The organism is Allobosea sp. 05T433 (assembly GCF_056396065.1).
The window spans coordinates 1-48,137 of sequence record NZ_JBFTKS010000036.1; the positions used below are offsets into that span (position 1 = coordinate 1).

51 protein-coding genes and 2 pseudogenes are annotated in these 48,137 nt (G+C 64.2%); 30 read left to right on the forward strand and 23 right to left on the reverse strand.

The window, feature by feature from the left end:
- Nucleotides 1-159: pseudogene (locus tag AC1DGP_RS30775) on the forward strand (IS481 family transposase); the annotation flags it as partial.
- 172 nt (nt 160-331) lie between these two features.
- Complete coding sequence (gene dut, locus AC1DGP_RS30780) at nt 332-796, forward strand: dUTP diphosphatase (protein ID WP_476770893.1); 465 nt, start codon at nt 332-334, stop codon at nt 794-796.
- A 98-nt stretch (nt 797-894) separates the two neighbouring features.
- Here dut and AC1DGP_RS30785 read toward each other — a convergent pair whose 3' ends face one another.
- Together AC1DGP_RS30785 and AC1DGP_RS30790 are read right to left on the reverse strand one after the other, a co-directional pair.
- Nucleotides 895-1,086, reverse strand: a complete 192-nt coding sequence (locus AC1DGP_RS30785) for a hypothetical protein (RefSeq protein ID WP_441508403.1) — start codon at nt 1,084-1,086, stop codon at nt 895-897.
- Nucleotides 1,087-1,148: 62 nt separating this feature from the next.
- On the reverse strand, nt 1,149-1,571 hold the full coding sequence (locus AC1DGP_RS30790; RefSeq protein WP_441508404.1) for a cupredoxin domain-containing protein: 423 nt from the start codon (nt 1,569-1,571) through the stop codon (nt 1,149-1,151).
- Between the two features lie 447 nt (nt 1,572-2,018).
- Here AC1DGP_RS30790 and pqqB point away from each other — a divergent pair, with 447 nt between their 5' ends.
- The 4 genes from pqqB to AC1DGP_RS30810 all read left to right on the forward strand — a co-directional run bounded on the left by pqqB (nt 2,019) and on the right by AC1DGP_RS30810 (nt 4,826).
- Complete coding sequence (gene pqqB, locus AC1DGP_RS30795) at nt 2,019-2,906, forward strand: pyrroloquinoline quinone biosynthesis protein PqqB (RefSeq protein ID WP_441508405.1); 888 nt, start codon at nt 2,019-2,021, stop codon at nt 2,904-2,906.
- Nucleotides 2,903-3,634: a pyrroloquinoline-quinone synthase PqqC gene (gene pqqC, locus AC1DGP_RS30800; protein ID WP_441508406.1), complete on the forward strand. Its 732-nt coding sequence runs from the start codon at nt 2,903-2,905 to the stop codon at nt 3,632-3,634. Before pqqB ends, pqqC begins: the two co-directional genes overlap by 4 nt.
- Nucleotides 3,635-3,750: 116 nt before the next feature.
- Nucleotides 3,751-4,440 carry a hypothetical protein gene (locus tag AC1DGP_RS30805; RefSeq protein ID WP_441508407.1) on the forward strand — a complete coding sequence of 230 codons (690 nt, stop codon included), beginning with the start codon at nt 3,751-3,753 and terminating at the stop codon, nt 4,438-4,440.
- Nucleotides 4,437-4,826: a hypothetical protein gene (locus AC1DGP_RS30810; RefSeq protein ID WP_441508408.1), complete on the forward strand. Its 390-nt coding sequence runs from the start codon at nt 4,437-4,439 to the stop codon at nt 4,824-4,826. Before AC1DGP_RS30805 ends, AC1DGP_RS30810 begins: the two co-directional genes overlap by 4 nt.
- Before the next feature lie 40 nt (nt 4,827-4,866).
- Here AC1DGP_RS30810 and AC1DGP_RS30815 read toward each other — a convergent pair whose 3' ends face one another.
- Together AC1DGP_RS30815 and gfa are read right to left on the reverse strand one after the other, a co-directional pair.
- Nucleotides 4,867-5,979, reverse strand: coding sequence for an S-(hydroxymethyl)glutathione dehydrogenase/class III alcohol dehydrogenase (locus tag AC1DGP_RS30815; protein WP_441493154.1), 1,113 nt, complete (start codon nt 5,977-5,979; stop codon nt 4,867-4,869).
- Nucleotides 5,980-6,006: 27 nt separating this feature from the next.
- Nucleotides 6,007-6,585 (reverse strand): S-(hydroxymethyl)glutathione synthase, encoded by a 579-nt coding sequence (gene gfa, locus AC1DGP_RS30820; protein WP_441493153.1) that lies wholly within the window; start codon nt 6,583-6,585, stop codon nt 6,007-6,009.
- 262 nt (nt 6,586-6,847) lie between these two features.
- On the opposite strand from gfa, the gene AC1DGP_RS30825 reads away from it, so the two are divergent.
- The gene (locus tag AC1DGP_RS30825) at nt 6,848-7,858 is read left to right on the forward strand and encodes an AraC-like ligand-binding domain-containing protein (RefSeq protein ID WP_441508409.1); all 1,011 of its coding nucleotides are present in this window, start codon (nt 6,848-6,850) and stop codon (nt 7,856-7,858) included.
- A gap of 188 nt (nt 7,859-8,046) precedes the next feature.
- Nucleotides 8,047-8,247: a hypothetical protein gene (locus AC1DGP_RS30830; protein ID WP_441493151.1), complete on the forward strand. Its 201-nt coding sequence runs from the start codon at nt 8,047-8,049 to the stop codon at nt 8,245-8,247.
- A 27-nt stretch (nt 8,248-8,274) separates the two neighbouring features.
- On the opposite strand, the gene pqqE is transcribed toward AC1DGP_RS30830, so the two are convergent.
- The 7 genes from pqqE to AC1DGP_RS30865 form a co-directional block, all read right to left on the reverse strand.
- A complete protein-coding gene (pqqE, locus tag AC1DGP_RS30835; protein WP_441508433.1) occupies nt 8,275-9,345 on the reverse strand; it encodes a pyrroloquinoline quinone biosynthesis protein PqqE in 1,071 nt (356 codons plus the stop codon).
- Between the two features lie 56 nt (nt 9,346-9,401).
- Nucleotides 9,402-9,695, reverse strand: coding sequence for a pyrroloquinoline quinone biosynthesis peptide chaperone PqqD (gene pqqD, locus AC1DGP_RS30840; RefSeq protein ID WP_441493150.1), 294 nt, complete (start codon nt 9,693-9,695; stop codon nt 9,402-9,404).
- A 370-nt stretch (nt 9,696-10,065) separates the two neighbouring features.
- Nucleotides 10,066-10,281 carry a pyrroloquinoline quinone precursor peptide PqqA gene (gene pqqA / locus AC1DGP_RS30845; RefSeq protein ID WP_441508410.1) on the reverse strand — a complete coding sequence of 72 codons (216 nt, stop codon included), beginning with the start codon at nt 10,279-10,281 and terminating at the stop codon, nt 10,066-10,068.
- A complete protein-coding gene (locus AC1DGP_RS30850) occupies nt 10,268-11,002 on the reverse strand; it encodes a DUF1194 domain-containing protein (RefSeq protein ID WP_441508411.1) in 735 nt (244 codons plus the stop codon). Before AC1DGP_RS30850 ends, pqqA begins: the two co-directional genes overlap by 14 nt.
- A 61-nt stretch (nt 11,003-11,063) precedes the next feature.
- The gene (locus AC1DGP_RS30855) at nt 11,064-11,807 is read right to left on the reverse strand and encodes a pentapeptide repeat-containing protein (RefSeq protein WP_441508412.1); all 744 of its coding nucleotides are present in this window, start codon (nt 11,805-11,807) and stop codon (nt 11,064-11,066) included.
- A gap of 77 nt (nt 11,808-11,884) precedes the next feature.
- On the reverse strand, nt 11,885-12,703 hold the full coding sequence (locus tag AC1DGP_RS30860) for a quinoprotein dehydrogenase-associated SoxYZ-like carrier (protein WP_441493147.1): 819 nt from the start codon (nt 12,701-12,703) through the stop codon (nt 11,885-11,887).
- A 33-nt stretch (nt 12,704-12,736) separates the two neighbouring features.
- Nucleotides 12,737-13,675, reverse strand: a complete 939-nt coding sequence (locus AC1DGP_RS30865; RefSeq protein ID WP_441508413.1) for a quinoprotein relay system zinc metallohydrolase 2 — start codon at nt 13,673-13,675, stop codon at nt 12,737-12,739.
- 510 nt (nt 13,676-14,185) lie between these two features.
- On the opposite strand from AC1DGP_RS30865, the gene AC1DGP_RS30870 reads away from it, so the two are divergent.
- The 4 genes from AC1DGP_RS30870 (at nt 14,186) to AC1DGP_RS30885 (ending at nt 18,119) form a co-directional block, all read left to right on the forward strand.
- Complete coding sequence (locus AC1DGP_RS30870) at nt 14,186-16,006, forward strand: methanol/ethanol family PQQ-dependent dehydrogenase (RefSeq protein ID WP_441508414.1); 1,821 nt, start codon at nt 14,186-14,188, stop codon at nt 16,004-16,006.
- A 115-nt stretch (nt 16,007-16,121) separates the two neighbouring features.
- Nucleotides 16,122-16,646, forward strand: coding sequence for a c-type cytochrome, methanol metabolism-related (locus AC1DGP_RS30875; RefSeq protein WP_441493144.1), 525 nt, complete (start codon nt 16,122-16,124; stop codon nt 16,644-16,646).
- 112 nt (nt 16,647-16,758) lie between these two features.
- The gene (locus tag AC1DGP_RS30880; RefSeq protein WP_441508434.1) at nt 16,759-17,568 is read left to right on the forward strand and encodes a substrate-binding domain-containing protein; all 810 of its coding nucleotides are present in this window, start codon (nt 16,759-16,761) and stop codon (nt 17,566-17,568) included.
- A gap of 2 nt (nt 17,569-17,570) precedes the next feature.
- Nucleotides 17,571-18,119, forward strand: a complete 549-nt coding sequence (locus AC1DGP_RS30885; RefSeq protein ID WP_441508415.1) for a PQQ-dependent catabolism-associated CXXCW motif protein — start codon at nt 17,571-17,573, stop codon at nt 18,117-18,119.
- Nucleotides 18,120-18,177: 58 nt separating this feature from the next.
- Here the strand turns inward: AC1DGP_RS30885 and AC1DGP_RS30890 are convergent, their stop codons facing one another.
- The 5 genes from AC1DGP_RS30890 to AC1DGP_RS30910 all read right to left on the reverse strand — a co-directional run bounded on the left by AC1DGP_RS30890 (nt 18,178) and on the right by AC1DGP_RS30910 (nt 22,901).
- Nucleotides 18,178-18,843 carry a hypothetical protein gene (locus AC1DGP_RS30890; RefSeq protein ID WP_441508416.1) on the reverse strand — a complete coding sequence of 222 codons (666 nt, stop codon included), beginning with the start codon at nt 18,841-18,843 and terminating at the stop codon, nt 18,178-18,180.
- Complete coding sequence (locus AC1DGP_RS30895; RefSeq protein ID WP_441508417.1) at nt 18,840-19,712, reverse strand: ABC transporter permease; 873 nt, start codon at nt 19,710-19,712, stop codon at nt 18,840-18,842. Before AC1DGP_RS30895 ends, AC1DGP_RS30890 begins: the two co-directional genes overlap by 4 nt.
- The gene (locus tag AC1DGP_RS30900; protein ID WP_441508435.1) at nt 19,709-20,461 is read right to left on the reverse strand and encodes an ABC transporter ATP-binding protein; all 753 of its coding nucleotides are present in this window, start codon (nt 20,459-20,461) and stop codon (nt 19,709-19,711) included. The genes AC1DGP_RS30895 and AC1DGP_RS30900 overlap by 4 nt, the downstream gene beginning before the upstream one ends.
- A gap of 139 nt (nt 20,462-20,600) precedes the next feature.
- Entirely contained in the window at nt 20,601-21,569 is a 969-nt protein-coding gene (locus AC1DGP_RS30905) for a YVTN family beta-propeller repeat protein (RefSeq protein WP_441493139.1), read from the reverse strand.
- 69 nt (nt 21,570-21,638) lie between these two features.
- The gene (locus tag AC1DGP_RS30910; protein WP_441508418.1) at nt 21,639-22,901 is read right to left on the reverse strand and encodes an ABC transporter substrate-binding protein; all 1,263 of its coding nucleotides are present in this window, start codon (nt 22,899-22,901) and stop codon (nt 21,639-21,641) included.
- 625 nt (nt 22,902-23,526) lie between these two features.
- Here AC1DGP_RS30910 and AC1DGP_RS30915 point away from each other — a divergent pair.
- On the forward strand, nt 23,527-24,420 hold the full coding sequence (locus AC1DGP_RS30915; RefSeq protein WP_441508419.1) for a hypothetical protein: 894 nt from the start codon (nt 23,527-23,529) through the stop codon (nt 24,418-24,420).
- Nucleotides 24,421-24,555: 135 nt separating this feature from the next.
- On the forward strand, nt 24,556-25,212 hold the full coding sequence (locus AC1DGP_RS30920; RefSeq protein WP_441493136.1) for a MarC family protein: 657 nt from the start codon (nt 24,556-24,558) through the stop codon (nt 25,210-25,212).
- A gap of 247 nt (nt 25,213-25,459) precedes the next feature.
- On the opposite strand, the gene AC1DGP_RS30925 is transcribed toward AC1DGP_RS30920, so the two are convergent.
- The 3 genes from AC1DGP_RS30925 to AC1DGP_RS30935 form a co-directional block, all read right to left on the reverse strand.
- Nucleotides 25,460-26,335 (reverse strand): ABC transporter permease, encoded by an 876-nt coding sequence (locus tag AC1DGP_RS30925; protein ID WP_441508420.1) that lies wholly within the window; start codon nt 26,333-26,335, stop codon nt 25,460-25,462.
- Nucleotides 26,336-26,372: 37 nt separating this feature from the next.
- Nucleotides 26,373-27,326, reverse strand: a complete 954-nt coding sequence (locus AC1DGP_RS30930) for an ABC transporter permease (protein ID WP_441493134.1) — start codon at nt 27,324-27,326, stop codon at nt 26,373-26,375.
- Between the two features lie 88 nt (nt 27,327-27,414).
- Complete coding sequence (locus AC1DGP_RS30935) at nt 27,415-29,100, reverse strand: peptide ABC transporter substrate-binding protein (RefSeq protein WP_441508421.1); 1,686 nt, start codon at nt 29,098-29,100, stop codon at nt 27,415-27,417.
- 303 nt (nt 29,101-29,403) lie between these two features.
- Here AC1DGP_RS30935 and AC1DGP_RS30940 point away from each other — a divergent pair, with 303 nt between their 5' ends.
- The 3 genes from AC1DGP_RS30940 (at nt 29,404) to AC1DGP_RS30950 (ending at nt 31,958) form a co-directional block, all read left to right on the forward strand.
- The gene (locus AC1DGP_RS30940; RefSeq protein ID WP_441508422.1) at nt 29,404-30,024 is read left to right on the forward strand and encodes a helix-turn-helix domain-containing protein; all 621 of its coding nucleotides are present in this window, start codon (nt 29,404-29,406) and stop codon (nt 30,022-30,024) included.
- Nucleotides 30,025-30,091: 67 nt separating this feature from the next.
- Nucleotides 30,092-30,436 carry a RidA family protein gene (locus AC1DGP_RS30945; protein ID WP_069881941.1) on the forward strand — a complete coding sequence of 115 codons (345 nt, stop codon included), beginning with the start codon at nt 30,092-30,094 and terminating at the stop codon, nt 30,434-30,436.
- An 85-nt stretch (nt 30,437-30,521) separates the two neighbouring features.
- A complete protein-coding gene (locus AC1DGP_RS30950; RefSeq protein WP_441508423.1) occupies nt 30,522-31,958 on the forward strand; it encodes an NAD(P)/FAD-dependent oxidoreductase in 1,437 nt (478 codons plus the stop codon).
- A gap of 120 nt (nt 31,959-32,078) precedes the next feature.
- Here the strand turns inward: AC1DGP_RS30950 and AC1DGP_RS30955 are convergent, their stop codons facing one another.
- From AC1DGP_RS30955 to AC1DGP_RS30965, 3 genes are all read right to left on the reverse strand, one after another.
- Nucleotides 32,079-32,564, reverse strand: coding sequence for a pyridoxamine 5'-phosphate oxidase family protein (locus AC1DGP_RS30955; RefSeq protein ID WP_441508424.1), 486 nt, complete (start codon nt 32,562-32,564; stop codon nt 32,079-32,081).
- Nucleotides 32,565-32,687: 123 nt separating this feature from the next.
- Nucleotides 32,688-33,224, reverse strand: a complete 537-nt coding sequence (locus AC1DGP_RS30960; RefSeq protein WP_441493129.1) for a hypothetical protein — start codon at nt 33,222-33,224, stop codon at nt 32,688-32,690.
- 89 nt (nt 33,225-33,313) lie between these two features.
- Nucleotides 33,314-33,613, reverse strand: a complete 300-nt coding sequence (locus AC1DGP_RS30965) for a PepSY domain-containing protein (protein WP_441493128.1) — start codon at nt 33,611-33,613, stop codon at nt 33,314-33,316.
- A gap of 156 nt (nt 33,614-33,769) precedes the next feature.
- Here AC1DGP_RS30965 and AC1DGP_RS30970 point away from each other — a divergent pair, with 156 nt between their 5' ends.
- The 13 genes from AC1DGP_RS30970 to AC1DGP_RS31030 all read left to right on the forward strand — a co-directional run bounded on the left by AC1DGP_RS30970 (nt 33,770) and on the right by AC1DGP_RS31030 (nt 47,403).
- Nucleotides 33,770-34,273, forward strand: coding sequence for a YciE/YciF ferroxidase family protein (locus tag AC1DGP_RS30970; protein ID WP_441493127.1), 504 nt, complete (start codon nt 33,770-33,772; stop codon nt 34,271-34,273).
- A gap of 143 nt (nt 34,274-34,416) precedes the next feature.
- Nucleotides 34,417-34,809 carry a CopG family transcriptional regulator gene (locus tag AC1DGP_RS30975; RefSeq protein WP_441508425.1) on the forward strand — a complete coding sequence of 131 codons (393 nt, stop codon included), beginning with the start codon at nt 34,417-34,419 and terminating at the stop codon, nt 34,807-34,809.
- 50 nt (nt 34,810-34,859) lie between these two features.
- Nucleotides 34,860-35,924 carry an extracellular catalytic domain type 1 short-chain-length polyhydroxyalkanoate depolymerase gene (locus AC1DGP_RS30980; protein WP_441508426.1) on the forward strand — a complete coding sequence of 355 codons (1,065 nt, stop codon included), beginning with the start codon at nt 34,860-34,862 and terminating at the stop codon, nt 35,922-35,924.
- A gap of 225 nt (nt 35,925-36,149) precedes the next feature.
- A complete protein-coding gene (locus AC1DGP_RS30985) occupies nt 36,150-36,701 on the forward strand; it encodes a HupE/UreJ family protein (RefSeq protein ID WP_441508436.1) in 552 nt (183 codons plus the stop codon).
- A 62-nt stretch (nt 36,702-36,763) separates the two neighbouring features.
- Complete coding sequence (locus AC1DGP_RS30990; RefSeq protein WP_441508427.1) at nt 36,764-38,524, forward strand: di-heme-cytochrome C peroxidase; 1,761 nt, start codon at nt 36,764-36,766, stop codon at nt 38,522-38,524.
- A 79-nt stretch (nt 38,525-38,603) separates the two neighbouring features.
- Complete coding sequence (locus AC1DGP_RS30995) at nt 38,604-40,103, forward strand: DUF4331 family protein (protein ID WP_441493123.1); 1,500 nt, start codon at nt 38,604-38,606, stop codon at nt 40,101-40,103.
- Between the two features lie 10 nt (nt 40,104-40,113).
- Nucleotides 40,114-41,271, forward strand: coding sequence for a tetratricopeptide repeat protein (locus AC1DGP_RS31000; protein ID WP_441508428.1), 1,158 nt, complete (start codon nt 40,114-40,116; stop codon nt 41,269-41,271).
- 257 nt (nt 41,272-41,528) lie between these two features.
- The gene (locus AC1DGP_RS31005) at nt 41,529-41,999 is read left to right on the forward strand and encodes a (2Fe-2S)-binding protein (protein ID WP_441493121.1); all 471 of its coding nucleotides are present in this window, start codon (nt 41,529-41,531) and stop codon (nt 41,997-41,999) included.
- Entirely contained in the window at nt 41,996-44,227 is a 2,232-nt protein-coding gene (locus AC1DGP_RS31010) for a xanthine dehydrogenase family protein molybdopterin-binding subunit (protein WP_441508429.1), read from the forward strand. Before AC1DGP_RS31005 ends, AC1DGP_RS31010 begins: the two co-directional genes overlap by 4 nt.
- A gap of 4 nt (nt 44,228-44,231) precedes the next feature.
- Entirely contained in the window at nt 44,232-44,456 is a 225-nt protein-coding gene (locus tag AC1DGP_RS31015; RefSeq protein WP_441493119.1) for a hypothetical protein, read from the forward strand.
- Nucleotides 44,449-44,985, forward strand: coding sequence for a cupredoxin domain-containing protein (locus tag AC1DGP_RS31020; RefSeq protein WP_441493118.1), 537 nt, complete (start codon nt 44,449-44,451; stop codon nt 44,983-44,985). The genes AC1DGP_RS31015 and AC1DGP_RS31020 overlap by 8 nt, the downstream gene beginning before the upstream one ends.
- Nucleotides 44,975-46,594, forward strand: a complete 1,620-nt coding sequence (locus tag AC1DGP_RS31025) for a cbb3-type cytochrome c oxidase subunit I (protein ID WP_476832951.1) — start codon at nt 44,975-44,977, stop codon at nt 46,592-46,594. Before AC1DGP_RS31020 ends, AC1DGP_RS31025 begins: the two co-directional genes overlap by 11 nt.
- The gene (locus AC1DGP_RS31030; protein WP_441508431.1) at nt 46,591-47,403 is read left to right on the forward strand and encodes a c-type cytochrome; all 813 of its coding nucleotides are present in this window, start codon (nt 46,591-46,593) and stop codon (nt 47,401-47,403) included. Before AC1DGP_RS31025 ends, AC1DGP_RS31030 begins: the two co-directional genes overlap by 4 nt.
- A gap of 202 nt (nt 47,404-47,605) precedes the next feature.
- Here the strand turns inward: AC1DGP_RS31030 and AC1DGP_RS31035 are convergent.
- Nucleotides 47,606-48,137 (reverse strand): annotated as a pseudogene (locus tag AC1DGP_RS31035) (outer membrane protein); the annotation flags it as partial.

A 48,137-nucleotide genomic window follows, 5' to 3' on the forward strand; every position in this document is an offset into this window, starting at 1 on the left:
CCTCACCTCACAGACTTCGTTGCCGCCTACAATTTCGGCCGCCGGCTGAAGACCCTTAGGGGGCTCACACCCTACGAGTTCATCTGCAAATGCTGGACTTCAGAGCCAGAACGATTCAGGCTCGATCCAATCCATCAAATGCCGGGACTGAACACCTAAGGCCTCGGACACATAACCAGTAACCGAAGGTTGCGGCGACGGGGGCGCCAAGGCCGCCTAGGTGCTCGATAACCGGCACTCTCCCGTTTACTGTCCTACGCACGATCCGCGGCTCTGTTGGCCAACGCCTGGGGGGAAGTCGAACTTACTCGGTAAGCTCGCTGGTAGAATTTTGAGGAACGACAGGCGTGTCAGCGTCGGCCTGCGCCGGCTTGAAAATGGACAAGGGCTTGAGATCCCTCGATCGCAGACTGTTGGCTCGGCGGGTCTTGATCTGCCTGCTGCTATTGCTCCCGGTACGGTCGTGACCCTTGCTCCGGGCATGACCGCGACAATACCCACCGGTTTCGCCATCGCCTTACCCAAGGGCTACGAGGCCCAAATCCGGCCTCGTTCGGGACTCGCCGCCAAATTTGGCGTCACAGTTCTCAATTCACCGGGGACCGTGGACGCAGACTATCGAGGCGAGATCAAAGTCATTCTGATCAATCACGGAAAGGCACCATTTTTAATCCAGCGTGCCGACCGCATCGCTCAGATGGTAGTGGCGCCGGTCAGCGGCGTTGCGTTTGTCGAAAGGGCGACGCTCGATGAAACTGAGCGTGGCTACGGCGGCCATGGCTCAACCAGCCGCTAAACCTAGCGAAGACCACGCTTCAGCGCTGGGCGCTCGGGGGGCCGGAGATCGGTCGCCYGCGTTGCCACGGCTGAGCCCGGTCCATGAGGAACAAGCGCTCATCGTCCCAGTGCCTTGCGGGCGTCGTTGACCGCATCGAGACACTCGTCGAATTCGCCCTCCTGTTCTTCGCGCCGCGCGACGCGCAACGCCGTCTCCAGTTTGCGCAGGGTGGCCGCCGGCGGCTTCCTGGCGATCTCGGCCTGGATCATGACGATGCCGTTCGTGCATTCCGACCTGTCATCGGCCATTGCGGGATCGGCACCAGGGTCAGGACGGAGGTGAGAGCGAGCATGCGCATGGCTTGCCTCCGTCACTTCACGATGAAGGTGCCGGTCATCCCCTGAGCCTCCAGGCCCTGGATATACCAGGGGTACTCGCCCGGCCGGATCGCCACGAACTCGACATGGATCGTGCCCTGGTCGTCGAACTCGAGATGATGAGGCGCACCCTGCATGTGCACTTCGAGATGGTTGATGACGATCTGGTTGATCCAGCTGTTCCGGAAGAACTCCGGTGCGAAGAACTTGTACTCCTTGCCGCCCTTCGCCGTGACGGAGAGGCGGTAGGACTTGCCGGATTCCATCTCGATCTGCTTCTGGGAGACGACGTAGTCGCGGCCTTCGTCATTCCCGAGCACCAGTTCGGGCAGATTTGTCCGGCCCTTCACAAGGTCGGCGGCCGTCGCCTGGCTCAACCCGAGCAGGCCCGCCAGCAAGAACCACAGCAGATGCATGTCATCCTCCCCGTTCTTGTTGCTTTGGAATAACCTGGGATCAGTCGACCTTCGTTGGATCGTCGCTCGCGCCATCAGATATTCGATCGCGGGTCTCTCCGTCTTTGCCGGGAGCTGGCGTGATATTGCAGACCGGGCAAGGACTGGCCCGAAGCCTCTCCCTCTGTAATGATACCCAGCAATCGCCAAGGTCGACAGTAACACGGGCGCGGACGTGAAGAAGACAGAACCGCTGCCATCGTCGCTGAGGTGATCGCGATGCCGGAGGCTCGCGTCCGGAGCGTGAAGGCAGTCTTTGTCAGCACCATTCCGTTCTTAGCACAATCGAAGGAGCCGGACATGTCCTGGGTCGCATGCGGAGTGGAAGCAACGGCGTGTGCAACAGCGCGGGCAATGCAGTCTTTCGCGCCGTGCACTTGCGGGAAGCCGGCTGCCTGAGGCGCCCCGATGAAAGCCATYGTTCTTGGCGCGGCTGCGGGAGGTGGTTTTCCGCAATGGAATTGCCGGTGCCGGGTCTGCGCGCTGGCCTGGAGCAGGGATCCCCGCGCGCCCTGGCGGACGCAATCGAGCCTCGCGGTGACGCTCGATGACGAGAGCTGGATCGTTCTGAACGCGTCCCCCGATCTTGGCAGCCAGATCCGGACGACGCCGGCCCTGTGGCCGCGCGCCGAGCGCCAGTCGCCGATCGGCACGGTCATTCTCAGCAGCGCCGAGATCGACCATGTCGCCGGGCTGCTCACGCTGCGCGAGCGGCATCCGTTCGATCTGGTCGCGCTCGCACCGGTCCTTGAGGCGATCGAGGCCAACCCGATCTTCGCCGCCGTGCCGGCGCGTCGCATGATCGCGACGGCCGCGAACCCCATCGCGCTGGCTGGCGGACTGACGGCGGAGCTGTTTCCGGTCCCCGGCAAGGCACCGCTCTATCTCGAGGAGAGCGCATCCCGGCTCGAGTCCGAGGCTGGCGAAGCGGCGGGCATCCGGATCGGCGGCGCAGGGCGCTCGCTTGTCTATATCCCGGGCTGTGCCGCCTTGTCCGACAGCGTTCGTGACGCGGCCGAAAGCGCGGACGTGGTGTTCTTCGACGGCACCCTGTTCACGGATGACGAGATGATCCGCAGCGGCGTCGGCGAAAAGACCGGTCGGAGGATGGGGCATATGCCGATCACGGGCCCTGGCGGCTCGCTGTCCTGGCTCGCCAAGCTGCCTGCGGCGCAAAAGATCTATATCCATCTGAACAACACCAATTCGGCGCTGATCGAGGGGTCGCCGGAGCGTCTCGTGATCGAAGCCGCGGGTATCGCGGTGGCCTATGACGGCATGGAGGTGCGGCTGTGACTGCTTTGCTATCGCCCGAGGAACTGGAACAGCGCCTGCGCGAGGTCGGAGAGGCGCGCTATCACGACAAGCACCCCTTCCACACCAGACTGCATTCCGGACGGTGCACGAAGGGCGAGGTCCAGGCCTGGGCTCTCAACCGCTTCACCTACCAGGCCCATATCCCTGTGAAGGACGCGTTCCTGATCGCCCGGACCCACGACCCCGCGCTCCGCCGGGCCTGGCGCCAGCGTCTCGTCGACCATGATGGCGAGGGGGACGGTGAGGGCGGCATCGAACGCTGGCTCAGGCTCTGCGAAAGCCTGGGCCTGGCACGCGCCGATGTGCAGGCCCATCGCGGCGTGCTGCCGGCGACGCGCTTTGCGGTCGAGGCCTATGTCAATTTCGTGCGCGAGCGCCCGCTGCTCGAAGCCGTCGCGTCCTCCCTGACCGAGCTGTTTTCGCCAAAGGTCATCCGCCACCGCGTCGAAGGCATGCTGGCGCATTACGACTTCGTCAGCCCGGAGAGCCTGAGCTATTTCACCGCCCGCCCGGAACAGGCGCGGCGCGATGTCGAGACCGCGCTTGCCTATGTCACGGCCCATGCCCGCACGCCGGCCGAGCAGGAGGCGGTGATCGCGGCGCTCGAATTCAAATGCGACGTGCTCTGGGCCATGCTGGATGCGCTCCATCACGCCTATGTCGAGCCTGGCCATATTCCGCCCGGCGCCTTCGTGCCGGCGCGCTGATCATCGCGGTCCTGAGCGGCTGAGCCTGCAAAGCTGATTGCTGCGCCGGGCGCCAAGCCTTATCCTGCTGCCTGCGTGGCCTGCTCGACCTGCTATGATGTCAGGGAGATGCGATCGTGAGCGGAAAAGCTTTCGCCGTCTTGCTCTGCCAGGTCATGGCTCTGGTGCTGGCGATCGCGCCATGGCCGGCGCAGGCGCAGGAAACGCCGGTCGATATCCTGTTCGCGCGTCCTCATCTTTCCGGCGTGTCTTCGGGCACGGAGCTGACCTATCGGCTTGAGCGCTTGCCCTCCGACACGAAACGGCTGGGCGAGCCCTTCGGCGACGATATCAAGCTCGTGGTCAGATCCGTTGCAGCCAACGGCAGCCGCAATGTCGACCTGCGCCTGTTCACGGGCGAGCGGGCGCGCGAGCCTATGTCGATTACCGATCTGACCGGCAATCCGGTGCTCGTCATCTTCCTCGATCGGGCAGTGAGCAACATGGCGCAGCTCACCGGTGGAACGACGCCCTATTTCAAGGACCGGCTGCGCGCCGGCCTGCGCGACAAGGCAACAAGCGAGGCCACCAAGGTCGAATTCGAGGGCAAGACGCTGGATGCGACGCGGATCACCGTCAGGCCCTTTGTCGACGATACCAATATCGGGCGGATGCTCGGCTATGAGGACAGCCAGTTCGAGATTCTGGTGGCTGAGGCCGCGCCTGGCATGCTGCTCCAAATGACCTCAAGGTTCGTCAGCACATTGCCGGATGCGCCGAAACTCGAGGAGCGCATCGTCCTGAAATCGGCGAGCGCCCAGCCATGAGCACGGTCGGGACGGCAGGAGCGCGGCACCACGGGTTTCTGACGGCTCTGGCCGGGGGGCTGCTGGCGACGATCCTCGCTGCGGGCAATGGCGGCGCAGCTGAGACGCCGGTCAATGACTATCCGACGGTCGCACGCGCCGATTACATCTTCGGGTGCATGGCCGCGAACGGCCAGACCCGTACGGCGCTGGAGAAATGCTCGTGCTCGATCGACGTGATCGCGTCTGTGCTGCCCTATAGGGCCTATGAGGAAGCCGAGACGATCATGTCCGTGCGCCAGCGCGGCGGTCAGAACGCCTCGATGTTTATCTCCATGCCCTTGATGCGCGAGAAGGTCGCACGCCTGAAGCGGGCACAGATCGAAGGCGAATTGCGCTGCTTCTGATCTGGCGATGTCCCAGCTGCCGGGGCTTCGGACGACCGGTTCAGTAGACCACGACGCTTCGGATCGACTTGCCCTCATGCATCAGGTCGAAGCCGTGATTGATCTCGTCCAGGCTGAGCTTGTGGGTGATCAGGTCGTCGATATTGATCTTCCCCTCCATGTACCAGTCGACGATCTTCGGCACATCGGTGCGCCCGCGCGCGCCGCCGAAGGCGGTGCCTTTCCAGACCCGCCCGGTGACGAGCTGGAACGGCCGGGTCGCGATTTCCTTGCCGGCTTCGGCGACCCCGATGATGATCGATTCACCCCAGCCGCGATGGCAGCATTCCAGCGCCTGGCGCATCACGTTGGTATTGCCGGTCGCGTCGAAGGAGAAATCGGCGCCGCCGCCGGTCAGATCGACGATCGCCTGCACCACCTTGTCGTTGCCGATCTCGGCCGGATTGATGAACCCGGTCATGCCGAATTTCTCGGCCATGGCGCGCTTGCCCGGATTGATGTCGACACCGATGATCTTGTCGGCGCCGACCATGCGGGCGCCCTGGATGACGTTGAGGCCGATACCGCCGAGCCCGAAGACCACGACATTGGCGCCGGGCCAGACCTTGGCGGTGTAGATCACCGCGCCGATCCCCGTCGTCACGCCGCAGCCGATATAGCAGATCTTGTCGAAGGGCGCGTCGTCGCGGACCTTAGCCACGGCGATCTCCGGCAACACCGTGAAATTCGCGAAGGTCGAGCAGCCCATATAGTGGAAGACCTCGCCGCCGTTGCAGGAGAAGCGCGAGGTGCCGTCCGGCATCACGCCCTGGCCTTGCGTCGCGCGGATCGCGGTGCAGAGATTGGTGCGGCGTGACAGGCAGCTTTTGCAATTCCGACATTCCGGCGTGTAGAGCGGAATGACGTGGTCGCCGACCTTGAGCGTGGTCACGCCGGCGCCGACCTCGCGGACGATGCCGGCGCCCTCATGGCCGAGGATCGCCGGGAACTTGCCCTCCGAATCCATGCCCGACAGCGTGTAGGCGTCGGTGTGGCAGATGCCGGTCGCCATCACCTCGACCAGGACCTCGCCCGCCTTCGGTCCGCCGATCTCGACCGTTTCGATGGTCAGCGGCTTCCGCGCCTCCCAGGCGACGGCTGCGCGTGTCTTCATGACCCGGGCCCTCCCAAGCAATCCCGATCAGGATTTCAGAACCCCCGACGCCTTTGCGATATGGGTGGAGATGAAATCCATCAGGGGCGGGGAGAGGCAATCATAGGGCTCGAGGCGAATTTCGCGCAGGCGTGCGCGTACCGCGCCCTGATTGGCCGGATCGGCCCCCGACTCGATGATCGAGGAAACGAAGGCGGCAAATTCCGGGGGCGACCAGCCGGTTTCCGGCGACAATTCGGTATGAACGAAATCAAGCCCGTAGAACGGATGGGCAGCCTTCTCGATGCGCCCGTACATATGGACGCCGCAGCCCTTGCAGGCGTGGCGCTGGATCGTGGCGGACTCATCGACGATCGCGAGCTTGTCGCCATTCTCGATCACGGTCACCTTGTTGCGCGGCGCCACCGCGACCATCGCAAACAACGCGCCCTTGGGCTTCCAGCATTTCGTGCAGCCGCAGGCGTGATTATGGGCCGATTGCGAGTCGACGCGGACCTTTACCGGGCGGTCCGTGCATTTGCAGACGAGCGTTCCGCCCTTGAAATCGGCGGAAGCCGGCGGGAGGCCGCGATCGATCGAGGGATGGATGGCAACGGTCTGGGTCATGATTTCGTCCTCCCTGTCGCCGGTATGATCACGCGTCTGGAACCACCTCGATCCCGCGCATGGAAATCCGGTGCTCGTCTACATGCGTCTGATGGCGCATGTCCGGCGTGCAATGTGGTATTTTTCTCTTCGCGACGCTTGCCCTAAAGGGAAGCATCCCTTGTCTGCCCGCGAAGACACGCCCCGGCCGGACGCGCCGAAGGCCATTCCTTGTGAGGGGGCGGCGATGTAGAGTGGCACGGTCGAAGCGGAATGCGCGACAATGACCCACGCGATCATATCCTTGAGCACCGCCACGACAGCGGCTCCGCTGCGGTCCGAGCACTGGGCTCAGGCGCTGGGCACGCTATGCGGGCCGCTTCGCGTCGATGCCTTCGGGGCCGGCACGATCGACGGGCATATCGATTATGCGACGATCCGGCGGCTGCGGCTCTGCCAGATCGAGGTCAGCCAACACCGGATCGCGCACCCCGCTTCATGCACTGAGCTGGGCGGTCGCCCGATAAAGGTGCTGTTTCAGACCGATGGCACCTCGCTGTTCGAGCAGGATGGCCGCCATTGCGTCATCACGCCCGGCGACTGTCTGATCTACGACGTGTCCAGGCCCCATGTGATCACGAGCGCGGCCCTGACGAAGCATCATGTCGTCATCATACCCCGGCAATTGCTGGAGCAACGTGGCGTGTCGCTCGATCCGCTCCTGGCGCAACAGGTTTCGGCTCGCGAAGGCGCGGGCCGCCTGGCCCATGATTTCGTCCTGTCCGCCTTTAACGAGGCCCCGGCACTGGCGGCGGGCTGCGAAGTCCAGGTCGCCGACACCTTGCTCGATCTCGTGCTGATGCCCTTCCTTTCGCAAACGTCCTTCAGGACCTCGGGGCGCGCGGCTCTTTCATCCCGGATCAAGGCCTTCATTCGCGAGAACCTGAGCGATCCGGACCTGGGCATCGAGCAGCTCTCGTCGGCCTTGGATTGCACGAAGCGCTATCTCCACATGTCCTTTGCCGATGAAGGCACGACGATCACCAGCTACATCTGGCAAGAGCGTCTGGAGAAATGCCTGGAAGAGCTCGAGTTCGGTTCGCGAACGGGCAAGACCCTGACCGATATCGCCTTTTCCTGGGGCTTCAGCAGCTCCTCGCATTTCACCCATCTGTTCAAGAAGCGCTACGGCATGCCGCCTTCGGCCATCCAAAGGCAGGCCGGTGATCCTGCGGGCTTCGGCCACGCCCCGCCAGTCGAACGGGGCAGCCTTGCGAGCGGTCCCCGAGGCTGATCACAAGCATGATCCGCTCTTGGCGGTTCAGGCAGATGCTCCAGCGCGGCAGCCTCCCCTATGCGCTGCCCGTTGGTCTTCGCATTTCCCGTCAAAGACCTGTAGGATGAGCCTCTCCGATGGCGGCTGGCGCGCGGTCTGCCTCGTCGTCGGACGGGCTGGGCCACGCAAAAGTGGGGGAGCAGTCGATGCTTGCGATCGTCATTTCGGTTTGCCTCGTCACGGACCCCTCGATTTGCCGGAATGAGCGGATTCCGCTGGCGATCACTGTCTCGCCGAACCAGTGCGCGAAGAGCGCGGCGCCCTATGTCGCGCAATGGAATGGCGAACATCCCGACTGGCGCGTCGTCCGCTGGCGCTGCGCCGGCGCGGATGAGAAGGACATTTGACGCGAGGGGCGCCTGGAGACGGTTGCGTCAAACGCCCTGATAGGTCCGGTAGATGAAATCGCTGCGCTCGGAGGCGGCTTCGGCTTCCGCCAGCGCAACGACCTCGCGATGCAGCGGCGACAATGAGCAGGCAGGGTCGGTCGCGGCCGCGTCGCCGGCCAGCGCCATGGCCTGGCAACGGCAGCCACCGAAATCCAGCTCCTTGCGCGCACAGCTGCGGCAGGGCTCCTGCATCCAGTCCGTGCCGCGGAAGGCATTGAACGCCCTGCCGCGATACCAGATCTCCGACAGGCTGGCGTCGCGGACATTGTCGAAGACCAGCCCCGCTATCGTCTCGGCCGCATGACAGGGCAGGGCGCGCCCTGTCGGCGTGATGTTCATCAACCGCGTGCCCCAGCCGCCCATGCAGGCTTTCGGGTAGCGGGCATAGTAATCGGGCAGCACGCAATCGATGACGAGGCGCCCGGCCGTGCGGCTTCTTGCCTCCTCGACATCCACCATCGCAGCTTCGACCTGCTTGCGCGTCGGCATCAACCTGGCGCGGTTGACCAGGCCCCAGCCGTAATACTGCACATGCGCGATCTCGATGCGCGCAGCACCCCATTCTTCCGCAAGCTCTACGAAGGCCGGAATCTGCTGCACGTTGTCCCGATGCACGACGGCATTGACGGTGAGCCGCAATCCGAGCCGGGCGATGGCGGCAGCGACTTCATGCTTGCGCTGCCACGCGCCCGTGTAACCGGCAACGCGATCGCAGGTTTCGGCATCGATCGCCTGAATGGAAAGCTGGATATGGTCGAGGCCCGCCTCAGTGACCGCGTCCAGCACGGCCGGCTGAAAGCCGACGCCGGAGGTGATCATGTTGGTATAGAGCCCGGCTTGATGCGCATATGCGACCAGTTCGGCGATGTCGCGCCGCAGCATCGGCTCGCCGCCCGAGAAATAGATATGCAGCACGCCGAGCGCGGCAGCCTCATCGATCAGCCGCTTCCACTCGGAGGTCGCGAGTTCGCCCGAGCGCCTGTCGAGCTCGAGCGGGTTGGAGCAATAGGGGCAACGCAGGGAACAGCGATGCGTCAACTCCGCCAGCAAACCCATCGGCGGCTGCAATTCGGGCCGAGCAGGCTGGGTCTGTGGAAGCGTCTCGACATCGCTCACAGGTCGACCATCCTTTGATCGGCAAGGCCGCGCAGGAACGTCATGACGTCGGCGGCGATCTCGTCCCGGTCCGCGTCGAAGGTCGTCGCCAGATCCTGGACGATGGTTTCGACGCAACTCACCCCATCGATGCGCTGCAGGATCTCGAGCGCCATCTCATCGGGCTCGAACACGCGCTCGGGACCGAGAAGGAACCATTGCCGGCGGCTATCATCAAAGCGCAGGCGCACGCCACGGGGCAGTACCGGGACGATGCTCGCGACGTCAGCGGTCGTAATGCCAGCAGTCATGGGCCAGCGCCTCGTTCAGGTTCGTCTAGCGTATCGGTGCCAGGGGCTCGATGGCGGGATCGACGCCAGACCTGCCGCGACCACGCCGCCACGGCTGGGGGGCACCTCAACCCGTCGCCTCCACTGTCGAGCGCGCGCCGGACCGCCCATCGTGTGACAGCAAGCGCAGGGCACAGCACGCGCGGCTATGAGCCCGCCATCCGCGATGCTCACAAATAGACGCCGCTTGCGACCGCACCCGACGGCTTCCCGCCTGACACGTGAACGGACACCAACAATCCCATCGTGGCAGCCATCCCCGACGGCGGAACCGGGCGCCAGCGCCCGCAACCGCTCCCGGGTCGACGGCCTGTTACTCAGAACGGACGCTTCAGAACTGTGCCGGAGCGTAAGACGTCACTTCGCAGCCGACTGTCACTTCGATGATTGCGGGTTTTTTCCACTTGCGCATGATCGGTTTCTCCAGATCGTCGCCAGCCTTCTCAAGAGTAGGCGCCGGGAGCCTACACCCGCCGGCAGCCTGTTGCAAACAGAGCCCGCCGTCTGTCCGGAAACTCACTGGCGAGGGCCGATCAGGGCTGTTCATGCGCGGCAAGGCGCGAGGGCGGGCGGCCCGGAGCGGCGGGCCATGCGCTGATCTCGGTGATGAATTTTTGCCGGAAGGCCCGCCCGAAATCCTCAAATCCCTGCGCCGGGAGCACGAAGGCGCCGGGGCCGCCGACGACGTTCTCGCCATACCAGCGCGCGAGCGTCTCAGCCTCGCTCCCTTCCAGGATCGGCAGCCCGTTGATGGTCAGGCCGATCGCGACCAGTTCATCGCGAACCTGCATCGGGGCGGCCTCGGGGTTGCAGTTTTCTTGTCCGTCCCCCGACACATCCAGGAGGACGCGCGTCGCCCGCATCGGGATTTGCGGCGTGATCTTGTCGGCGACGAAGCGCATCATCTGCGCCACGCAGGTGAATTCGCCGCCTTGCCGGGCGAGCCGGCGCAGTTTGCCTGCCAGCGCCCGCGCATCGGCGGCGCTGGCGACCCTGACCCACGGAATCGAGAAGCTAGGCTTGTCGGCCCAGAGGATGACGCTGATCGCGATCGCCTGGCGCGGCCCGCCGAGAATGGCCGCCTGCACGGAGGGGGCATCGAGCGCGTCCGCGATGCCGTCGATCTGCAGCCGATAGCGCCGCGCATCGACGGAATTCGACACGTCGATTGCCAGGATGAGGGCGGTATCGACGCTTCCCCGCGATTCAGCGCTGCCGTCCCGGGCGCCGGGCTGCATCACCAGCGCGGCCGCGAGGGCGATAAGCAAAGGGCGAACAGATCGATCGAGCAACAGCACCGGCATGTGCTCCGCAACGCGTTCGACTGAGCTACCTTACCGCCTTGTCGAGATTATGCGCCAGGGCGAGGCCCCGGGCGCTCTCCAGGCCCTTCACCCCGGTCAGGATCGCACCGTCGAAATCGACGCCGGTCAGATCGGCTTCGCTCAGATCCGCGGCGGTGAGGTCGGCCTTGGACAGATCGACATTGACCAGCATCGCCCCGGTCAGATCGGCATGCCGCAATTTGGCAAAGCGCAGCACGATGCCTGTCAGGTCGGTATGGCGCAGGATCGCGCCTGTCAGGTCGCAGCCGAAGAGCTCGGTGCGTAGCGTGGTCATCAGCGTTCCCCGCATATCCGCATAGTTGAAGACGGCTGCGGTCAGGTCGGCTCCGCGCATATCGGCGCCGCTCAGGTGGGCGACAATGACGGCGCGTGCAAGATTGGCGTTCCGGAAGCGAGGCGCTTCGCTTGCATCATAGGACAGGCTCGAAACGGCGCTGGGCAGCAGCAGGGTCGCGTCGGAGAGGTCGGCGCCGCTGAAATCGGTGCCGATGATCACCGCCCGGTCGAGCCGGGCACCGTGCAGATCGGTTCCAGAAAGATCGGCACGAACCAGATCGGCGCCAAAGAGATCGCTGCCGGCGAGCCGCGCCCGCCGGAAATCGAGGCCGCTCAGATCGAGGCCGCGCAAATCCTGTCCGCCGAGATCGGCACGCGCGCCGGGCGCGAGCTGGAACAATCGCTGCGTAACCTCGCGAACGGTCAGCTTGGCTTCGGCGACCGCCGGCATGGGCGTGCAGAACAGGCAGAGCGCGACAAGCGCGGCTGTCCTGCGGGCGCGTCTGGCTGGGTTATAGGGCTGCGTGATCAGCTTTCCTTTCCGCTCTTGACCGGCCAGCTGCCGTGCAGCACGCGGCCGTCCGTATCCTTCGCGACCGCGGTGAGCACATCATCAGGACCTGTCGACCGGAAGGTGAAGCGGATATTGGGGTCCGCGCTTAGCGAGATGCCGCCCTCCATGCGGAAGACGAGCGCATCGCCGCGCTTTACCTCGACATCCGTGATGAATTTCGCCGGGATGTAGTAGCCGGTCAGCTGGTTCATCTGCATCCCGGAATAATTCGGGTGCCGGATCATCAATTGCGCCTCGCGGGAGGTCGAGGCCGGGAGGCTTGCCTCGAATTGCCGCAGCTGCATCTTGCCGAGTTCGGCCTCGGCGAGCTCGGCATCCTTCGGTGCCGGCGCCGAGCAGCCGCCGGATGCCTTCACATATTTGGTGGTCATGTGCAGCGCCCCGGTGCTGGTTTCGACCACGGCGCGCACATTCGAATAGGCGTCGATCCGTACGCGCGTCGACAGCATGATCTCGCCCGAGCCCTCGCCAAAGAAGAAGGTGGCGGCAACCGGCGCCGGGTTCTTGTCGATCAGCAAGGTCAGTGTGAGCGGGGCCGATGCCTTGTCGCGGTCGATTTTCACGGTCAGCGGAACCAGGGCCGCGTCTTCGGCGCGCACGGGCGCTTCCAGCGTCACCAGCCCGTCCTCCTCGCTGATCGGCCGGTTCTGGAACACGTCCTGGTGGAGGCCGGGCCAGGGATCGTCCTCGGCCCGCGCCAGCGTAACCGGCAGGCCCGTGACCATGGCGCCGACAAGATAAAGGACGCTGCGGCGTGCGATGAGCTCAGTCATGGCATCCTCCGGTTCAGGCTGGCGGCGCTGCGATCACTCCCATTCAAGCTCGGCAAACGCGGCCGTGACATTGCGGGCGTTGAACTCGTCGAACAGGAGCCAGCTCTCCTTCTCGGAGAGCCCGGCGGTCGCGGCGGCCTCGGCAATCGATCGTCCCTCTTTTATCATGCGCCGCACATCCGCGGAAATTCTTTGCAGGTACTGCTTCTGCGGTTGCACGGCCTCGGGCCAGGCCGCCGCCGGTGGCCCATGGCCGGGCACGACACGCTTTGCCGCGACCTGTTCGAGGCGGCTGATCAGCGCCAGCCAGCCGCGGATCGATCCGTCGAGGGCCGGGACATGCCGCATGAAGAGCAGGTCGCCGAGAAAGAGTGTTCCCGAGGCCGTATCCCGAACGGTCAGGTCGTTGTCGGTATGCGCCGTCGGTTGCGCTTCGAGGATGAGCTCGCGTTCGCCGAGATCGATGACCGACTGGTCCTCGACGGCACGCGTCGGCGCGATCAGGCGGGTGCCGGCAAAGGCGTCCGGACCGAGCAGTTGCGCGTTGAGGGCAAGGTAGCGCTTGGCCCGCGCGGCCAAGGCACGCGCCAGTTTGTGATGGGCGATGAATTCCGGCCGGTCATCGGCAAAGGCGGCGTTCCCGAACAGATGGTCGGGATGCATATGCGTGTTGATCACGTAGCGAATGGGCTTGTCGGTCACCGTCCGGATCGCGGCGCGCAGCGCCTGCCCGATGGCCAGGCTGCCGCCGGTGTCGATCACGGCGACGGCATCGCGACCGATCACGAAGGACAGGTTGGCGATGTCGCCCCGATTTGACGGCGCAAAGAGCGCATAAGCGCCCTGATGCACGAAAACGCCAGGCGCGATCTCGGTGACGCTCAAGGGCAGGGCTGCCGGGGTTGTCTGGGCCGCCGCCGGGGAAACGGGTCCGCCTTCACGGCCAGGCAGTGCCAGTGCGAGACAGAGCATCGCTCCCAGCACAGCCCGGATGCGCCGGCCCCGTCTTGCACATGGCCGCCGATTGAGGGCGCGCAGCGAAGATCGCAGATCCGGGCGCGATGGCAGGGCAGCGGCGGCCATCCGCTCTCTTAGCATGCGGAAGAAGGCAGTGCCATTTCGCGCTTAGGTCGTGCCGTGTCTCAAGTTGATCTGTCTCCTCCCTGAATTGTGCGATGCAGCATTCATTGCGATTGCATTTGCGTAGGTCAGTAATCGTGACGTGTTGGCGCGTGTCCAGATCGTGTTTGGGCGTAATTTTGTAGGATTGGAGGGGATGGAATCTTGCTGCGATCTTGTCCGTCATCGAAAAAGGGCTTACACATGCACCGGTAGAAATCGGCTTCTATGACTGACGCCCGGTTGGCGTTGATGCAGTCGTAGCCTGAACGCATGCCGAAACGCCTGGACGCTTCGGGTGTTCAGCCGTGACCACGCTATGGAGCGCTATCGCAGCAGACAAAAAACGCCAGGAGGAACGTCATGCGCAAGCTTATACAATCGACAGCTTTGTTGACGACCGTGGCCTTTCCAGCGCTCGCGCTGGCTAATTCTGATGTGATCAAGCAGACATCTGATCCAAACCAATGGGCCATCCAGACTGGCGACTACGCGAATACGCGTTATTCCAAGCTCGACCAGATCAATCGAGACAACGTCAAGAATCTGAAGGTGGCGTGGACCTTCTCGACCGGCGTGCTGCGCGGCCATGAAGGCGCGCCCCTGGTCATCGGCAGCACGATGTATGTCCACACGCCGTTTCCAAACATCGTCTATGCGCTCGATCTGGATCAGGACGGCAAGATCCTCTGGAAATACGAGCCCAAGCAGGACCCGTCGGTCATTCCGGTGATGTGCTGCGATACGGTCTATCGCGGTGTCGCCTATGCGGACGGCATGATCTTCCTGCATCAGGCCGACACCACGGTGGTGGCGCTCGATGCCAAGACCGGCAAGGAAATCTGGAAGGTCGTCAACGGCGATCCGAAGAAGGGCGAGACCAATACGGCCACTGTCCTGCCGGTGAAGGACAAGGTCATCGTCGGCATTTCCGGAGCGGAATTCGGCGTGCGGGGACATGTCACCGCCTACGACATGAAGACAGGCAAGCAGCTCTGGCGGGCCTATTCGACCGGCCCCGACAGCGAGATGATGATCGATCCTGAGAAAACCACGTCGCTCGGCAAGCCGGTCGGCAAGGATTCCTCGCTGAAGACCTGGACGGGCGATCAGTGGAAGATCGGCGGCGGCTCGAGCTGGGGCTGGTATTCCTATGATCCGGAAACCAACCTGTTCTTCTACGGCACCGCCAATCCCTCGACCTGGAACCCGGTGCAGCGCGCCGGCGCCGACGGCAAGCCGATCGACCAGAAATGGACCATGTCGATCTTTGCCCGTGATGCCGACACCGGCGTCGCGAAATGGGCCTACCAGATGACGCCATTCGATGAGTGGGACTATGACGGCGTCAACGAGATGATCCTCGCCGATATCCCGGTTGGCGGCCAGCCCCGTAAGGCGCTCGTTCATTTCGACCGCAACGGGCTTGGCTACACGCTCGATCGTGTCACCGGTGAATTGCTCGTCGCCCAGAAATTCGACCCGAAGGTCAACTGGACGACCGGGGTCGTGATGGACAAGAACAGCCCGCAATATGGCCGTCCGCAGGTCGTGTCGGCCATGTCGACATTCCAGACCGGCCAGGACAAGAACACGAAGGGCGTCTGCCCGGCGGCGCTGGGCTCCAAGGACCAGCAACCGGCCGCCTATTCGCCGCGGACGGGTCTGTTCTACGTGCCGACGAACCATGTCTGCATGGATTACGAGCCGTTCCGCGTGTCCTATACGGCCGGCCAACCCTATGTCGGCGCAACCCTCTCGATGTATCCGGCACCCGGCAGCCATGGCGGCATGGGCAATTTCGTCGCCTGGGATGCAGGCCAGGGCAAGATCGTCTGGTCGGTTCCGGAGCAGTTCTCGGTCTGGTCGGGTGCGCTCGCGACCGCAGGCGGGGTGGTCTTCTACGGCACGCTGGAAGGTTACCTGAAGGCGGTTGACGAGAAGGACGGCAAGGAACTGTTCAAGTTCAAGACGCCGTCGGGCATCATCGGCAACGTCATGACCTATACCCACAAGGGCAAGCAGCAGGTCGCGGTCTTGTCCGGCATCGGTGGCTGGGCCGGGATCGGTCTCGCTGCCGGTTTGACCAATCCGACCGACGGTCTCGGCGCAGTCGGCGGCTATGCCGCGCTGCGCGACTACACCGCGCTCGGTGGTGTGTTAACGGTCTTCACGCTGCCATGATCGGCGCGTGACGGATGGCCGGCGCGGCTGAACAGGTTGCGCCGGCCTTTTTGATGCCCGCCCCGGCTGTCACGGCCGACAATCGACGATGCAGCGGCTACCGGAGAGGCTGAAAGTGAAACATTTCGGCATCGGCTTCGCACTTGCAGGTTTCGCTCTTTTGGCCGTGTTGTTGCCGGCGACCGGCGGGTCGTCGCAGGACAAGCCGGCAAAGACCGAACAGGATGGAAAATGGACGCTGGAGGACGGCACGCCGACCTACAACATCACGGCTGACGGCAAGGTCGACTGGTATACCTACTCCGGCTTCCGGCGGTACCATTCGGAATGCCATGTCTGTCACGGGCCGGAGGGGGAAGGGTCGAGCTATGCCCCGGCCCTGGTCGGGTCCCTGAAAACCATGAAATATACTGACTTCACGGAAGTGGTGGCTGGCGGGCGCACGATCACGCGCCCCGACAAGACGAGCGTCATGCCGGCGCTCGGCGATAACGCCAATGTCATGTGCTATCTCGACGACATCTACGTTTATCTCAAGGCGCGCGCCGATGGTGTGCTGCCGCGGGGCACGCGTCCGGAACGCGCCGTCGAAAAGCCGGAGACGGCCGTCCAAAATGAAAAGACCTGCATGGGCTCCTAGAGCGAGGCCCGGACGGCTGCGCAGCAGCTGCGTGTCCGGCCCTGCCACCACCCGGCCACCAGTGCGGGCATGGCGGCCCGCTGATGTCTTTCGCTGGCTGATCTGCTGCGCGATCCTCCTCTTCGCCGCGGGGGGCGCCAGCCACGCCGCCGAGACCGGCCGTGCCGATCTGGTCAATCACGAAGTCCTCCGCGTCTGCAGCGACCCGGCCAATTTGCCCTTCTCGAACGAGGCGGGGCAGGGCTTTGAGAACAAGATCGCCGAACTCGTCGCGGATGATTTGAAGCTTCCGCTCGAATACACTTGGTTTCCGCAGGCGACGGGATTTGTGCGCCAGACGCTGTTCGCAAAGCGCTGCGACCTGATCATCGGTTACGCGCAGGGCGACGATCTCGTCCTCAACAGCAACCATTATTACCGCTCGAGCTATGTCCTGGTTCATCGGCCGGGGCAGAGGCTCGACGGCGTCGTTACGCTTGCCGACGAGCGGTTGAAGGACAAGCGCATCGGCATCGTCGCCGGCACACCGCCCGGGAACATCATGGCGATGCTCGGCCTGATGCAGAAGGCAAGGCCCTATCCGCTGACGGTCGACCGGCGCTTCGACTCTCCCGCGGAGCGCATGATCGCCGATATCCGTTCCGGAGAGATCGATGCCGGAATCCTGTGGGGGCCGATCGGCGGCTATTTCGCCAGCCGCGGCGGCGAAAAGCTGACCGTGACGCCGCTGCTGAGGGAAACGATGGGGCCGCGCATGGCCTATCGGATCACCTTCGGCGTGCGTCATCAGGAGGATGACTGGAAACGCAAGTTGAACGAGATCATCGCCAGGAGGCAGGGCGATATCGATGCGATCCTGCTGGATTTCGGCGTGCCGCTGCTGGACGAGGACACGGTGCCGATCACAGCGCCGCGGCGCTGACCATGTGGCGCGGCACTGCCCTGTTGGCACTCTGGCTGGCGGCGGGGTCAGCGGCCGGCGGCCTGGCGTGGGCCGTCCCGGACGAACCCGCAGGCTATCGTACCGAGAATTATCGCGCGCCGGTTCCAGCGATGCTCCAGGGCGCCCGCGTCATCGACACACGGGCAGCAGAGCTGCTGTGGCGCGGGAAATCAGCCGTCTTCATCGATGTCCTGCCACGCCCCGTGAAACCCGACAACCTGCCGGCGAACATGGTCTGGCGCGAGGCGCCGCATCGCAGCATTCCGGGCGCGGTCTGGCTGGCCAATACCGGCTATGGCGTCATCCCCGAACCGTTGCTGCAGGCCTTCCAGGCGCAGCTCGCGACGCTCACCGGCGGCGACAAGGCGAAAACGCTGGTCTTCTTCTGCCTGAAGGATTGCTGGATGTCCTGGAACGCAGCCAAGCGCGCCGTCTCTTGGGGGTACAGCAATGTCATCTGGTTTCCCGACGGCAGCGATGGCTGGGGCGAGGCGCTGCTTCCGCTCGTCGAGATTGCGCCGGGGCTATGAGACCCGCGCCGGACCGAAGCGCCCGGCACCGAAGTGCCGTGGCCGCGGCGAGGCGGCGTCAATCCTTCATCAGCGCCCGGATTTCGCGGGCGAGATCGAAGGCGCGCTGCTCGATCTGCACGGGTATCTCGCAGGCGAGGGGCAGAGATTCCTGCCTCTCGGCGAAGAACCGCGTATCCCACTTGTACCTGTCCTCCGCCACGGTGAGCTCCGCCTTGGCCTTCTCGTCCAGCGCCGCCTTGGCGCGCAGCGCACCCAGCGCCGCTCCCTGCTCCTGGATCCGCTCGGCGAGCTGCCTTTGCCGATGCTGAAACCGGCCGATCCCTGCGAGCACGATGGCGCGGTCGTCATTGATGGTCTTCAACACGCCGGCGAACAGCATTTTCAGCTTCTCGTCCCGGCTTGAGTCCGGCTGGGCCTTGGCCCATTGCGCCAGGCTCTCGCTTGCTTGCTCCATCGGGTTGGCGCGGCTGACGAGTGCCTTGATCAGGCGCTCCATCTCCGCGTCGTCCTGCCAGCCGGTGAGCGCCTCGACATCGGGGCCATCCCACATCTGCGCCGCAGTGAGCGTCGCGACCCTGCGCTGCACGCAGGGCCATTCCGGTTCGTCCGGGCGCGCCGGCAAGGCTGCGAACATGCCCGCGAACAGGGCCGCGCCGCAGGCGATCCTGAGCCTCGTGCGGATCAGGCGTTGGCTCGGGACAAGACCTCTCGGGAACGTCATGCCGTGCCTCCGGGAGCACCACGCCGACCCAGCAAACCCTTCGATGGATTATAGGCGTAAATGGCGGCAGCGAGAAAGACGGCGGTAAAACCCAGCACCGCCGCAAGCGAGACAGGATCAATCTGCGCGTAGAGGGCGAAGCGGATCAGTTCGACCGCATGGGTGAAGGGATTGAAGCGGCAGATCTCATAGAGCAGCGGGCTCGATTCCCGGATGCGCCACAGCGGATAGAGCGCGGACGAGGCAAAGAACATCGGGAAGATCACGAAGTTCATGACCCCGGCGAAGTTCTCCAACTGCTTGATGATCGACGACATGAACAGGGCGAGCGCGCCCAGCATCAGGCTCGCCAGGAACAAGGCCGGCAGCACCGTGAGGTAGCCGAGCAAGGGCGGCTCGATTTCCCAGAAATAGGCGATCAGCAGAAAGACATAGACCTGCAGCAGCGCCACCGCGCCGCCGCCGATCAGCTTCGATGTCAGCAGGAACCAGCGCGGAAACGGGCTGACGAGCAAGGTTCGCATCGTGCCGGTTTCGCGGTCATAGACCATCGAGAGCGAGGACTGCATGGCATTGAAGAGCAGGATCATGCCGATCAGGCCCGGCGTCACGAAGACCTCGTAGAGGACATAGGTTTCATAGGGCGGGATGATCGAGACGCCGAGAACCTGGCGAAAGCCGGCGGCGAAGATGAAGAGCCAGACGAGCGGCCGCACCAACGCGGAGAGGAAGCGTTCGCGCTGATGGATGAAGCGCAGCATCTCGCGCCAGACGATGCCGTTGAAGCAGGCGAGATAACCAGAGAAGCCCGAGCGCTCCGGCGCGTCCGCCAGTGTCGGTGGCGCATGATCCAGCGGGATGGTCTTCATGCCGCCACCGTGCCGGCAGGATTGGCAGCCGCAGAGCCCGTCATCGTCGTGAATGCCTCGCGTATCGTTGCCGTGCCCGTCATGGCGAGCAGGTTGTCGTGATCGCCGGCAAACAGAACCCGGCCCTTGTGCAGGATGACGATGCGATCGCTCGGCGCGACCTCGTCGATCAGATGAGTCGCCCACAGGACGCCGAGCCCCTGGCTGGCGACGAGATCGCGCACCAGGGCGATGATGCCCTCGCGCGCTCCGATATCGAGGCCGACGGTGGCTTCATCGAGCAGAAGGCAACGCGGCTCGTGCAGCAGGGCACGCGCGATCTCGACCCTGCGCGCCTGGCCGCCCGACAGCGCACGCACCTTGTCGCGTGCCTTGTCGGAGAGCCCGATGATGTCGAGCAGTTCCATGGCGCGCGCCCGCGCCGCGGCGAGACCGAAACCATGCAGCGCCGCATGATAGGCGAGGTTTTGCAGCAGGCTCAGGTCGGCATCGAGCGAGCGGCTCTGGAACACCACGCCGATCTGCCGCAGCGCTGCCGACGGGGCGCGACGCACATCATTGCCGAAGACCCGGATCTCGCCGCTGACATTGTCATAGAGCCGCGTGATCAGCGCAAACAGCGTCGATTTACCCGCGCCGTTGAGGCCGAGCAGAACGGTGAACGAACCGGCCGGAACCTCCAGCGACACATCGACGAGGGCACGCCGCTCGCCGAAGGCATGGCTGACCCCGGCGACCGAGAGCGCCATGCCGACCCGCCGATCGTCGAATGCTGCGTTCACGTGACGATGATCCGCGCCGCGTTAGCCAAAGATGGAGCAACGATGCAAGCCTTCATGCTCTCCTCCGAACGACTCTTGGCCTTCTGCGTGCCGAGGCGCGCGCTGATCAAAATGGGGCGATGGCGACACCCCAGGGGTAGCGTCCTACCTTCACTGACTTGGTGACACGCAGTTTCTCGACATCGATGATCGAGACGTCGTTCGATGTGCCGTTCGTCGTGAAGAGCAGCTTCTCGTCGGGCGTGAAGGCGAGCTGCCAGACGCGCTGCCCGACCAGGAGATAGCGCTCCACTTTCAGGGTTGCGGTATCGACGACGGCGACGCGGTTGGCCGGCCCGAGCGCGACGAAGGCTGTTTTGCCATCCCTGGTGATCCGGATGCCGACGGGCTGGATGGCGTCGGCGTTGACGCCATTGATCTGGAACGACACCTTGCCGACGGGCTTGCGCGTCTTGACGTCGATGACGCTGACCGTGCCGCCGATCTCGGAGCTGACCCAGACCTGCGATCCGTCCGGCGTGAACTGCGCATAGCGCGGGCGGGCGTCGACCAGGACATGGTCGGTCGTCTTATTGCTTCCCGTGTCGATGAAATGCGCCATGTTCGTCGTTTCGGAGGTGTTGACGAGAATGGTCCCGTCAGGGCTGATGCCCATGCCCTCGGGCTCGACACCGACGGGGATTTCCGACAGGACCGAGCCCTTCTCGATATCGACGACGGTGACGATATTGTCGTCCTCGTTGGCGATATAGAGCGGGTTGCCTTTCGGATGCAGGGTGAAGAGCTCCGGGTCAGGACCCGAGGGCAGATTCTTGACGAATTCCAGGGTCTTGGTGTCGAAGACCTGCACGACATTGTCGTCGCTCGCGCAGATCAGCAGCCACTCGCCGTTCCGGGCCAGCACGACCCCGCGCGGACGTTGACCGACCTTGATGGTCTTGGTCACTTCCAGCGTCGTGCTGTCGATGACGCTGACGGTGTTGTCCTTTTCATTGGAGACGAACACCGTGTAGGCGTTGGCTGTGGATCCGAGCAGTAAAAGCGCGCCCGCCGAAAGAAATGATGTGAGCCGCATGGTGTTCCGTTTCCGATGATGATGTCGAAAAACCAGGACGCGATTGGCTTCAGGCTCTGACTTACTCTCCTACAATCTGCATTTCGTTTCCGGCCGGTCGAGCCCGAGCGTATCCAGCGTCGAGAACTGGTGCAGAAAGCCCGGCTGCGGCGAAACCGAGACCGGGAGCTTCGGCGTCGCGATCAGGATCGGTTCGCGCAACTGGCCGTTCCAGTCCCTGAATGTCAGTTTCTGGCCCTTGAAGCCTGCCACGTCGAACTCTGCGGAGCGCAGATAGGCCGCGATCTCGGCAAACGCGGTCGAGCGACGGCGCGCTGCCGCCTCGCCGATGCTGCGGATCGCGAGCCAGGCATCATAGTCGAGCGGGCGCATCGTCCGGTTCGCCGATCGCCTGAAGCGGTTCTGGAACTGGGTCGCTCCCCATTGTTCGAGCGCGGGATGCCAGCTTGTCGCCGTCAGCCCCTGTGTCCCCACCACCGGTCGCGCCTCCCAGGTCCGAAATGGGAAGTACTCGCCGAACAGCCCGGCCTCGTCGGCCACGACCACGACGTCATGGGCCGCCGCATTCTGCGTGAAGACCGGGATCTGCAGCTGAATCTGTTCGTGACCGCCATCGGCGCGCCGCGAGCCGCCTTCGTCGGAGAAAACCCGCTCCTCGACAATGCGGCCGCCGAAGCGCTTTGCCGCGCGTCGCACCGCCCCGGCGAAGGCCTCGTCCTCTGGCCGCGTTCCGAGAACCAGGAACCAGCGCCGCCACTGTTTCCAGACGAGATACTGCGCCAGCGCATCGGCGAGCATCGCGCGTGACGGGGCGGTATGCAGGACATTGGCGCGGCAATCCTCCTCGCGCAGGTTTTCGTCCGGCGCGCCGGCGTTGAACAGCAGCACATCCTTTCCCTTCAGCGCGTCGGCGAGCCTGAGAACGGTCTGGGCGCGCACGTCGAGCACCAGAAAATGTTGCCCCGCGGCGACGCGGCTTTCGGCTTCGACGAGCAGTTCATCGGCCTTGGCGCTCTCGATGATGTCCAGGCGAAACTCCTGGCCGAGAAAACGCCCCGTATTGGTGTTGTCTGCAATGGCGAGCCGCGCGCCGGCGATACCGTCGTCGGGCGGCGGAATGTCGAGCAGCGACAGCGGGAGAGGGCGCTCCTGGATCTCCCGGACGAGCAGGATGCCGATCGTCCTGGCCTCCGTCGGGGGCGCTGATTGCGCAAGCGCCTTGATCGGCCCACCGGCGAGCAGCATCACGCTGAAGACCAGAAAGATGGCCGCAAGGCGCAGCATCCCGGCCTTCAGGCGAAGGTCATGGCGATGGGCCTCGCAATCCTCCATGCGCGGCACTCCCCGATGGGCGAAGGCCAGCTACAGCCGTGCGCGTCGCCCACGCCCTCCAAAGCTGCGCCCAGCCGCAATCGACGTCAACCGGGGCACGGCTCGGCAAGCCGATGCCTGGCCGTTCCACAAGGGTGTGGAGTGCCGACCTGCGCCTGAGCCACTGCATGGGTTCGGAGCGCGCGCTGAGAGGACATTCGAAGGCGACTCCGAAAACGCTCACGGGATTCACGTAGTTTGCTTTTCGCTCCAAGCCGAAAAAGCGGGCCGTAAATCCGAGCCGACGTTGGCTGCGGGATACCTATCGCAAGGGTTGTCGCGAGGTTCCTCTGTGCCGGCGACAGTATTCGATTCGATCCTAGGGCGATCGTAATGAGGATTCTCTCAGGAAACGCGGCGCGAATCCGATAGGCCATTCTTGCCGCGGACCGTGAAGGCAGCAACGCCAGGTCCATGTCGTCAAGCTGGTGATTGTGAAGCCGAATTTGGGCGTGTGGGATAAGTAAATATGTCACACCCATCGCTGCTTTGCGGTGGGAAGCAAGTTGCGCATTGAGCGGGATCAGTCTTCGACGGATGCTGGGTGTGGAATTCGCAGCATGAATCGCAAGAAAAGGGGATTGCGATGATACTCAACCACGCGAGGGCCTGCGGCTTCACCTTGTCGATGGTGCTCGGGCTCGGCAGCGTCGTGGCGCAGGCCGCCGATCTGCCGCCCCCGACCACGCCCGTGCCGCCCGTGATGACTTCGGCATGGACCTACCGATTCACGCCCTATGGCTGGCTCATTTCGCTCAACGGAAACCAGACCGTGAAGGGGCGAACCGCGAAGGTTGATGCCAGTTTCATCGATATCGTCGATGCCACACTCGGAGATGGGGGCACGCTGTTTGCCCTGATGGCGGATATCGAGGCCCGCAACGGCCGGTTCTCCCTCCTCGGCAATTTCGCCGGGCTCAAGGTCAGCATCGATCGCGGTAACGTCAGGACGCGGAGCGTTACGCCGGATATCTCGGGCGCGATCGGCGCGTCCGGCGATGCCAAGACCTCGATGGCCATCCTTGAAGCTGGGGCCGCTTACGAGTTCGCGCGCTACGGATCAGTCGGCTTCGACGTCCTGGCGGGCGCGCGCTACTGGTATCAGCGCGCCGATATCTCCTTCGATGCGGGCGCGACCGTCGATGTCGGCGATCTCAGCTTCGGGCGCAATGTCGCGATCGCCCGTTCCGGCTCGGTGGATTGGGTTGACGGTTTTGCCGGCGCGCGCATGCGGATCGGCGTCGCGCCGGGCCACGAAATCTTCCTGCGTGGCGACCTTGGTGGTGGCGGCAGCAAATTCTCGTGGCAGGGCATTGCAGGTTACAGCTTCGATTTCGCGGAGAAGAACGGCATCACCTATTCGGGCATCCTCGGTTATCGGGCGCTCTACGCCGACTATGCCCAGGGAGAGGGACGTCGGCGTTATGCTTTCGATATGTTGATGCATGGCCCGGTCGTCGGGCTCAGCCTGCGGTTCTGAAGCAAGGCCAGGATACCGGTTCCTGGCGGCGGGTCGACGTTCTCGAGGTGACAACGCGCGGCAGGGACGCCGACCGGGAGCAATTTCCTGACAAGAGAGGCCTGCGCGCACACGCAATCGGAAGGGGAGATGCGGATGAGGACCGAGCTTTCTCTCTTCGTGGGCACCTTCACGACCTTGCTTGCCATCATCAATCCGTTCGAGGTCCTGCCGGTCTACCTCAAGCTGTTGTCCGGCAAGGATAACGCAACGCACCGCACGGTCGCCCTGAAAGCCTCGGTCTACGCGCTGCTGCTTTGCTTCTTCTTCTTCATTTTCGGAACGCTCCTGCTCCGGATTTTCGGCGTTCCGCTCAGCATGGTGCGGGTCGTCGGCGGCATCATCCTGATGAAGATCGGCTTCGAGCTGTTCATGCCGAAGAAATCTGGCGACGATCTGGGTCTCTCGGGCGCCGATACCGGCGAAGCGAACATCGCTTTCGTGCCGCTGGCGATGCCGATCATGTTCGGTCCCGGCGGCATCGCCACGATCATCGGGATGACCGCGACGATCAAGGATTCATCCAAGGAAATCCTCTCGTTCATCGCCATTTCTGCGGCAATCCTGGCAACGATGTTCACCACCTATATCTGCCTGATCTATGCCGAGAAGCTCACGCAAAGAATCGGCCCGATGGGGATCGACGCGATCACGCGCATTGTCGGGTTCTTTGTTTCCGCGATCGGGGGCGGCCTGATTTTCGACGGCGTGGTCGAAGCTCTGGAAATGCATGGCATGACCACTTTGCACTGAGCGACGTCTCCGTCCGGGAAGCGTGCCTGCGAAAAATGGAGGGGCAAAATCTGTTATTGGGCAGGGCGGCTTTTGCCCGCGCTGCGAGGGCAGGCTCGGAACAGGCCGCGGCCGGCTTCAAGCGGGCGCCAGCTTCGGCAGGCGGCGGCGGACATGGGCGGCGAGACCGGCGATGTCGGGCGCGGCGTTAAGCCGGCGCAGCCCTGGCTCGCGCTCCGCGCTTTCGAGCGGCCGTCTGATGGGCGTCTCAAGCCTGCCGCGCATCGAGTGCGTCGCGTAGTCCATCTCCGATGAAGTTGAAGGAGGTCACGGCGAGCGTGATCGCGGCGCCGGGGATGATTGCCAGCCAGGGTGCGCTGGTCAGGTAGCTCTGCGCGCTTTCGAGCATGTTGCCCCAGCTCGGCGTCGGCGGCTGGATGCCGAAGCCGAGGAACGAGATGTAGCTTTCGGCCAGGATCGCGTGCGCAACATTGAGCGTGGCCGCAACCACGATCGGCGCGACCGCATTGGGCAGCAGGACGCGGAACATGGTGCGCTTGCTGCTGGCCCCGAAGGAGACCGAGGCCTGTACGAATTCCCTCGTCTTGAGCGAGCGGATCTGCGCCTCGACGACGCGGGCGACCTCCATCCAGGAGGTCATCGCGATCAGCAGCACGATCGAGGGCACGGAGGGCTGGATCAGCGCCGAGACCGCCAGCAGCAGGAAGATCGAGGGGAAGCACAGCATCGCGTCGACAAAGCGCATCAGCGCGGCGCCCAGGGCCCCCTCGTAGAAGCCCGCGACCAGCCCGACCACGACGCCGATCGCCATCGCGATCGCCATGGCGGAAAAGCCGACGGCGAGGGAGATGCGGCCCGCCATCAGGAGCCGCGCGAGGATGTCGCGCCCGAGCGGGTCGGTGCCGAGCACATGCGGGCCCGAGAAGGGCGCCGCGAAGCGGGAGCGGATGTCGATGAAGGTGTCGGTATAGGGCAGCAGCCACGGCCCGACGATGCAGGCGAGCGTCAGCAGGGTGATGGTCGCAGCCCCGAAGACCGCAAGCCTGTGGCGCCGGAAGCGCCGCATGCCCGGGCTGTTCCAGAAGCCCGGGGCGGGCGCAAGCATCGGTTCGGCCATGCTCATGAAGGGCGCCTCTCGCTCATCGGTGACATCCGGCTCATCAGTGGCTTCCGGCGATGCGCGGATCGGCGACGCCGTAGAGCAGGTCGGCGATCAGGCTGCCGAGCAGCACCAGCATGGCGGAGAACATCAGGATGCCCATCACCACGGGATAGTCGCGGTAGCTGATCGAATCGAGGAAGAGCCGGCCCATGCCCGGCCAGGTGAAGACGGTCTCAGTGACGAGCGCGCCCGACAGCAGCGTCGGCACATGCAGTCCGGTGATGGTGATCATCGGCAGCAGCGCGTTGCGCAGCACATGCCGCAGCAGGATGGTCCGCTCCGGCACGCCCTTGGCGCGGGCGGTGCGCACGTAATCCTGGTTGATCACGTCGAGCATCGAGGAGCGCATGTAGCGGCTCCAGACTGCCGTCGAGACCAGCGCCAGCACGATGCAGGGGCCGATCAGGTGATGCAGCTGGTTCAGGAAGGAGCCGTCGCCCACCGTGTAGCGGTTGCCGGCGGGCAGCCAGCCGAGGCCGACCGAGAAGACATAGATGATGACGAGCCCGAACCAGAAGGTCGGGATCGAGAGCGCGATCATCGCGCCGATCGTCGCCAGCGAGTCGAAGATCGAATAGCGCTTGATCGCGCCGAGGATGCCGACCCAGGCGCCGAGCAGCATGGCGAGCAGCGTCGAGGTCAGCATCAGCTCCAGCGTCGCCCCGATATGGGAGGCGATGACGTGCAGCACCGGCTGCTGGTCGCGATAGGAGCGGCCCCAGTCGCCGCTCAGCATGCGCCAGAGCCATTCCGCATATTGCACGGGGAGGGGTCGGTTCAGGCCGAGCTGTTCCGCGATGCGGTCGAGATCGGCCTGGGTCATGTCGCCACCGGCGGCGAATTGCGAGAGCGGCCCGCCTGGCGCCAGGTGCAGGATGGCGAAGCCGATCACCGAGACGATGAGCAGCAACAGCAGCGACTGGCCGAGGCGGCGCAGGAGGAATCCGATCATGGCGCCGTTCTCCCGGCCGCTCCGCGCTTCATGTCACTTCGCCCGTTCAATCACTTCACCCGGTGCCAATCACTTCGCTCGGTGCCAATCACTTGGCCCAGTACCAGCTGCCCATGTTCCAGGCGTTCTGGCGCTGGTTGATATTGGGGCGATAGCCGATCAGGCCTTCCTTCACGCCCTCGATCGGCGCGTATTGGAAGATCGGCAGGATCGGCAGCTCCTCGCGGACGATCTCCTGCAGCCTGAAATAGATCGCCTTGCGCTTCTCCTGATCGAAGGTTTCCTGGCCTTCCTTCATCAGCGCATCGGCCTCGGCATTTTCCCACTGCATGTAGTTGCCGCCGCTGCCACCCTTCACCGGAATCGCATCGGAGGCGAAGCGCGAGGCCGGGTCGGGGTCGACGCCGGTGCGGAAGGTCGTACCGACCAGCAGCGACTCGAATTTGGAGCGCACGTAGAACTCGCCCCAGATCACCGCTGCCGGCATGTTGTTGATCGTCATCTTGGCGCCGACCTGCTGCCAATCCTGCTGGATCAGCTGCTGGCATTGCTCGCGCAGCTGGTTGCCGGTCGTCGTCGAGACCGCAAACTCGAGCGGCACGCCGTTCTTCATTCGCGTGCCCGAGCCGGAACGTTTCCAGCCGGCATCGTCGAGCAGCTTGTTGGCCCGGGCAAGATCGCGCTGCTGGACGGGGAGGGCGGGGTTGAACGCCCAGGATTCGCGCGGCGCGAAGGATTCCGTCGGCTTCGGCACGCCATAATAGATCGCGTCGATGATCGCCTGCTTGTCCATCGCCGCATAGAGCGCGTGCCGCACGGCCTTCTCGGCAAAGACCTTGTTGCCGAGATTCGGCATGATGATCTCGAGATTGCCGCTCGGCGCGACCGCGACCTTGCGGCCGGGAAGCTTGATCGCCTCCTGGTAGAAATTCGCGGGAATGCCCGAGATGATGACCAGGTCGACCTGGCCGGTGCGGAACTGGGCATAGAGCGCCGTCAGGTCCGGGATGTATTTGAGAACCGCCTTCTCGAGATAAGGGCCGTCGCCGTGATAGCTCTCATTGGCGACGAGCGTGATGTTGTCGCCGGGCTGTCGCGTGCCCCAGCGGAACGGGCCGGTGCCGACGGGAGCATTGTTGAACGGCGCCGTATTCGGGTCCGCCGCCTTGCCCAGGATGTGCTTGGGAACGATATGCGTGTTCGCCAGCATCGCGAGATAGGGGGCGTAGGCCTTCTCCATCCGCCACGAGATCTCGTGCGGGCCCTTGACCACGATATCCCTGACGAAGGCATGGCCGACGCGCGTGCGCGCCTTGAAGCCGGCGGTGTTGATCAGTTCCAGCGAGTATTTGACGTCCTCGGCGGTGAAGGCCGTGCCGTCATGCCATTTCACGTTGTCGCGGAGCTTCACGGTCCAGGCGAGGCCGCCTTCCGAGATGCCGCCATTCGCCTCGCTCGGCACCGCGAGAGCGAGATCCGGGCGCAGCGTGCCATCGGGCTCGGCGACCCAGAGCGAGTTGAAAACGCTGGTCCAGACGACTTCGTCGACCTCGACGCCCGGCATCAGCGGGTTGAAGGAAACCGGTTCCTGCGAGAGCCCGACCACGACGACGCCGGTCGGCTTGGCCGGCGGCGGGGCGGTGGGCTTAGTCGCCGTCTGAGCTCGTGCGGCAAAGCCGAAACTCGCGGCAAGCGCGCCGGCGCCGAGGCCGAAGAGATCGCGCCGGTTCAGGTTCCAGTTCGAAAACCGCCGTGGATCGTGACTGTCTCGCATCGTGCTTCCCCTCTCCCAAGGCAACCGCTTTCAGCGAATGCGCTGAAAGGCATCATCATAATAATGAACACAAGCGGCAACCCATTTTCATAATGGGCGTCATTCGGCTAAAAATCTTCATCATATGATATCGTGCGTCAAGGTCTGAGGGCGCTCCGGTCTGTGGAATTTGGCCGGTATTACAAGCAATGCGTTGTATTTAAAGGGTAATTTTATAAATCATCGGAATTTCATCAAAATAGTTGCGCGGGCATTTTCATCATCATATCGTTTGCGGGCCTTCAATCGCTTCCCTGGGACCCCATGCCGGATACAGTGCTGCCCGCCGAGAACGCCGACATCGACAGCGACGAGCAGCTCGAGGCCATGAGGATCGGGCAGCGGCTGCGAGCCCTGCGGGCCGAGCGTGGGCTGACGATCCTGGAGTTGGCGGCGAAGGCGGGCGTTTCCTCCGGCAGCATCAGCCAGATCGAACGCGGCGCCTCCAACCCGTCGGTCAGTACGCTGCAGAAGCTGCGCGCCGCGCTTGGCGTCACGCTCTGGTCGTTCCTGGAAAGCGACGCGGCCGAACCGGCCCGCGAGTCGCAATATGTCCGGCGCCAGGCCAATCGCCCGCGCATCGTCGTCGGCACCAATCAACTGACCAAGGAGTTGTTGTCGCCGCGCGACAACAACGAGCTGCGCTTCATGATCCTCACCGTACCGCCGGGCGCCGAGAGCGGCAGCTTCCTGAGCGGGCCCGGCGACAAGGGCGGCTATGTCCTCTCCGGTCGGGTCGAGCTCAGCATCGGCGACGAGGTCTTCGAAATCGGGGAGGGGGACAGCTTCCAGTTCCCCAGCACCATTCCGCATCAGGTCGTCAACCGCTCCGCGAGCGAGGCGAAGCTGATCTGGATCATCAATATCCGGGAATCGCACCTGTAGGGCGATCGTATCAGGCGGGGCCGGCAAGGCCGCCTTCGCCTGCCATTCCAGCAGACCCAGAGGAAACATGATCACGCGTCACGAAGTCACCGGCCGTCTCAGCAAGGTGCTGGTCGCCAATGGATTTGCCTTCCTGTCGGGCCTCACCGCCAAGGACCGCAGCGGCGGCGTCAAGGAGCAGACCGCCGATATCCTCGCCCAGATCGACGCCTATCTGGCGATGGCCGGCACGGACAAGACCCGCATCGTCGTCGGCAACATCTGGCTGAAGGACATCAGCACCTTCAGCGAGATGAACGCGGCCTGGGAAGCCTGGGTCGACCCGAAGCAACCGCCGGCACGGGCGACCGTCGAGTCGCGCCTGGCTGCGGACGACATTCTCGTCGAGATCCAGGTCCAGGCCCTCGTCTGAGCCTCAACGTCCGCCGCGCGTGATCGCGGCGGACTTTTTTCGCGTGTCCCCAAATCCTCGCGTCCTCCAGCGCAAGCGGTCCGCCATGCCTCAGTCATCTGCCCTTCCGAGCGTCGTCCCCGGCGACCCGTCCTGGTGGTTCATCGAGGCCATGAGCGCTGAAGCAGGCCGGCCGGATTCAGCGCCGCTGTCGGGCAGCATCACGGTCGATGTGGCGATCGTCGGTGGGGGCTTCACCGGGCTGTGGACGGCGCTGGCCTTGAAGGAGCGGGCGCCACAGCTCTCGGTCGCGCTGATCGAGGCCTCGCGCTGCGGCTCGGGGGCAAGCGGCAAGAACGGCGGCAAGGTTTCGGGCTATTGGGGCTCGCTTGCCGGGATGGAAGTAAATATCGGCTCAGACGGCGCGCTGGCGGTCGCCCGTTCCGGAGCCCGCGCCCAGGACGCGATCCGCGCCTTCGCGACGGCGCCCGGTCGCGATGTCTGGTGGCGCGACGGCGCCAGCATCCGCGTCTCGGCCTCGCCGGCGCAGGATGCCAAGATCAAGGGGTATGTCGAGACCGCGCGGCGTCTTGGCGTGCCGGATATGGCCCATGAGCTCTCGCCCGACGAGGTGGCAGCCTATTGCCGCTCGCCGGTGTTCCGCGGCGGCGTCTACCTGGCCGAGGGCGCAACCGTTCAGCCTGCCAGATTGGCGCGCGAACTGCGGCGGGCCGTGATCGATGCCGGCGTTTCCGTCTTCGAGAACACCCCGATGGTCGCGCTCGATGCCGGCACGCCGAGCCGCGTGCGAACCCCGGATGGCGAGATCATCGCCCGGGAGGTCGTGCTCGCCACCAATACCGAGCTGGCGAAGCGCCCGGAGGTGAAGCCGCATGTCAGCGTGTTCTCCTCCTTTGCGCTGATGACCGATCCGGCGCCCGAGAAGCTCGCCGCAATGGGCTGGACCCGCGATGAAGGGCTCGCGGATCTCAGGATGTTCGTCCACTATTTCCGCAAGACGGTCGACGGGCGCATCCTGATGGGCTCGGGCTCCGGCCCGATCAGCTTCGGCGGCAATGCCCGCGATCCGCGCCTGACCACCGACCTCGCCTCGGCCGCTCGGGCCGAGAAGGGGCTGCGCAGGCTGCTGCCGGGCTTCGCCGATGTCGGCATCGCCAAGATCTGGGGCGGCGGCATCGACGTCTCGTCCGATCGGCTGCCCTTCTTCCGCACCGTGCCGGGCACGCGCGTCCATTATGGCTGCGGCTATTCCGGCCATGGCGTGAACCCGACCTATATCGGCGGGCAATGCCTGGCCTCGCTGGTCCTCAATGCCAGGGACGACTGGGCGAGCCTGCCGCTGTGCACCCGCAGCCTTCCCTCGCTTCCGCCCGAGCCGTTCCGCGCCGTCGGCGGCCGGCTGGTGCGATGGGGCATCATTGGATGCGAGGAGGCCGAGGAAAGGGGCGAGCGTGCTGGCTCCGCGATGAGCGCCGCAGCGGCGATCCCAAAACTCTTCGGCCTGCGCATCGGAACGCGCTGAGAGCCGCGCTCCGATGATCTAACCCTTTGTGTTTGCATCGGCTTTCCCGAAAACCGCAATCCACCCTTCGGGCCGATGCTTTAGGTTTTTGTGTCCGCATCGGCTTTTGGGGCCGATGCTTTAGCCCAGCCGGACCTTGGCGACCTTGTCCCGGTAGTCGTCCTTGGGGTCGACGCCGAGCAGCATCTTGATGCCGGCAACCAGGTTGTTGGCGTTCTCCCAGATCTCGGCGCTGCTCGGGTCGAAGCGCAGCAGGGCGAGATTGGGGTCATCCTTGCCGCCTTCGAACCAGGCCGCGATGAAGCTGTTCCAGAGCCGGTCGATGACCTGGCGGTCCATGTCGATCATGAGATCGCCCTCGACCGAGACGAACAGGTCATGGCCCTTCGAGACCAGGCTGAAGGCCGCGGGCTTGCTGCCCGACAGCGCCTTGACCAGCTCGGTGTCGCGGGAGGCGAAGAACCAGATGGGCCCATGATCGGCCTCGAGCTGCGCAGTCATCGGGCGGGTATGGCCCTGCTCGGAACCGGCCAGGCCGAGCATGACGGTCATGTCGGACTTCAGGGCCTTCCAGAATTTTGCTTCCAGTTCGCTTGGCGTCGGCATGGCATTCCTCCTGCTTCCCTTGCGTTGAACGGCCGCGTGATGGCCATGTTCGGGGTGGTCCCCGCTGGCGGCGGATGCGCGGAAAAACCCCGCGGCGAGGCCGCGGGGTTTCCGGTTCCGCCCTCAGACGACCGGCGGACGATAGGCGGTGCCGTTCTCGTCGAAGCGACTCCAGCCGGCGGCGCGGTATTCGGCCTCGCGGGTGGAGCGATCGATCGGCGTCGCTCCGTCCATGATCGCGACGACGGTGGCTTCGTGCTCGGGCTCGGCCCTGACCGCAATCACCGTGCCGCCGCGGCGCACCGTCTCGGCATGGTATTCGGCCTCGTCCTTGTCGACGCCGGCGCTGGTAAAGGACCCGACGATCCCGCCGGCCGCCGCGCCGGCGACCGCCCCGGCCGCGGTTGAGGCGAGCCAGCCGGCTGCCACCACCGGGCCAATGCCCGGGATGGCGAGCATGCCGAGGCCGGCGAGCAGACCGGCCGCGCCGCCGACGCCGGCGCCGATCCCGGCGCCCTCGGCTGCATTGCTCTCCTCGGGTTTGCTGTGTCGGCCGACGAGGCTGACATCGCGACTGGGAACGCCTGCGGCCTCGAGTTGCTCGACGACCGAGAGAGCGGTTTCATAGCTGTCATAGGAACGGGTGATGGTGCGGGTCATGTTCAACTCTCTTGCTTTGAGAAAGCGGGAGGCGCGATCTGGCGCCGGGCGAGCCGGCGGCGAGTGATCTGCGCTCAGTGATCTGGCGCTCAGTGGCGGACGATGTTGCCGCGATAGTCGACGGAGACGTCGACCTTGGCGCCGGCATTCATGGCCGTGCCCTTCCAGACGCCGTTTGCGTCCTTCTTCAGGCCTGTCACGTTCGAATAGCCATTGGCTTCAAGGCGGCTCTTGGCCTGGCCTTCGGTGAAGCTGTTTGCGCCCGGCAACGGGGCGTTCTTGTCCGCCTCTGCCTTTGGTGCCGGCATTGGCGACGTCGTCGAGGTCTGCGCAAGCGCTCCGAAAGCAGTCGTCGAGGCGATCAAAGAGGCGATGAGAAGCTTTTTCATGGTAATTCTCCGCAGGTTCGCGATTGTACGTCCTGATGTCGTATCAACCGGCACCCCCGGCAGAGAGTTCCGCAAATAAATACTTCTGATGGGTGGAACACATGGCTGCGTCGTCGGTTTCGCCAGCGCTATCCTGAAATCGCTGGAGGACACCCGATGGCCACAACACCGAAGCCACTCGATGAGCTGTTTCACGACATGCTCAAGGACGTCTATTACGCGGAAAAGCAGATCCTGAAGGCGTTGCCGAAGATGGCCAAGGTCGCCACTTCGCCCGAGCTCAAGAAGGCGTTCGAGACGCACAGGGCCGAGACGGAAGGCCAGGTTGAACGCCTGAGCGAGGTCTTCGATCTGATCGGCAAGGCGCCGCGCGCCAAGACCTGCGATGCCATCCTCGGCATTCTCGAGGAGGGCAAAGCCGTGATGGAGGACTATGCTGACAGCCCGGCTCTGGATGCGGGTCTCGTCGCCTCCGCGCAGGCAGTCGAGCATTACGAGATGGCGCGCTACGGCACTCTGAAGGCATGGGCGCAGCAGCTCGGCCACAAGGATGCCGTCAAGCTGCTCGACGCGACCCTTGCCGAGGAGACCAGGACCGACAAGGCCCTGACGCAGCTTGGCGGGCCCGCCAATTCCGCAGCGGTTGCCAAGGCGGCCTGAGCGAACGGCCGATCCGGCCCCGGCGGCCAAGGCTGCCGGGGCCGTTTCTTTGGCTCGATCTCGCACAGGGGGCGCCCGATGCCCTTGTGCTTCGGCCAATTCCATCCATATACCATCCCTATGGATGGTATATGGATGACCAGATGAAAATGCCCGATAGCGAAAAGCTCACGCTCAATCTCGGCTTCGTCGATCTCGGGCGCATCGACCTGCTCGTCCGGGACGGGTTCTATTCGAACCGCTCGGACTTCATTCGCACTGCGGTGCGAAACCAACTCGCGACCCATGCCGATGTCGCCGCGCAGGCGACGACGCGGCTCTCTCTCGAGCTGGGCCTGCGCGTCTTCACGAGGCGCGATCTCGAAGCGGCCAAGGCCGCCGGCGAACGCCTCGAGATCCGCGTCCTCGGCCTCGCCGTCATCGAAGCGGATGTCTCGCCGGACCTCGCGCGGGAGACGATTGCCTCACTGACCGTGCTCGGCGCGCTCCATGCCGCCCCCGAAATCAAGGCCGCCCTGGCCGACCGACTGGCATGAAAAGGCACAGCGACATGAACATCCGCATCCGCTCCGCTGTGGGCGAAGCCATGACACGTCTGAGAGGCGCCGATGTTGCAGGCGCGACTGCGGCCATTCAGCAGGCGCTCGCCGGGCGGCCTGTTCAGCCCCCGCAAGAACCCGGCGGCGACGAGACGGGGACGGCCGGGTCGATCGTCCCGCGCCGCCTCGGTGACGTCTTGCAATCGCTTCGGACTGTACAGGCGCGCGTCGCCGATCAGCCCGGCACGGCGCGTCGCCAGCCTGGCCCGGCAGAGGAGGACGGGCGCTTTCGTTCCTGCAGCTTTCGCAGCGCCGCCGGAGCTCTGGCCTACAAGCTCTACGTGCCGGCGGATCATGCCGGGCGCGAACTCGCGCTCGTCGTGATGCTGCATGGCTGCACGCAGGATCCCGATGATTTTGCGCGGGGAACCCGGATGAACCGGCTCGCCGACGAATTCGGCATCATCGTCGCCTATCCCCACCAACCGCGTTCGGCCAATGCCCAGGGCTGCTGGAACTGGTTCGATCCGCGTCATCAGCGGCGGGGGGCGGGAGAGCCCGCGGCTCTCGCGGGCCTGGCCCAGGAACTCGCTGCCGAGTTTGGCATCGATCGCGCGCGCGTCTTTGTCGCCGGCCTGTCTGCGGGCGGCGCGATGGCCGATGTGCTGTCCTCGACCTATCCCGATATCTTTGCCGCCGCCGGCATCCATTCCGGCCTTCCCCATGGCGCCGCAAGCGACGTCATGTCGGCCTTTGCGGCGATGAAGGGCAATGCGAAGCCGATATCCCGGGGGACGGGAAGCGGCGCCCGGCAGATCATCTTCCACGGTACGGCCGATGCCACCGTTCACCCCTCGAATGGCGAGACGCTGTTTGCTCGGGCTAGCGCCCGCAATGGCGCGCTGGGGGAGTTGACGACCGATGCCGTCGTCAACGGCCGGCATGTCACCCGCACGCTGGTCGGACCCACCCATGGTCCGGCCACCACGGAATACTGGCTGGTCCAGGGAGCCGGTCATGCGTGGTCGGGCGGGGATGGGGCGGGAAGCTTCACCGATGTGTCGGGCCCCGATGCCTCGCGCGAGATGATCCGGTTCTTCCTGGAGACCTGACGGGATCGTCTCTCCTCGCATGCTGGGGGGGGCGGGAAAAGGAGCCTGATGTCAAAGTCGCTGGGGTAACGATCGTGCTTGCTACTGGCCCAAGGGACAGGTCGACAATCCTCGGGACGCCCCCTTAGTTTGGCCGGGCTTAGCCAAGGCAAGTCCAAGCCTACCCTTCCGTCCGGTTGAGGAGCATGTGCTTTGCGCCGTCTTGTTTTGTCTTCGCTCATTTTTGTGATCGGCTTGGCCGTGCCAGCCTTGGCGCACACGGAGGCGAGCGCCTTCGCTGGATTTGCCGAGGGCTTTCATCACCCCCTGACCGGACTCGACCACGTCGCAACGATGCTCGCGGTTGGTCTTTGGGGCGCTTACCTCAGTGGTCGGGCCATCTGGGTCCTGCCGATCGTCTTTCCCCTCGTCATGGTTCTGGGGGGGGTGATCGCTGTCCTTGGCCTTCCTCTGCCTGGTTTCGAAAGCGGAATAGCAGCATCTGCGCTTGTGCTTGGCCTGATGGTCGCCTTCGCCGTGCGTGCGCCGCTCTGGATCGCCGCCGGTCTCGTCGGGGCGTTCGCCGTCTTCCATGGCTATGCGCATGGTCGTGAGGTGCCGGACGCCGCGGAGGCGGTAACGTTCTTCGTCGGCTTCGTTGTCGCGACAGGCCTGCTTCATCTCGCTGGCATCGGGATGGGCCTGCTGACGCGCTGGAACTGGGGCTCGGTCCCCGTCTGCGCCGCAGGCGCCGCCATCGCGTGCACCGGGATCGCCTTTCTGACCGGCACGGTGTGACGCTCATCGAGGCGCGGTGGCACCCAGCCGGATCACTCAAGCCAGTCCTCAGGAGCGCTCGCATGAAAAAGGCAAACTACGCGTCGCTGCTCGCCGTTGGATCATGTCTGGCAGTATCGGCAAGCGCACAGCAGGCTGCTCCGCCTGCGACGAGCCCGTCCGTCGTTTATCTCAACCAAGCTTGGTCGCAGGAAGATCGCGAGTGGTATTATAATTTCTCGCAGGGTTCCGCGATTATTACGTACGATCTTTATCTGAACCTGGAAGTCGCCAACAGCCAGGATTTGTTTCGATCCGACGCGAACAACAAGGCCCACGGACTTACCCCCCAATCCGCGAGCGCCAATAACAGGGATGGCTTGCCGATCGGCGTCACCAAGACCGCTGTTTCTGAAACCGTAAAGGGTTGGCCGGCTGGTGATTATGCTGGTCTGACCTGCGCCGCCTGCCATCAGGGGCAGCTGAACTACAAGGACAAGGCCATTCGCATTGATGGCGGCATCGCGACCGCGTTCGATATACAGAGGATGATTCAGAGCCTGAACGATGCGGTGCAGGCGACTTTGACCGATGCGGCGAAATTCGACCGTTTGGCGGGGCGGCTCGGAGCCACTGCCCCTGACGGGAAGGACAAGCTGCGCAAACGGGTTGAGAGCGAAGCGGAGCGGGTGAATCAGTATGCCACCCGAACGTCCCGCACTTCGCACCCATGGGGTCCCGGCCGCATGGACGCGCTCTCGCTGATCATCAATCGCACGACCGCGACACTACCGGGAATCCCCGAGAACTGGGCGATGGCAATTGCACCGGTCAAACCGCCGTTCCTATGGAACGCTCCGCAGGGATTATGGACACAGTGGGGCGCGTTCGCCCAGAATCCGATCGGTCGCAATTTTGGAGAAACGCTGGGCGTCTACCTGCCGGTTGACCTGAGCTCCAAATCTCCCGCCGAAGGACTGTTTCAGTCCAACGCAGCCATCCTCGATCTTGGGCGGGTCGAGAAGCAACTGGAACGACTGGCGCCGCCAAGTTGGCCGGAAGAGGTGTTCGGCAGGATCGACCGTGACAAAGCGAAGGTGGGCAAGGGCTTGTTCGTGGAGCTTTGCGCGAGCTGCCATAATGCCTGGCCTTATCGCTGGACCGAACCGAACAAACACGGGAAGCAATTCGTCCTCGTTGGACTGACTCCACAGACATATGTAGGCACCGACAGGGCCCAGATCGAGGCGCCGAAGCCACTGGCGTTTACCGGCGAATTGAGCAAATTCCTGCCCCCCGAATTCCGCGGCCAACCATTCTTGCCGCCGATGCTGTTGAACGCACTGATTGGTGACGAGGTGCGCGGCCTGGCGATTGCAAAGCTCAAGCTCACCGAAGCCCAGCTATTGGACCTGCGCGGTTATCGCGAGCTTCCTACGCCACGCCCGGCGGAACATGTCTACAAGGCTGCTCCGCGGGACGGGGTCTGGGCTACACCGCCATTCCTGCACAACGGGTCGGTGCCCAACCTCTACGAGATGCTGATACCGGCGGCAGAACGCACCAAGAAATTCTACCTCGGCGGCGACTTCGATCCCGTCAAGGTGGGCCTCGATACCACCGCGACGTCCGGGACCTTCCTCGTGGATACGTCACTGTTGGGGAATTCGAACGCTGGTCACTCGTTCCAGAACGGGCCGCGCGGAAACGGCATCATCGGCCCCTTGCTGGCGGAACAGGAGCGCTGGGCGCTTGTCGAGTACCTGAAATCCATTCCGGAGGAGCCCGGCCGCGTGACGCCGTTCGGAGGCCCAGCGCAAGCCAGCCTTCCCCCGAGGCCGTGACCTTCGGGGCGCGTGGGGAATCGTCCGGCATCAGGCCGGGCGGTCGCGAGGTTTTGACAGCGTAAACGGGAGCCGGGCGATGTCCGATCATATCGATGGGCCGAGGCAGATCGGCGACCCCTCGGCCGATCTCACTGACCTGTTCGCGTTCACCAGCCCGGAAAACCCGGCTCGTACGGTGCTGGCCGCCAATGCCTTTCCGACCTGTGGTGCGGACGCGATCTTCTCCAATGCTGTCGGCTTCGCAATCGTGGTTCGTCGCGCGAAGGTAGCCGGGGTTGGCGAGGCAACGAAATTCGAGACGAGCGACCCGGAGATCCGGTTCTCCTGTCGGTTCGACGCGCTGGAACATGGCGCGGCCGGACAGCCTCCGATCCAGCGTGGCACCTGCACCCTGCCTGATGGTCAGACGCTTCGTTTCGTCGTCAACGACGAGCGCGGTGCGTCCACGCCCGATGGCGTCTTCAGGGTCTATGCGGGGGTGCGGTCTGATCCATTCATCCTCGCGTGGCTGCTCGGGGGCGATGGCATGAGGAAGTTCGAGAACCTCCTGTACAACGACAACGTGCTCTGCATCGCTATCGAATTTGATACGCAACGTGTGCTCGATCCCGACAGGGGGTCTCTTTTTGGAGTGATCGCCGAGACGGTGCCGTTGCCCCATGCCGGCGCTCTTGTTGGGCACGAACCGCCACGCCTCGATTGGGTCGGCCGTCCCGAACAGACCAATGTCCGGCTCAACAATGGTGGGCTGGCCGGCGTGGACGATCTGCGCGATCTCTGGAACCAGCAGACACCGTTTGCGATCGACGAAACGCTCAAGCCCCTGTTCCTTCAGCGCTTGAAGGACAGCCTGGCCAACTGGGATATGCGCGACGGCAGGCAGGATTGGACCCCGGCCGCGCTGGCATCCAACGCCAGCATGTTTCTCGACGACTTCATGCTGTTCGACGTGGCGAAGCCGATCACCGATACGAGCCATTTCGAAATCGAAAGAAGCACACTGAACGGAAAACCCTATCAGACCGGCGGCGGACGCACCGTCGATGCCGATGTCATCGATGTGCTTCTGACCTGGCTGGTGAATCGCGACCGCACCCCCCTCCAGGGCGGTACGACCAAGGCAACGAAGCCCGGCACCAGGAATTTCCCCTACTTCGCCACACCCAACACCGACTTGCAGACCATCATGGAAACCGTCGAGCTCAGTGCTCCACCCGACCGGGTCTGGGACTTGATCGGACCATTCGGCGGCACCTGGCACCCGCTGATCGCCCAGATCGTGCTGACGGGCACGGGTGTTGGCCAATTGCGCACGATCCAGACGACGGAAGGCAAGCAGATCATCGAACGTCTCGACGCAAGCGACAGCACGGCCAGATTCTACCGCTATACGATTATCGCAGGGCTGCCGGTGGCGAATTACACGGGAATGCTCTCGGTCAAGCCGAGTGGCTCAGGCAGCACCGTCGAGTGGCGCGCACAATTCGTTCCGAACGGCCAAGGCACGATTATCGTCAAGACGATTGTGTCGACGCTGTTCAAGACCGGGCTCGATAGCCTCAAGTCGCGCTTTTGAGGACAGGGGTATGATTGCGCAAGCAGAGTCCGACAACGTGGTCTTTCAGACCACCGACGGCGAGATCGCCGCGATTAATCTCAATAGCGCGCGCCTGCGTTCCTGGACGCGTTTCGAACAGGATCCGCAACGAACGGGCGTCTCCGAAACCGTGCTCGAACATGAGCAACTGACGGCGCAACTCCTGGGCGACTTGTCCGCATTCGACCGCATGGAAACGCTGGCCGATCTACTGGCGCGACTCGACCCCTCGTCGCCACGGACCGCATTGATCCAGGCCCAGGTCGCGTCGGCCCTGCACCGTTTTGCCGAGGCGCGGGGGCACGTGGCGCAAGCGAGCCTCGGCGACGCTTCAGCGGCGGACAATCTGCTGCTGACGATCGATCAGGCCTGCGGCACCGCGCTGGACGCGGTGCTGGAGAAGCGGCGCCGTATCGCGGAGCAATCCGGGCTCTTGCCGGATCAGGTGGCGCTCGGCGCCCTGCTGGCCGATCTCGGCGACATTGCCGGCGCCGACCAGATCTACCGGCAGGCGCTCCGCGACTACCGCGAGGTGTCGCCATTCCCCGTGGCCTGGGCCTGCTTCCAGCTTGGCGCGCTCTGGGGCGAGCTCGTGCCGGAACCCGATTTGGCCCGCGCCGAGCGCTGGTACCGAAAGGCCGTCGCCTGCTTGCCCTGCTATGTGAAGGCCCGCGTGCATCTGGCCGAAATCCAGGCCGGTGACGGCCGGACGAGGGAAGCTGAAGCCACTCTTGTTCCCGCCATTGCAAGCGGCGACCCCGAAGTGCTCTGGCGCCTAGCCGATACGCTGGCCGTCTCCGACGAGAGGCGCAGCGAGGCCGACGCGTATCTGGACGCCGCACGCTCAGGCTTCGAAGCGCTCCTCGCCAGGCATCTGCTGGCCTTTGCCGATCATGGCGCCGAGTTCTACGCCGGCAGCGGTGGCGATGCTCGGAGAGCCTTCGAACTGTCGCGGATCAATCTCGAGAACCGACCGACGCTACGCGCCTTCGAGCAGGCCCATGAGACCGCCATTGGCGCCGGCGAAACCGAGGCCGCCGCCGCGATCGCCGCGTCGGCGCGTGGGCGTTGGGCCACCACGGCCGCATTCCGACTGTCGTCGCTCGCACAACACCCAGTCGCCGAAACCGATGGAGCTGTCGCATGATCGACCGCCGTACGTTTGTGTTGGGCGCAGGCCTGGCCGCCGTCACGCCAGCTGTCGCCTTGTCCCTGCCGCAGCCTTCTCGGGCGCGGGCAACTGTAATTGCGCCTGTCCTGATGGTCGCAGGCTGGAGCAATCCCGACGACAGCGACCCGGAGAGTCAGGTCTGGCTGCGCGTCGGTCATGGATGGCGAACGGCCTGGCGATGATGAGACGAGGGCTCTGACGACGACACGGAAAGCTATGTGCGGAGAATCACCTTGGCCGACACGATCAAGCTATCCGTCAATGGCGAGGCGCGTGTCCTAAGTATTGACGATCCCAATATGCCGTTGCTCTACGCGTTGCGCGAGCAGCTTGGCCTGCATGGCTTGCACTACGGCTGCGGGCTCGGTCAGTGCGGAGCTTGTACCGTGCACTATTACGGGGAGGCGTTGCGTAGCTGCCTCATGCCGGTTTCGGCGGTCGCCGGGGCCGAGATCGTGACCCTGGAAGGCCTGGGGACGGCGGAAAAGCCGCATCCGGTGCAGCAGGCCTTCATCGACGAACAGGCTGCCCAGTGTGGCTACTGCATCAACGGCATGATCATGCAGGCGGCCGCGTTTCTTTCGACCACGAAGCGGCCGACGGAGGAACAGGCCCGACTGGCACTGGCGAGCAATCTCTGCAAATGCGGCACACATGTCCGGATCCTGCGCGCCGTGATGCGCGCCGCCGAGCAGATGTCATGAGGGCGGGGGGGCAGATCTCCGGGGCGCCACTCTCTCGTCGTGCAGTCTTGACCTATGGCGGAGCGCTCGTCGTAACGTTCGAAGCCCTGCGATCACCGTCATGGGCGCAGGCCCCACCCCCGACGAATGTCGGCGTCGCAGACGAAGTCGGCGGTTTCATTGCAATCGATACTGACGGGCGCGTCACGATCAAATCCGGGAAGGTCGAGCTCGGCACCGGTGCGATCACCGCCATCGCCCAGATCGCGGCCGAGGAGCTGTCCATCCCGATGGGCCGGGTAACGATGATCCAGGGTGATACCGAACTCACGCCCAACCAGGGGCCCACCTATGCCAGCCTGACCATTCAGGACGGTGGCATGCAGATTCGCCGTGCTGCGGCCACCGCACGCGCCGCATTGCTCGATCAGGCTGCAATTCGCCTCGAGGTCGCCAAGGACATGCTTGAGGTGCGTGACGGCGTGATCACGCCCCGGCAAGGCGGCGAGAGCCTTTCCTATGCGCAGTTGGTCGGCGAACGAAGACTGAAGATCAAGGTCGATCCCGCTGCGGCGCTGAAGGACCCGAAAGATTACACGATCGTCGGCACGCCCGTGCCTCGCCTTGATCTTCCCGCGAAAGTCCTTGGCAGGTTTACCTTCATCCAGGATTTCACGTTGCCTGGCATGCTGCACGCGCGGATGGTTCATCCAGCGGCGCTCGGCGCCAAGCTCGAAGCCTGGAACGATGCCGCCTGCCGCAAGATCCCGGGCTATGTGCGGACGGTCCGCAAGGGCGACTTTCTGGCCGTAGTCGCCGGCAATGAATGGGCGGCCATCCGGGCATCGACCGCGATCGTCGCGACCTGGTCGGCCTGGGCGGGCCTGCCCGACGAGGCCAGGCTGTTCGAATATGTTCGCAGCTCGAAAGTCGTCCGCAACGAGGTGCTGCAGGCCACCGGCGATACGACCGGCGACGAGAGGGCGAGCGGTAGAATAATCGAAGCGACCTACGACCTGGCCCTCAATACGCATGGCTCGATCGGCCCGTCCTGCGCGGTGGCCGACTTCAAGGATGGTGTTCTCACGGTCTGGACACCATCACAGGCGAGCCACCTCCTGCGGTCGCAACTCGCCACCATGCTGGGACTGTCGCAGGAGCGCGTGCGCTGCATCTTTGTCGAAGGCGCAGGATGCTATGGCCGCAACGGAGCCGATGATTGCTCGTCCGAAGCCGCGTTGCTTGCAAAGCTGCTCGGCCGGCCGGTCCGGCTGCAATGGATGCGAAGCGACGAACATGGCTGGGATCCGAAGGGGCCGCCGGTCCTGCTCGATTACCGCGCCAGTCTTGATGACCAGGGTCGAATTGCCACCTGGCAATCGGACATCTTCCTCAGCGAACGACCGATGCAGCGCTCCGGAGCGACGCTCCTGGCGGCCACTCTCGCGAAGCTGCCGAAATTCGGGTCGGGAGCCGGGGTGTATAATCCGGGCCTCGGCATCCCCTATGCCTTGGCCAACAGCAAGCTGACCGCGCATTGGCTCGCCGACACGCCACTCCCGGCGGCATGGATTCGCGCGCCTGCCCGCATGCAGAACACGTTTGGCAATGAGAGCTTTCTCGACGAGATCGCGGCCGCAACGGCTGTCGATCCGTTCGATATCCGCACCCGGAATCTCAAGGACCCGCGCGGGCTCGAGCTGCTCGAGAGCCTGCGGAACCTCGCGCAGTGGGAGCCGCGTGGCTCGCGGCCGCGCGATGGCGGCATGCTGGTGCGGGGGCGGGGCGTGTCCTACGCCAAATACGAGCTGGTCCGGACCTATGTCGGGATCGTCGCCGATGTGACGGTCGATTGGTCGGACGGCCGGATCAAGGTCGATCGCGTCTTCGTCGTTCACGACTGCGGCCAGATCATCAACCCTGACGGGCTGCGCAATCAGATCGAAGGCAACGTCGTCCAGACGATCAGCCGGACGCTGGTCGAGCAACTCACCTTCAGCCGCAGTGCGGTCACGAGCCTCAACTGGGGTAGCTACCCCATCCTGACCTTTCCGAACGTCCCTCAGGTCATGATCGACCTGATCGACCGGCCAAACGAAGCGCCATGGGGAGCGGGCGAGCCGACTACTTCCGTCGTGCCCTCGGCCATAGCGAATGCGGTCTTCGACGCGACCGGCGTGCGCTTGCGATCGGTGCCGTTCAGAGCGGCCAAAGTTCTGGCGGCGATGCGCCTGGCGAAAGCGAGATAGCGGGATGAGCACCGTGGAAGCACAGGATCACGAAGGAGAGGACTACGTCTCCTCCGCTTTTCGGCGTGAAAACGTCGCCATCGTGGGCAGCCCCGACGAAATCCGAAGGGTCGCCGCAGAAGGCGTGAGCGGCGCCATGGCCGTTGCCGGCCTGGCGGTGGCCGCCATCCTCGTCATCTGGTTCGCCTTCTTCCTGTTCATCTATCTCCCGCGAGGCGCCGTTGACTGATCTGACAGGCGAATCCGAACGAAGATGGGCCTGGGTCGTCACCGGGGTCATGGTCCTCGTGCTTGCGGTGATCACGTTCAACGGCGTGCACTGGGCCGTGCAACCCCCGTCGAATGTCGAAACGATCGATGCGGATCGCCTCCATCTCGCCGGGGAGTTTGTCGAGACCAATCTGGGCACCGAGGTCGTGGCGGATCAATCGGTGGTCGTGCGCGTCGTCGCCGAGCAATATTCGTTCGTGCCGGCCTGCATCGTCGTTCCCACCGAGACCAGGGTGGTTTTCCGCGTCACCAGCCCCGACGTGGTGCATGGCTTCCTGATCGCCGGCACGAATGTGAACAGCATGGTGGTGCCCGGGTTTGTCTCCGAGGCGCGTACGCGCTTCGAGCGGCCCGGCGAACACCTGATGCCTTGCCAGGAATATTGCAGCGTTGGGCACCAGGGCATGTGGGCGCGGGTGAAGGTCGTCGATCGCCTCGAATTCGCCCGATCCTATGGCGGCAGATTGCGAGCGTCCTGTGCAGGGTAGCAACCGCCTCGTGCTCGCCCATTTCTGGACCGCCTTCACGGTCTTCGCCGTCATGATTCCGCTCGGCGCCTGGCAGATGCTGGTGCGTAGCCCGCTGCATCGGTGGATAGACCCGGAACTCTACTACCGGGCGGTCACGGCGCACGGCACCTCGCTCGCCTATGTCTTCCCGACGCTCGTTGCGATGGGCTTTGGCTATGCGGTCTGCGCGGTGTCGTTCGGCCGGCCGATGCACGGGGCGCGGCTTGCCTGGGCGTCTCTCGGACTGGTGATCGCAGGGGGCGTGCTGGCGATCGCGACCGTGGCGGCCGGCAAGGCGACTGTTCTCTACACCTTCTATCCACCGCTGCTGGGCAGCCCGTATTACTACCTGGGCATCCTGATTGCGGTGATCGGTTCATGGATCTGGGTCGGCCTGATGATCTCGCATTTCAGGCGCTGGAAGCGTGATTATCCGGATCTCCCGGTTCCGCTGGCGATGTTTGCCACCACGGCCGGCGCATTGCTCTGGGCCTGGACGTCATTGGGAGTCGGGGCGGAGATCGTCTTTCTGATCCTGCCCAATGCCTTCGGCTGGACGGACACGATCGACCCCGCCCTTGCGCGTCTGCTGTTCTCCTGGACCTTGCATGCCATCGTCTACTTCTGGCTGATCCCCACCTATATCGCCTTCTACGTGCTGCTGCCGCAGGCCGCCGGCGGCCGGCTCTACAGCGACAAGATGGGCCGGATCGCCTTCCTGCAACTGCTGATCTTCGCGATGCCGATCGGCCTTCATCATCTCTTCGCCGATCCGCAGATCGGTGCCGGCTTCAAGTTTCTCCATGCCGTCTTCACGGGAATGGTGGCGGTCCCCACGCTGCTCACGATTTTCACCATTTGCGCGTCTCTCGAAATCGCGGGCCGCCTGCGGGGCGGGCGCGGTCTTTTCGGCTGGATCGCCGTTCTGCCATGGGACCGCCCACTGGTGCTGGCTTCCGTGCTTTCGCTGGTCATGCTGGGCATGGGTGGGGCCAGCGGCCTGATCAACATGAGCTATGCGCTAAACCTGACGATCCACAACACCCAATGGGTCACCGGGCATTTCCACCTGATCTACGGGGGGGCGATCGTGATCATGTATTTCGCGATTGCCTATGAACTCTGGCCGCGCCTGACCGGTCGCCCGCTCGCATCGCCGCATCTCGTCCGGCTGCAGCTCTGGACCTGGTTCGTCGGCATGATGGTCGTCACGCTACCCTGGCATCTGGTCGGTGTCATGGGACAGCCGCGGCGCATGGCCTATTACGACTTCACCAATTCGGCGCTCGCGCCGCAGGCGATCTGGGTGAGCGTGTCGACGATCGGCGGCTTCATCCTAGTTGTCTCGGCGATGCTGCTCGTGGGCGTGCTGCTCGCATCGCATCGTGCCCCGAAAGCCACGATCCCGCCGCTCAGATTTTCCCTTGCGGTCAATCCTCCTCGCCGGCTGCCCAAATCCCTGAACAGTTTCGGGGTCTGGACGCTGCTGGTCGTGGCCCTGACCGCCGCGAATTATGGCTATCCACTGGCCCAGTTTCTTTTCCTGAACAGGACGAGCGTTCCTGCCTATTCGAGCCAGGTACGATGAGCAGCGGGGGGCGCCAAGCATCGCGCGATTCCCGCTTCGCCGTATGGATCAGCGCCACCGTCGCGCTGTTCATCGTCGCGGTGCTGATCGGCTTCATATGGTTGCCATCCGTCCAGAGGGACGCCGAAGGTCTCGATCTCTGGAGCGTGATTTGCCGTGCAGTCGGCCTGCCCAACGCAAGTGCGCGGGCTCCCGTCGCGATAACCGCACAGCCCGCTTCGACGGTTGCCTGGACCGCCTCGACGCGACAGCAGCTTGCGCAAGGTAACGCCGCGCGCGGTGCAGCGCTTGCGGTCAACTGCAACAACTGCCACGGCCTGAACGGCATCAGCACTGACGCGGCCTTCCCAAATCTCGTCGGTCAGAGCGCGGACGCGATCTACAAGCAGCTCGAGGATTACCGGAGCGGCAAGCGCAACCCGGTGGTGATGGGCGTGTTCGTCTCATCCCTGTCGGAGCAGGATGTTTTCGATCTCGCGAAGCACTTTGCGTCGCTGCCGCTCCCCGTTGCCGGGCGTCCGGAAAAGAGCGATCCAGCGACCTCCAACGTCCGGAACCTGATTGAAGTCGGCGATCCCCGACGAGGCATGGCGCCCTGCGCGGCATGTCACGGACCGCTCGGCTCGACGATTGGCGCTCCGAGCCTGCGAGGCCAGCAGCGTGCCTATCTCGAACAGGAACTGCAGGCCTTTGCGACGGAGAGCCGCCGCAATGACATCAGGGAGCAAATGCGCTCCATCGCTCGCCAACTGACGAGCGCAGAGATCGCGATGATTGCTGCCTATTATTCCGGCCTTGGCCAGCAATGACCGCGGGGAAGCGTTTCCTTATCAAAAAGGATTGCCGGCGCGCGGCCTGCTGATTGCAAGCGGGTATCGGTTCCTGCTGGGCTAGCCTCGCGAAACCATGCGAGGGGGAGTGAGGAATGGGCCGAACCAGTCGCGGCTGCCATGGTGCAGCCCTAACCAGAACGGTACTGGGTTGAACGTTCGATGCGGCGTGTTCGCCGGGCTATTTCGGAAACAGGAACTGCACCTGGGCCCGGAGTTGCCAGTCGGCGCCGCCGCTGGGCTTTGCGACATTGTAATAGGCTGCAAGCTGCGCGTTGATGGCCTGATGGCCGATCTTGAACACGCGCCCGAAACCGCCTCCAATCGGCACCGTCCAGCGGTCGCCGTGGCCGGCTTCCCAGTCGGCGGTGATGATGGGAGACGAGGTCAGATACCAGCCGCCGTGGAAATTGTAGTTCACGAAGGGCTGGAGCGTCATCGCATTGACCGCGCTGCGGTTGCTCTTGCCCGCGAAGGACCAGACATTGTTGGCGAGGACGCCGACGACCCAGGGCCCTTCGATCGCCAGGGCAACGAAGGCCGGGCCCGCCGAGTACTTGCCGCTGGTGAGGGTCTTGTCGGTGCCGGTCGGGAATACGAAGGTCGGCCCGATGCCCCAGATGATGCCGTGCGTCGGCTGCTTCGGCGAGAAGAAGAAGCTCGGGTTGATGTCGCCGAGGCCGAACTCGCGGTCACCATTCACCGTCAGGGCC

Bases quoted from the DNA above. Each gene is read 5' to 3' on its own strand.
- AC1DGP_RS30990 (WP_441508427.1), top strand. From the start codon at position 36,764: ATGAAAAAGGCAAACTACGCGTCGCTGCTCGCCGTTGGATCATGTCTG.
- pqqA (WP_441508410.1), bottom strand. From the start codon at position 10,281: ATGAACAGCCCTGATCGGCCCTCGCCAGTGAGTTTCCGGACAGACGGC.
- AC1DGP_RS30910 (WP_441508418.1), bottom strand. From the start codon at position 22,901: ATGGAGGATTGCGAGGCCCATCGCCATGACCTTCGCCTGAAGGCCGGG.
- AC1DGP_RS31000 (WP_441508428.1), top strand. From the start codon at position 40,114: ATGATTGCGCAAGCAGAGTCCGACAACGTGGTCTTTCAGACCACCGAC.
- AC1DGP_RS30900 (WP_441508435.1), bottom strand. From the start codon at position 20,461: ATGGCGCTCTCGGTCGCCGGGGTCAGCCATGCCTTCGGCGAGCGGCGT.
- AC1DGP_RS30930 (WP_441493134.1), bottom strand. From the start codon at position 27,326: ATGATCGGATTCCTCCTGCGCCGCCTCGGCCAGTCGCTGCTGTTGCTG.
- AC1DGP_RS30955 (WP_441508424.1), bottom strand. From the start codon at position 32,564: ATGCCGACGCCAAGCGAACTGGAAGCAAAATTCTGGAAGGCCCTGAAG.
- AC1DGP_RS30810 (WP_441508408.1), top strand. From the start codon at position 4,437: ATGAGCACGGTCGGGACGGCAGGAGCGCGGCACCACGGGTTTCTGACG.
- AC1DGP_RS31010 (WP_441508429.1), top strand. From the start codon at position 41,996: ATGAGGGCGGGGGGGCAGATCTCCGGGGCGCCACTCTCTCGTCGTGCA.
- AC1DGP_RS30790 (WP_441508404.1), bottom strand. From the start codon at position 1,571: ATGCATCTGCTGTGGTTCTTGCTGGCGGGCCTGCTCGGGTTGAGCCAG.
- AC1DGP_RS30970 (WP_441493127.1), top strand. From the start codon at position 33,770: ATGGCCACAACACCGAAGCCACTCGATGAGCTGTTTCACGACATGCTC.
- AC1DGP_RS30885 (WP_441508415.1), top strand. From the start codon at position 17,571: ATGTGGCGCGGCACTGCCCTGTTGGCACTCTGGCTGGCGGCGGGGTCA.
- AC1DGP_RS30935 (WP_441508421.1), bottom strand. From the start codon at position 29,100: ATGCGAGACAGTCACGATCCACGGCGGTTTTCGAACTGGAACCTGAAC.
- AC1DGP_RS30995 (WP_441493123.1), top strand. From the start codon at position 38,604: ATGTCCGATCATATCGATGGGCCGAGGCAGATCGGCGACCCCTCGGCC.
- AC1DGP_RS30920 (WP_441493136.1), top strand. From the start codon at position 24,556: ATGAGGACCGAGCTTTCTCTCTTCGTGGGCACCTTCACGACCTTGCTT.
- AC1DGP_RS30830 (WP_441493151.1), top strand. From the start codon at position 8,047: ATGCTTGCGATCGTCATTTCGGTTTGCCTCGTCACGGACCCCTCGATT.
- AC1DGP_RS30975 (WP_441508425.1), top strand. From the start codon at position 34,417: ATGAAAATGCCCGATAGCGAAAAGCTCACGCTCAATCTCGGCTTCGTC.
- AC1DGP_RS31015 (WP_441493119.1), top strand. From the start codon at position 44,232: ATGAGCACCGTGGAAGCACAGGATCACGAAGGAGAGGACTACGTCTCC.
- AC1DGP_RS30905 (WP_441493139.1), bottom strand. From the start codon at position 21,569: ATGCGGCTCACATCATTTCTTTCGGCGGGCGCGCTTTTACTGCTCGGA.
- pqqE (WP_441508433.1), bottom strand. From the start codon at position 9,345: ATGGGTTTGCTGGCGGAGTTGACGCATCGCTGTTCCCTGCGTTGCCCC.
- AC1DGP_RS30870 (WP_441508414.1), top strand. From the start codon at position 14,186: ATGCGCAAGCTTATACAATCGACAGCTTTGTTGACGACCGTGGCCTTT.
- AC1DGP_RS30825 (WP_441508409.1), top strand. From the start codon at position 6,848: ATGACCCACGCGATCATATCCTTGAGCACCGCCACGACAGCGGCTCCG.
- AC1DGP_RS30865 (WP_441508413.1), bottom strand. From the start codon at position 13,675: ATGCTCTGTCTCGCACTGGCACTGCCTGGCCGTGAAGGCGGACCCGTT.
- AC1DGP_RS30940 (WP_441508422.1), top strand. From the start codon at position 29,404: ATGCCGGATACAGTGCTGCCCGCCGAGAACGCCGACATCGACAGCGAC.
- AC1DGP_RS30815 (WP_441493154.1), bottom strand. From the start codon at position 5,979: ATGAAGACACGCGCAGCCGTCGCCTGGGAGGCGCGGAAGCCGCTGACC.
- AC1DGP_RS31030 (WP_441508431.1), top strand. From the start codon at position 46,591: ATGAGCAGCGGGGGGCGCCAAGCATCGCGCGATTCCCGCTTCGCCGTA.
- AC1DGP_RS30945 (WP_069881941.1), top strand. From the start codon at position 30,092: ATGATCACGCGTCACGAAGTCACCGGCCGTCTCAGCAAGGTGCTGGTC.
- AC1DGP_RS30915 (WP_441508419.1), top strand. From the start codon at position 23,527: ATGATACTCAACCACGCGAGGGCCTGCGGCTTCACCTTGTCGATGGTG.
- AC1DGP_RS30980 (WP_441508426.1), top strand. From the start codon at position 34,860: ATGACACGTCTGAGAGGCGCCGATGTTGCAGGCGCGACTGCGGCCATT.
- AC1DGP_RS30950 (WP_441508423.1), top strand. From the start codon at position 30,522: ATGCCTCAGTCATCTGCCCTTCCGAGCGTCGTCCCCGGCGACCCGTCC.
- AC1DGP_RS30855 (WP_441508412.1), bottom strand. From the start codon at position 11,807: ATGCCGGCGGTCGCCGAAGCCAAGCTGACCGTTCGCGAGGTTACGCAG.
- gfa (WP_441493153.1), bottom strand. From the start codon at position 6,585: ATGACCCAGACCGTTGCCATCCATCCCTCGATCGATCGCGGCCTCCCG.
- AC1DGP_RS30785 (WP_441508403.1), bottom strand. From the start codon at position 1,086: ATGGCCGATGACAGGTCGGAATGCACGAACGGCATCGTCATGATCCAG.
- AC1DGP_RS30860 (WP_441493147.1), bottom strand. From the start codon at position 12,703: ATGACTGAGCTCATCGCACGCCGCAGCGTCCTTTATCTTGTCGGCGCC.
- AC1DGP_RS30965 (WP_441493128.1), bottom strand. From the start codon at position 33,613: ATGAAAAAGCTTCTCATCGCCTCTTTGATCGCCTCGACGACTGCTTTC.
- pqqD (WP_441493150.1), bottom strand. From the start codon at position 9,695: ATGACTGCTGGCATTACGACCGCTGACGTCGCGAGCATCGTCCCGGTA.
- AC1DGP_RS30960 (WP_441493129.1), bottom strand. From the start codon at position 33,224: ATGACCCGCACCATCACCCGTTCCTATGACAGCTATGAAACCGCTCTC.
- AC1DGP_RS30925 (WP_441508420.1), bottom strand. From the start codon at position 26,335: ATGAGCATGGCCGAACCGATGCTTGCGCCCGCCCCGGGCTTCTGGAAC.
- AC1DGP_RS30895 (WP_441508417.1), bottom strand. From the start codon at position 19,712: ATGAAGACCATCCCGCTGGATCATGCGCCACCGACACTGGCGGACGCG.
- AC1DGP_RS30890 (WP_441508416.1), bottom strand. From the start codon at position 18,843: ATGACGTTCCCGAGAGGTCTTGTCCCGAGCCAACGCCTGATCCGCACG.